This window comes from Vreelandella sp. H-I2 (assembly GCF_052959335.1).
In genome coordinates this window covers 397,267-453,520 of record NZ_JBRAMC010000003.1, presented here as the reverse complement: position 1 = coordinate 453,520, position 56,254 = coordinate 397,267, and the positions used below count along the sequence as shown (strand labels likewise).

Annotated in this window: 57 protein-coding genes (1 of these 57 cut by a window edge); 16 read left to right on the top strand and 41 right to left on the bottom strand. The window is 52.5% G+C overall.

Features of this window, described 5'->3' with window-relative positions; genetic code table 11:
• Nucleotides 1-84 precede the first annotated feature (84 nt).
• Complete coding sequence (locus ACUVOF_RS10095; protein ID WP_447044228.1) at nucleotides 85-249, top strand: hypothetical protein; 165 nt, start codon at nucleotides 85-87, stop codon at nucleotides 247-249.
• Nucleotides 250-350: 101 nt separating this feature from the next.
• On the opposite strand, the gene ACUVOF_RS10090 is transcribed toward ACUVOF_RS10095, so the two are convergent.
• A complete protein-coding gene (locus tag ACUVOF_RS10090; RefSeq protein ID WP_447044227.1) occupies nucleotides 351-1,109 on the bottom strand; it encodes a dienelactone hydrolase family protein in 759 nt (252 codons plus the stop codon).
• Nucleotides 1,110-1,282: 173 nt separating this feature from the next.
• Here ACUVOF_RS10090 and ACUVOF_RS10085 point away from each other — a divergent pair, with 173 nt between their 5' ends.
• The 5 genes from ACUVOF_RS10085 (at nucleotide 1,283) to ACUVOF_RS10065 (ending at nucleotide 3,472) form a co-directional block, all read left to right on the top strand.
• A complete protein-coding gene (locus ACUVOF_RS10085) occupies nucleotides 1,283-1,963 on the top strand; it encodes a Bax inhibitor-1/YccA family protein (protein ID WP_447044226.1) in 681 nt (226 codons plus the stop codon).
• 88 nt (nucleotides 1,964-2,051) lie between these two features.
• The gene (tusD, locus tag ACUVOF_RS10080; RefSeq protein ID WP_447044353.1) at nucleotides 2,052-2,441 is read left to right on the top strand and encodes a sulfurtransferase complex subunit TusD; all 390 of its coding nucleotides are present in this window, start codon (nucleotides 2,052-2,054) and stop codon (nucleotides 2,439-2,441) included.
• Between the two features lie 11 nt (nucleotides 2,442-2,452).
• On the top strand, nucleotides 2,453-2,818 hold the full coding sequence (tusC, locus tag ACUVOF_RS10075; protein ID WP_447044225.1) for a sulfurtransferase complex subunit TusC: 366 nt from the start codon (nucleotides 2,453-2,455) through the stop codon (nucleotides 2,816-2,818).
• Nucleotides 2,819-2,828: 10 nt separating this feature from the next.
• Nucleotides 2,829-3,119, top strand: a complete 291-nt coding sequence (gene tusB, locus ACUVOF_RS10070) for a sulfurtransferase complex subunit TusB (protein WP_447044224.1) — start codon at nucleotides 2,829-2,831, stop codon at nucleotides 3,117-3,119.
• A 2-nt stretch (nucleotides 3,120-3,121) separates the two neighbouring features.
• A complete protein-coding gene (locus tag ACUVOF_RS10065) occupies nucleotides 3,122-3,472 on the top strand; it encodes a TusE/DsrC/DsvC family sulfur relay protein (RefSeq protein ID WP_447044223.1) in 351 nt (116 codons plus the stop codon).
• A gap of 19 nt (nucleotides 3,473-3,491) precedes the next feature.
• On the opposite strand, the gene ACUVOF_RS10060 is transcribed toward ACUVOF_RS10065, so the two are convergent.
• A complete protein-coding gene (locus tag ACUVOF_RS10060) occupies nucleotides 3,492-4,124 on the bottom strand; it encodes a helix-turn-helix domain-containing protein (RefSeq protein WP_447044222.1) in 633 nt (210 codons plus the stop codon).
• Nucleotides 4,125-4,244: 120 nt separating this feature from the next.
• Nucleotides 4,245-5,186 carry a histone deacetylase family protein gene (locus ACUVOF_RS10055; protein ID WP_113267844.1) on the bottom strand — a complete coding sequence of 314 codons (942 nt, stop codon included), beginning with the start codon at nucleotides 5,184-5,186 and terminating at the stop codon, nucleotides 4,245-4,247.
• Nucleotides 5,187-5,290: 104 nt separating this feature from the next.
• On the opposite strand from ACUVOF_RS10055, the gene ACUVOF_RS10050 reads away from it, so the two are divergent.
• A complete protein-coding gene (locus ACUVOF_RS10050; protein WP_447044221.1) occupies nucleotides 5,291-8,038 on the top strand; it encodes a bifunctional acetate--CoA ligase family protein/GNAT family N-acetyltransferase in 2,748 nt (915 codons plus the stop codon).
• Nucleotides 8,039-8,109: 71 nt separating this feature from the next.
• On the opposite strand, the gene pdxH is transcribed toward ACUVOF_RS10050, so the two are convergent.
• Nucleotides 8,110-8,754: a pyridoxamine 5'-phosphate oxidase gene (gene pdxH / locus ACUVOF_RS10045; protein WP_113267846.1), complete on the bottom strand. Its 645-nt coding sequence runs from the start codon at nucleotides 8,752-8,754 to the stop codon at nucleotides 8,110-8,112.
• Nucleotides 8,755-8,996: 242 nt separating this feature from the next.
• On the opposite strand from pdxH, the gene ACUVOF_RS10040 reads away from it, so the two are divergent.
• Nucleotides 8,997-9,689 carry a cytochrome b/b6 domain-containing protein gene (locus ACUVOF_RS10040; protein WP_447044220.1) on the top strand — a complete coding sequence of 231 codons (693 nt, stop codon included), beginning with the start codon at nucleotides 8,997-8,999 and terminating at the stop codon, nucleotides 9,687-9,689.
• Nucleotides 9,690-9,712: 23 nt separating this feature from the next.
• On the opposite strand, the gene ACUVOF_RS10035 is transcribed toward ACUVOF_RS10040, so the two are convergent.
• From ACUVOF_RS10035 to ACUVOF_RS10025, 3 genes are read right to left on the bottom strand one after another with little or no spacing between them, the layout of a single operon-like run.
• Entirely contained in the window at nucleotides 9,713-10,102 is a 390-nt protein-coding gene (locus tag ACUVOF_RS10035) for a DUF2069 domain-containing protein (protein WP_447044219.1), read from the bottom strand.
• Nucleotides 10,099-10,722, bottom strand: coding sequence for an NAD(P)H:quinone oxidoreductase (wrbA, locus tag ACUVOF_RS10030; protein WP_447044218.1), 624 nt, complete (start codon nucleotides 10,720-10,722; stop codon nucleotides 10,099-10,101). The genes ACUVOF_RS10035 and wrbA overlap by 4 nt, the downstream gene beginning before the upstream one ends.
• A 57-nt stretch (nucleotides 10,723-10,779) precedes the next feature.
• Nucleotides 10,780-11,250, bottom strand: coding sequence for a gamma-glutamylcyclotransferase family protein (locus ACUVOF_RS10025; protein WP_447044352.1), 471 nt, complete (start codon nucleotides 11,248-11,250; stop codon nucleotides 10,780-10,782).
• Nucleotides 11,251-11,472: 222 nt separating this feature from the next.
• Between ACUVOF_RS10025 and smrA the strand changes: the two genes are divergently transcribed.
• Nucleotides 11,473-12,063, top strand: a complete 591-nt coding sequence (gene smrA / locus ACUVOF_RS10020; protein WP_447044217.1) for a DNA endonuclease SmrA — start codon at nucleotides 11,473-11,475, stop codon at nucleotides 12,061-12,063.
• A 111-nt stretch (nucleotides 12,064-12,174) separates the two neighbouring features.
• Here the strand turns inward: smrA and ACUVOF_RS10015 are convergent, their stop codons facing one another.
• The 4 genes from ACUVOF_RS10015 to metH all read right to left on the bottom strand — a co-directional run bounded on the left by ACUVOF_RS10015 (nucleotide 12,175) and on the right by metH (nucleotide 19,549).
• Nucleotides 12,175-12,723, bottom strand: a complete 549-nt coding sequence (locus ACUVOF_RS10015; RefSeq protein WP_447044216.1) for a DUF934 domain-containing protein — start codon at nucleotides 12,721-12,723, stop codon at nucleotides 12,175-12,177.
• Nucleotides 12,716-14,368 carry a nitrite/sulfite reductase gene (locus tag ACUVOF_RS10010; RefSeq protein ID WP_447044215.1) on the bottom strand — a complete coding sequence of 551 codons (1,653 nt, stop codon included), beginning with the start codon at nucleotides 14,366-14,368 and terminating at the stop codon, nucleotides 12,716-12,718. Before ACUVOF_RS10010 ends, ACUVOF_RS10015 begins: the two co-directional genes overlap by 8 nt.
• Nucleotides 14,369-14,524: 156 nt before the next feature.
• On the bottom strand, nucleotides 14,525-15,850 hold the full coding sequence (locus ACUVOF_RS10005; protein ID WP_447044214.1) for an MATE family efflux transporter: 1,326 nt from the start codon (nucleotides 15,848-15,850) through the stop codon (nucleotides 14,525-14,527).
• A 3-nt stretch (nucleotides 15,851-15,853) separates the two neighbouring features.
• Entirely contained in the window at nucleotides 15,854-19,549 is a 3,696-nt protein-coding gene (gene metH / locus ACUVOF_RS10000; RefSeq protein ID WP_447044213.1) for a methionine synthase, read from the bottom strand.
• A 294-nt stretch (nucleotides 19,550-19,843) separates the two neighbouring features.
• Here metH and nfuA point away from each other — a divergent pair, with 294 nt between their 5' ends.
• Nucleotides 19,844-20,467: a Fe-S biogenesis protein NfuA gene (nfuA, locus tag ACUVOF_RS09995; protein ID WP_447044212.1), complete on the top strand. Its 624-nt coding sequence runs from the start codon at nucleotides 19,844-19,846 to the stop codon at nucleotides 20,465-20,467.
• A gap of 64 nt (nucleotides 20,468-20,531) precedes the next feature.
• Here nfuA and ACUVOF_RS09990 read toward each other — a convergent pair whose 3' ends face one another.
• A complete protein-coding gene (locus ACUVOF_RS09990) occupies nucleotides 20,532-21,572 on the bottom strand; it encodes a DNA-binding protein (protein ID WP_447044211.1) in 1,041 nt (346 codons plus the stop codon).
• Nucleotides 21,573-21,839: 267 nt separating this feature from the next.
• On the opposite strand from ACUVOF_RS09990, the gene ACUVOF_RS09985 reads away from it, so the two are divergent.
• Nucleotides 21,840-23,018: a tyrosine-type recombinase/integrase gene (locus ACUVOF_RS09985; protein ID WP_447044210.1), complete on the top strand. Its 1,179-nt coding sequence runs from the start codon at nucleotides 21,840-21,842 to the stop codon at nucleotides 23,016-23,018.
• Between the two features lie 60 nt (nucleotides 23,019-23,078).
• Nucleotides 23,079-23,495, top strand: coding sequence for a SufE family protein (locus tag ACUVOF_RS09980; RefSeq protein ID WP_447044209.1), 417 nt, complete (start codon nucleotides 23,079-23,081; stop codon nucleotides 23,493-23,495).
• Here ACUVOF_RS09980 and yidD read toward each other — a convergent pair.
• The 10 genes from yidD to gorA all read right to left on the bottom strand — a co-directional run bounded on the left by yidD (nucleotide 23,492) and on the right by gorA (nucleotide 32,565).
• The gene (yidD, locus tag ACUVOF_RS09975; RefSeq protein WP_447044351.1) at nucleotides 23,492-23,821 is read right to left on the bottom strand and encodes a membrane protein insertion efficiency factor YidD; all 330 of its coding nucleotides are present in this window, start codon (nucleotides 23,819-23,821) and stop codon (nucleotides 23,492-23,494) included. The two genes, ACUVOF_RS09980 and yidD, sit on opposite strands and share 4 nt — an antisense overlap.
• Nucleotides 23,822-23,837: 16 nt before the next feature.
• Nucleotides 23,838-24,314: a phosphoribosyl-AMP cyclohydrolase gene (gene hisI, locus ACUVOF_RS09970; protein ID WP_447044208.1), complete on the bottom strand. Its 477-nt coding sequence runs from the start codon at nucleotides 24,312-24,314 to the stop codon at nucleotides 23,838-23,840.
• Between the two features lie 28 nt (nucleotides 24,315-24,342).
• Nucleotides 24,343-24,783: a transcriptional repressor gene (locus ACUVOF_RS09965; protein ID WP_447044207.1), complete on the bottom strand. Its 441-nt coding sequence runs from the start codon at nucleotides 24,781-24,783 to the stop codon at nucleotides 24,343-24,345.
• A gap of 54 nt (nucleotides 24,784-24,837) precedes the next feature.
• The gene (locus tag ACUVOF_RS09960) at nucleotides 24,838-25,836 is read right to left on the bottom strand and encodes an alpha-L-glutamate ligase-like protein (RefSeq protein WP_447044206.1); all 999 of its coding nucleotides are present in this window, start codon (nucleotides 25,834-25,836) and stop codon (nucleotides 24,838-24,840) included.
• A complete protein-coding gene (locus ACUVOF_RS09955) occupies nucleotides 25,833-27,356 on the bottom strand; it encodes an inactive transglutaminase family protein (RefSeq protein ID WP_447044205.1) in 1,524 nt (507 codons plus the stop codon). The genes ACUVOF_RS09960 and ACUVOF_RS09955 overlap by 4 nt, the downstream gene beginning before the upstream one ends.
• Before the next feature lie 38 nt (nucleotides 27,357-27,394).
• Complete coding sequence (locus ACUVOF_RS09950; RefSeq protein WP_113267864.1) at nucleotides 27,395-28,231, bottom strand: ATP-dependent zinc protease family protein; 837 nt, start codon at nucleotides 28,229-28,231, stop codon at nucleotides 27,395-27,397.
• Between the two features lie 260 nt (nucleotides 28,232-28,491).
• On the bottom strand, nucleotides 28,492-28,881 hold the full coding sequence (locus tag ACUVOF_RS09945; RefSeq protein ID WP_447044204.1) for an ectoine synthase: 390 nt from the start codon (nucleotides 28,879-28,881) through the stop codon (nucleotides 28,492-28,494).
• 92 nt (nucleotides 28,882-28,973) lie between these two features.
• The gene (gene ectB, locus ACUVOF_RS09940) at nucleotides 28,974-30,242 is read right to left on the bottom strand and encodes a diaminobutyrate--2-oxoglutarate transaminase (protein ID WP_113267869.1); all 1,269 of its coding nucleotides are present in this window, start codon (nucleotides 30,240-30,242) and stop codon (nucleotides 28,974-28,976) included.
• A gap of 105 nt (nucleotides 30,243-30,347) precedes the next feature.
• Entirely contained in the window at nucleotides 30,348-30,926 is a 579-nt protein-coding gene (gene ectA, locus ACUVOF_RS09935; RefSeq protein ID WP_035579286.1) for a diaminobutyrate acetyltransferase, read from the bottom strand.
• Between the two features lie 256 nt (nucleotides 30,927-31,182).
• Entirely contained in the window at nucleotides 31,183-32,565 is a 1,383-nt protein-coding gene (gene gorA / locus ACUVOF_RS09930) for a glutathione-disulfide reductase (RefSeq protein ID WP_447044203.1), read from the bottom strand.
• Between the two features lie 187 nt (nucleotides 32,566-32,752).
• Between gorA and can the strand changes: the two genes are divergently transcribed.
• A complete protein-coding gene (gene can, locus ACUVOF_RS09925; protein WP_113267871.1) occupies nucleotides 32,753-33,400 on the top strand; it encodes a carbonate dehydratase in 648 nt (215 codons plus the stop codon).
• Between the two features lie 27 nt (nucleotides 33,401-33,427).
• Here the strand turns inward: can and ACUVOF_RS09920 are convergent, their stop codons facing one another.
• The 6 genes from ACUVOF_RS09920 to ACUVOF_RS09895 form a co-directional block, all read right to left on the bottom strand.
• Entirely contained in the window at nucleotides 33,428-33,988 is a 561-nt protein-coding gene (locus tag ACUVOF_RS09920; protein WP_447044202.1) for a c-type cytochrome, read from the bottom strand.
• Nucleotides 33,973-34,605 carry a peptide-methionine (S)-S-oxide reductase MsrA gene (gene msrA, locus ACUVOF_RS09915; protein WP_447044201.1) on the bottom strand — a complete coding sequence of 211 codons (633 nt, stop codon included), beginning with the start codon at nucleotides 34,603-34,605 and terminating at the stop codon, nucleotides 33,973-33,975. Before msrA ends, ACUVOF_RS09920 begins: the two co-directional genes overlap by 16 nt.
• Nucleotides 34,606-34,616: 11 nt before the next feature.
• Nucleotides 34,617-38,669, bottom strand: coding sequence for an autotransporter assembly complex protein TamB (gene tamB, locus ACUVOF_RS09910; RefSeq protein ID WP_447044200.1), 4,053 nt, complete (start codon nucleotides 38,667-38,669; stop codon nucleotides 34,617-34,619).
• A gap of 9 nt (nucleotides 38,670-38,678) precedes the next feature.
• Entirely contained in the window at nucleotides 38,679-40,532 is a 1,854-nt protein-coding gene (gene tamA / locus ACUVOF_RS09905; RefSeq protein WP_447044199.1) for an autotransporter assembly complex protein TamA, read from the bottom strand.
• 62 nt (nucleotides 40,533-40,594) lie between these two features.
• Complete coding sequence (locus ACUVOF_RS09900; RefSeq protein WP_447044198.1) at nucleotides 40,595-41,416, bottom strand: hypothetical protein; 822 nt, start codon at nucleotides 41,414-41,416, stop codon at nucleotides 40,595-40,597.
• 9 nt (nucleotides 41,417-41,425) lie between these two features.
• The gene (locus tag ACUVOF_RS09895; protein ID WP_447044197.1) at nucleotides 41,426-42,718 is read right to left on the bottom strand and encodes a nucleotide sugar dehydrogenase; all 1,293 of its coding nucleotides are present in this window, start codon (nucleotides 42,716-42,718) and stop codon (nucleotides 41,426-41,428) included.
• Between the two features lie 272 nt (nucleotides 42,719-42,990).
• Here ACUVOF_RS09895 and ubiG point away from each other — a divergent pair, with 272 nt between their 5' ends.
• Nucleotides 42,991-43,734, top strand: a complete 744-nt coding sequence (ubiG, locus tag ACUVOF_RS09890) for a bifunctional 2-polyprenyl-6-hydroxyphenol methylase/3-demethylubiquinol 3-O-methyltransferase UbiG (RefSeq protein WP_447044196.1) — start codon at nucleotides 42,991-42,993, stop codon at nucleotides 43,732-43,734.
• Nucleotides 43,735-44,403, top strand: coding sequence for an HAD-IA family hydrolase (locus tag ACUVOF_RS09885; RefSeq protein WP_447044195.1), 669 nt, complete (start codon nucleotides 43,735-43,737; stop codon nucleotides 44,401-44,403).
• 53 nt (nucleotides 44,404-44,456) lie between these two features.
• Here the strand turns inward: ACUVOF_RS09885 and ACUVOF_RS09880 are convergent, their stop codons facing one another.
• The 13 genes from ACUVOF_RS09880 to ACUVOF_RS09820 form a co-directional block, all read right to left on the bottom strand.
• Nucleotides 44,457-45,218, bottom strand: coding sequence for a YciK family oxidoreductase (locus ACUVOF_RS09880; RefSeq protein WP_447044194.1), 762 nt, complete (start codon nucleotides 45,216-45,218; stop codon nucleotides 44,457-44,459).
• A gap of 35 nt (nucleotides 45,219-45,253) precedes the next feature.
• Nucleotides 45,254-46,048 carry a tol-pal system protein YbgF gene (gene ybgF, locus ACUVOF_RS09875; RefSeq protein ID WP_447044193.1) on the bottom strand — a complete coding sequence of 265 codons (795 nt, stop codon included), beginning with the start codon at nucleotides 46,046-46,048 and terminating at the stop codon, nucleotides 45,254-45,256.
• 47 nt (nucleotides 46,049-46,095) lie between these two features.
• Nucleotides 46,096-46,635, bottom strand: a complete 540-nt coding sequence (pal, locus tag ACUVOF_RS09870; protein ID WP_447044192.1) for a peptidoglycan-associated lipoprotein Pal — start codon at nucleotides 46,633-46,635, stop codon at nucleotides 46,096-46,098.
• A gap of 53 nt (nucleotides 46,636-46,688) precedes the next feature.
• On the bottom strand, nucleotides 46,689-47,975 hold the full coding sequence (tolB, locus tag ACUVOF_RS09865) for a Tol-Pal system beta propeller repeat protein TolB (RefSeq protein ID WP_447044191.1): 1,287 nt from the start codon (nucleotides 47,973-47,975) through the stop codon (nucleotides 46,689-46,691).
• Nucleotides 47,975-49,141, bottom strand: a complete 1,167-nt coding sequence (gene tolA / locus ACUVOF_RS09860) for a cell envelope integrity protein TolA (RefSeq protein ID WP_447044189.1) — start codon at nucleotides 49,139-49,141, stop codon at nucleotides 47,975-47,977. The genes tolB and tolA overlap by 1 nt, the downstream gene beginning before the upstream one ends.
• Before the next feature lie 13 nt (nucleotides 49,142-49,154).
• Nucleotides 49,155-49,592, bottom strand: coding sequence for a protein TolR (tolR, locus tag ACUVOF_RS09855; RefSeq protein ID WP_447044187.1), 438 nt, complete (start codon nucleotides 49,590-49,592; stop codon nucleotides 49,155-49,157).
• Between the two features lie 11 nt (nucleotides 49,593-49,603).
• On the bottom strand, nucleotides 49,604-50,299 hold the full coding sequence (gene tolQ, locus ACUVOF_RS09850; RefSeq protein WP_447044186.1) for a protein TolQ: 696 nt from the start codon (nucleotides 50,297-50,299) through the stop codon (nucleotides 49,604-49,606).
• Between the two features lie 58 nt (nucleotides 50,300-50,357).
• A complete protein-coding gene (gene ybgC, locus ACUVOF_RS09845) occupies nucleotides 50,358-50,771 on the bottom strand; it encodes a tol-pal system-associated acyl-CoA thioesterase (RefSeq protein ID WP_447044185.1) in 414 nt (137 codons plus the stop codon).
• Nucleotides 50,768-51,805, bottom strand: coding sequence for a Holliday junction branch migration DNA helicase RuvB (gene ruvB / locus ACUVOF_RS09840; protein ID WP_447044184.1), 1,038 nt, complete (start codon nucleotides 51,803-51,805; stop codon nucleotides 50,768-50,770). The genes ybgC and ruvB overlap by 4 nt, the downstream gene beginning before the upstream one ends.
• Nucleotides 51,806-51,891: 86 nt before the next feature.
• Complete coding sequence (gene ruvA / locus ACUVOF_RS09835; RefSeq protein ID WP_447044183.1) at nucleotides 51,892-52,500, bottom strand: Holliday junction branch migration protein RuvA; 609 nt, start codon at nucleotides 52,498-52,500, stop codon at nucleotides 51,892-51,894.
• Between the two features lie 106 nt (nucleotides 52,501-52,606).
• A complete protein-coding gene (gene ruvC, locus ACUVOF_RS09830; protein WP_447044182.1) occupies nucleotides 52,607-53,170 on the bottom strand; it encodes a crossover junction endodeoxyribonuclease RuvC in 564 nt (187 codons plus the stop codon).
• A 103-nt stretch (nucleotides 53,171-53,273) separates the two neighbouring features.
• The gene (gene aspS / locus ACUVOF_RS09825; RefSeq protein ID WP_447044181.1) at nucleotides 53,274-55,055 is read right to left on the bottom strand and encodes an aspartate--tRNA ligase; all 1,782 of its coding nucleotides are present in this window, start codon (nucleotides 55,053-55,055) and stop codon (nucleotides 53,274-53,276) included.
• 65 nt (nucleotides 55,056-55,120) lie between these two features.
• The gene (locus ACUVOF_RS09820; protein WP_113267889.1) at nucleotides 55,121-55,420 is read right to left on the bottom strand and encodes an FmdB family zinc ribbon protein; all 300 of its coding nucleotides are present in this window, start codon (nucleotides 55,418-55,420) and stop codon (nucleotides 55,121-55,123) included.
• Nucleotides 55,421-55,657: 237 nt separating this feature from the next.
• Between ACUVOF_RS09820 and ACUVOF_RS09815 the strand changes: the two genes are divergently transcribed.
• Nucleotides 55,658-56,254: the 5' portion of a D-2-hydroxyacid dehydrogenase gene (locus ACUVOF_RS09815; protein WP_447044180.1), read on the top strand. 342 nt of this gene lie beyond the right edge of the window; the window shows 597 of its 939 coding nt (coding positions 1-597); it begins with the start codon at nucleotides 55,658-55,660; the stop codon falls past the right edge of the window.

The following is a 56,254-nucleotide window of genomic DNA, read 5'->3' as shown; positions in this document are numbered from 1 at the left end:
GAGTTTCCTAGCGCATAAATAGATTGTGTTTGGCTAGCTATCGACTACTATGCGTTTAATACTCACCCCTCTGGATATGCCGCCATGTTGAAAGGTTTGCTCGTCTGTTTTGTGGTTTTGTTTGCGCAATTGGCGGTGCTGCATGTGATAGACGTTCGTCTCTATAATTCACCACAAGATGCCCGTAACACGGCGGTGACAACCGTTACCCCGCATAAAGATGAAGACGACAAAGACGTACAAAGTTAAACAAAGGCTTTTTGTAAATGCGGTGAATGATAACCGCATGACGAATAAAGCCATGATGAATAAAACCTAGCAGCGGATCACGCTGCTAGGACGTTAGCTATTTAAAGCATCTCCTCCAGCCAGACATTAAAGGTCGCCCATGAGCGCTGGTCGGCGCGTTCGTGGTAAGCATCGCTGCCAAATACGCTAAAGGCATGCGGTGCACCCGAATAAATGCCAATCTCATAGGTCACCCCTGAGGTTTCCAGCTCCTCGGCCAGGGTGGCTACGTCATCTAAGCTCACTGAACTGTCAGCGCCGCCATGGGCGATGAATATTGGCGCTGTTTCACTGGAATAGCCCTGACCGTCGGGTGTCGTTAGCCCACCATGGAAGCTGGTATAGGCGGCAATGTTGTCTGCCTCACCGGAGCGAGCAATTTCCAACGCTACTGCGCCGCCAAAACAGTAGCCCATAATCACTGTTTGTTCGGCCGCGCCTTGTTCTCGTGCTTGCGCTAAACCACCCAGCGTTAGCGCGCGCATACGCTCTCTATCTTGGTACAGTCGATTCGTGGCGGCTCGTTTCTCCTCCACAGACTGGGGACGATTACCTTCACCGTAAAGATCGACAGCAAACACGTCGTAGCCTTCACTGGCCAGCATGTCTGCGCGTTGCCACTCATAACCATCCAGCCCATCCCAGTCATGGATGATAAGCACGCTGCCCTTTGCGTTTTCACCGCCAGTAATGAAATAGCCCAGAAAGTCTTCACCGTTGACGTTGTAAGCAATATCTTTCCCCGCGGGGGAGAATGCTGAAGCCGGCAGCGCTAAAAATAAGAGCGTCAAAGCGCTGCCTGGGAGTAGAATTTTTTTCATGTTTTTGTGTCCAATCGAGTGTTGATGAAGCATAGCCGATGCTGATTGAACTGCTTCAACGTTGAATAACCATTTATTCGGTAGACTGTGTAAGATAGACAAAGACTTGCGTCTGGAACTCAGCAACGGCATTCTTGTCAGTTGTTGGAAATACCATTAGGGAGCATGAACACATGGCTTACAATGATTCACGTATGGCACGTCCCCAGTCGGGCGGCGTTGCCAACAGTGTCAGTACTAACAAGGTGTTGCGAAACACTTATGCGCTACTGGCTATGACGCTGCTGTTCTCAGCAGTCACTGCAGGCGCCGCTGTCGCTCTTGGCATCCAACAAATGAACATCTTCGTGTTCTTTATTGGCGCCTATGGCCTAATGTTCCTGGTTCATAAAACAGCGAACTCTGCGGCTGGCTTGTTGGCAACGTTTGCGTTTACGGGCTTTATGGGTTTTACGTTAGGGCCGATTCTTTCTGCCTACCTGACCCTGCCTAATGGCGGTGCGTTGATCATGAATGCACTGGCTATGACAGGTTTGACGTTCGTTGGCCTATCAGCCATTGCGCTAACCACCAAGAAAGATTTTAGCTTTCTAAGCAACTTCTTGATGGCAGGTGCCATCGTGCTGATTCTGGCGATGGTGGCAGGAATCTTCTTTAACATCCCTGCGCTATCACTGATGGTGTCAGCTGGCTTTGTGCTGTTTGCTTCAGCCGCCATCCTTTATCAGACCAGTGAGATTATTCACCGGGCTGGCGAAAATAACTATATTCTCGCCACCGTGACGCTCTACGTATCCATCTACAACTTGTTTGTTAGCCTGTTGTCGATTCTGGGTATTATGAGCAACGACTGATATCAGGCAGCGCTAGACGATAATATGACAGGCCCTATTTTTAGGGTCTGTCTTTTTTTTAGGGTAACCGTCACTAGGTATTAAAATGATGCAGTACGGTTTATTAGTGATGGGTGCGCCATATAGCAGCCCGGCACCGCACTCTGCATTGCGTTTTGCCCATGCCGTTATAGCGCGTGGCCATCAAATAGCGGGGGTGTTTTTCTATCACGACGGCGTTCACAATGCCTCTTCGTTGATGGCGCCTCCTCAGGATGAGCTCAATCTACATGACGCCTGGGTAGAGTTGCACCAACAGCATGGGTTGCAATTAGATGTCTGTATCGCTGCAGCACTGCGGCGCGGTTTGATGAGTGAGACCGAAGCGCAGCGACATGGAAAGCAGGCTTTTAATATTATACCTCCCTTTGAATTAACCGGTCTTGGTCAATTGCTTGAGTTACAGCAGCGCTCCGATCGATTCATTACCTTTGCTTGAAAGGAGGGCCCATGGCGGCACCTGAGGCGCTATTAGTTATTATTCGCCACGCACCGCACAGTTCAAACTGGCTACGTGAAGGGTTGGATGCTGCTTTGGTCGCTGCGGCTTTCGGCCAGCCTGTGCATTTATTGTTTATGGGACAGGGTATAATGGCGCTAGTTAAAGAGCAGGGCAGTGGCGCGCCGGGCCAAAAAGCGACCCTCCCCACCATCGATATGCTTGAAATGTACGATATTGATCAGCTTTGGGTTGCGAAAGAGTCGCTGCAAAGCATGCATTTAAGCGCCGATTCGTTAGTGGCGGGAGTCACCCTGATAGCGGCCCAAGAAGTACCCGGGTTATTGCAACAACACGCCAACATACTCAACTTCTAGTGAGGTAATAATGATTCTACACATCCTCACCAAAGCGCCTAAAAGCACCGGATCCATTCAAATGCAGCAAGCGGTAGGAGAACAGGACGCCGTGTTATTGATTGAAGAAGGAGTCAGTGCTGCGCTTGACCCAACATGGGCAGCCTGGCAGCAGTTTCAATCGCGTATTTACTTGCTGTCAGAAGATTTAGCCGCGCGTGGGCTTTACCACATTGCCATCGATAATGTACTACCCACGCTAGAGATGGAAGGTTTTGTGGAACTTACCGAGAAGTACGATAAAACAGTTACCTGGTATTAATCATGTCGGATCAGAAAATATACCGTTATCTTGATTCAGAAAAACAATGGGAGCTAGATCCGGAGGGATACCTAGTTAATCAAGCGGAATGGAACGAAACCATCGCTCAGTTGATGGCTGAAGAAGAGGGCTTAACGCTTACTCAAGCCCACTGGGAAATCATTGATGTCGTAAGGGCATTTTACCAACGCTACGAAATGGCACCAGCCATGCGGCCTCTTGTTAAGGCAACGAAAAACGCATTGGGCGAAGAGAAGGGGCGCTCGATTTATCTGATGCAACTATTTCCCGGCAGCCCTGCAAAGCGAATTGCTCGCCTGGCCGGACTACCAAAGCCTACCAACTGTCTGTAACAAGCGAAATTGGCGACGACTAGGCAATGTCACCGCGAGTACACACCGAAAGCACAATCGCATCGTCCTGACTAGTGGAAACGAGCGCATGGCCCATGTCGCTATCAAAATAGATGCTGTCACCTTCTTCTAGCACAAGCGGTGCGTAGAATTCGGTATAAAGCATAACATCGCCATGCAACACCATTAAAAACTCTTCGCCATCGTGGCGCACCCATTGGTGATATTCATCAAAACTCCGCGCTCGTACGATGGTTTTGAATGGGATCATACGCTTTTGCGCTAGCTGGTGTCCCAGCAGCTCATGTTCGTAGGTAGGTGTGGGGTGCAGTTGCCCTTTGCCCTTACGAGTTAAATCGCGCCGCCCCATGGTATAACGCTCCCGCTTAGGGGGCGTAAGCAGTTGGGGAAGGTCAATGTTAAGACCGGTGGTCAGCTTTTGTACCACGCTGAAAGAGGGGGACACCTGGTCATTTTCGATTTTGGAAAGCGTCGAGCGGGCAAGCCCGGTACGCTGGCTAACGTCTTCCAGTGTCCACTGATTAGCAAGGCGGATTTGCTTGAGCCGCTCGCCGAGGCGCAACGGCTCGACAAACGGTTTGCTTCCCGATGCGATACGCAGCGCGGCATGCTCTTCAGAAGTAGCGGTCATAGATCGTCACATTGGCTGCGTTAGCTTAGGTTGGGGCTGGTGTAAAAACGCGCATTATAGCACAGCCCACAACTTGCTAAGAGTGACAACTGAGGAGAAGAAACAAGTAACTATCTCTCACTAAGGCACTTCCGCAAAGGGTAATCCCAAAAGCGCTTTAAGATGCGCCTCTGCACCACTGGCCAGTGATTTGGGGTTATAGCCACCCTCAAGCACCGAAACAACGCGGTTATCTGCATAGAGTGTGGCAATCTCCATCGCCAGGTGGGTGACCCAGTAGAAGTCTTCATCTTCCAGACAGATATCCCCCATTGGGTCTTCACGATGAGCATCAAAACCAGCGGATATCATCACCAAATCAGGTTTGAAAGCGTGTAGGGCAGGGAGCCAATGATTTTCGACAATACGGCGAAACTCGGGCCCGTCGGTACCTACCTCTAGTGGCGTGTTGACTACATTTTGCCACTCACTGCGCAAATAGCGCCACGGGTAGAACGGGTACTGGAAACTTGTACAGATCAAAATTTCGGGATCGTTTTTGAAGATATCAATGGTGCCATTACACTGATGCACATCAAAATCTAATATGGCGATACGCCTAGCGCCATATTTAGCCCGCGCATGCGCTGCGCCAACGGCGATGTTGTTGTAAAAGCAGAACCCCATGGCATCAGAGGCTTCAGCGTGATGGCCAGGCGGTCTCACCGCGCAAAAAACATTATCTGCTTGGCGTCTAAACACTTGGTCCACCCCGCGAATCACCGCTCCTGCAGCCATCCGTGCGGCTTGCAGGCTGTCAGGATTCATCATGGTGTCGCTATCCAGTGTGATAATACCTTCTTTGGGCAAGCACTTTTCAAGGGCGCGTAGATGGCGTAAGGGGTGTACCCTGGCTAATGCCTCTTCACAGGCTTCTTTGGCATCTGCTTGCATGGTTTGCTGTAATAAGCCAGCAAGCGATAGGCGAGCGCGAATAGCCTCCAGACGTTGAGGACATTCAGGGTGCTCTGGCCCCATATGGTGCAATGAGCAGTCTGGGTGGGTAAGGTAGGCGGTAATCATTCAAACGCTCCATTATTATTGATGCCACCTTAATCGCCTCCAGGCCCTACGCGACAGTGTCAATAAGTCGTACAGCCGCTATTTATTTCAGAGGAGACTCATTTGTGAGCACGCGCTTTTTACACCATTTTTTCGAACCTCGTACACTAGCGGTGTTTGGCGCCTCTGAAAAGCCCGCATCGCTGGGCGGTTTAGTGCTGAGAAATATTCAAGAGGGTGGCTTTAAGGGACCGGTTTGGGCTGTCAACCTTAAAAGTTATTCCCAGGTCTTCGGCGTACCGTGTGTGAGCAAAGTGAGTGAGCTCCCTGAAGTCCCTGATTTGGCCGTGGTCTGCACGCCTATAGAAGGCGTGCCGAGCCTCATTAAAAAACTGGGGCAGCACGGGGTAAAAGCAGCCCTGGTATTGTCTGGTGGTGCTTATCTGGACCGCGATAAGGGCGACAAAGGTTCAATTCGTGAACGTATGCTGAGTGCGGCTCGTGTTTCGGGTATTCGTGTACTGGGCCCGGAGTGCATGGGATTGATTGTGCCGGGGAAAAAGCTCAACGTTTCTTATGCCAGCCAGCCGGTGAAAGCTGGCCGCGTCGCTTACCTGGGGCAGTCCGGCATGCTCGCCAATGCGATGATCGATTGGGCGGCGGGGCGTGATGTTGGTTTTTCGCATCTTATTACCGTCGGTGACAGTGTCGACGTGTTGCTGCCGGACCTAATTGATTACGTTAATCAGTTCTCGCCCGCGCAGGCCATTATGCTGCACCTTGAGCGAATCAGCGACGCCCAGCACTTTATGACCGCCGTACGTGACGCATCACGTAATCGCCTGGTACTGGCTATTAAAAGCGGTCGTACCCCCGAGTCAGATATTTCCGGTATGGCACCGACGCCAGGGATTGCCAACCGCGATGTGGTATTTGATGCCGCTTTTGCCCGGGCAGGGGTTGTACGGGTTGATGACTCCGATGAACTGCTCGATGCGTTGGAAACTTTGTCACGGATGAAACCCCTCAAGGGGGACCGTCTGGCCATCGTTTCGAATGGCTTGGGGCCTGCCATGCTGGCCATCGATAAATTAATTAGTGCCGGTGGCAAATTGGCCGAATTTAGCGTCGAAACCCAGGCCGCGCTACACCGTAGCGAGGTCGATATGAGTAAGCCGGGCGAGAACCCGGTCGATTTGGGCGGCAACGCCTCGCCTGAGCGGTTTGTCCAAGCACTGGAAATTGTCGCTGCGGACACAAATGTAGATGCCGTATTGGTTGTCCACGCCCCCACACGAATGGCCCCGTCTTTGGTGACAGCCCAGGCCTTGATCGATAACCGTAAGAAATTTCGCCGCAATCTGCTGACCAGTTGGATGGGCTTAAAAGAAGCCCTTAACGCACGGCATATCTGCAATTTAGCAGGGATCCCGACGTATATTTCACCAGAAAAAGCCGTTAAGGCCTTTATGCATATGGTGATTTATCAGCGGGTTCAAGCGCTGCTGCAAGAGATCCCACCCAGCCTGCCGTTTTCCACCAGTCCAGAGATACGTGCCCAGTGCCGCACGTTGATTAAACAGGCTAAAGAGCGGGGCAGACAAACCTTAACCCATTCTGAAACCGCTCAGGTACTAGAAGCGTATGGTATCCCAACGGCGCCGAGCGTGTATTTGACTAATCCTGATGAAGCACTTGCCCGTGCGATGGAAATCCCCGGCACTAAGGCACTCAAAGTTGTTCATGAAGGCAACTGTCGCCCTTATCGTTACCGTAAGCACCCTCATAAGATTTCGGCGGGGTTGCTTCAGGATTTGGAAACACCCGAACAAGTAGCTGAGGGCGTTCGTCAGCTAGGCGACAAAGTGGCAGAGAAATTCCCGGAGTACGCAATTCGCGAATACTGCCTGCAACCCATGCAGCGCGGCAAACACTCGATGCAGATTTGTGCGGGCATAACCCGTGATCCAGTCTTTGGGCCACTGATTGTATTCGGCATTGGCGGTTATAAGGTCAACGTACTGGCTGACCGCCAGGTTGCCTTGCCTCCACTCAACATGAGCCTAGCCGCCGACGTAGTGGGCAGAACCCATGCCGCATCGTTAATTCGTGAGCATTCAGCCGATCCTGAACGTGACGTACAGCACCTGTGCCAAATGCTGGTTAAGCTATCGCAAATGGCGTCAGATTTGGGCGACTTGCGCGGGCTGGAAGTAAACCCGCTGCTACTTAATCGAGACGGCATGGTTGCTGTCGACTTTGCAATGGATCTCGGCACCCCGTCACGCTTTGCCATCATGCCGTATCCGGAAGAGCTGCGAGAATGGGTGACGCTTAAAAACGGCTGGCAGGTGGAAGTAAGGCCTATTCGAGCTGAAGATGCTCACCTGATTACTACTTTCCACCGCCAGCTTTCGGAAGAGAGTATTCGTTTCCGCTACTTCCATAATAAATCTAATTTAACCCAGCGCGATTTATCGATTCTTTCACATATCAATTATGATCGCCAAATGGCATTCATCGCTGAACATTTAAGCGAAGATGGCAGCAAAGAGATGCTTGGGGTAGTGCGAGTGTGGAACGACCCTGACAATATTCGCACCGAGTTTTCAGTCATCATCCGTGATGACCTGCAGGGGTTAGGTATTGGCAGCCTGCTGATGAAGAAGATGATCGATTACTGTACCAACATCGGCACGCTGGAAATGATTGGCAAAATCATGGTCGATAACCACCCGATGCGGGCATTGATGAAACACTTAGGATTTAAAAGTCGTTACAACATGGAAGAACAGGTGATTGATGCCGTGCTGCGTCTCAACGAACCCGAAAGTGAGTGGCAACGGCATCGCCTTGAAAGCCTGCCAGACTAGCGAGTTAGCGACAAGGCCTGCTACTCTCAGCAGGCCTTCAAGTACACAGGCGCAGAGTATATTACATACAGTTACGGTGCCAAGCGGAAGCGGCTCCACTCACCCCCGTCGCGCCGTTCAAAGCGTAGCCGATCATGTAGGCGGCTGGGTTGACCCTGCCAGAACTCAATCATTTCCGGCGCGAGACGATACCCACCCCAGTGAATCGGACGGGGGATGTCCTGACCATCGTAGGCTTTTTCAAATCGCTTTTGACGCTCCTCGATCCAGTTACGATTAGGAATCACAACACTCTGGGTGGCAATCCACGCACCTAACTGGCTGCCACGAGGGCGGCTGGCAAAGTACTCATCCGACTCATCTGCTGATACTTGCTCAACCGGGCCTTCAATACGCACCTGACGGGAGAGGGAAGGCCACCAAAAGGTCATGGCTGCATAGGGCACATTGCTCAATTCGCTACCCTTATGGCTATGATAGTTAGTGAAAAAGACCATACCGCGCTCATCAAATCCCTTTAGCAGCACGACGCGGGCATGGGGTCTGCCCTGGCTGTCAACGCTGGAGAGTGTCATGGCATTACCATCTTTCCCCTCTTTTTCCAACGCAAGGGTAAACCACTCATTGAATAGCACGAATGGATCATCGGATGCCTGGGACTCGTCTAGCCTACCGCCTTCATAATCACGCCTGATATCGGCTATATTACGTGTCATTGAGTGCTTCTCCCTTGAATTTCACCCATGTTCGCTGGTCTATCTTTAAAGCTCAAGTGACCGCTATCAATGAATGCCTAACGCCTTCTCTTATTGCTGTCATTTTAGCCAGTGCTGCGACCAGCTGTCCCACAATCTATGAGAAAGCCAGCATACATGCGAAGGTGCCTCACCAATACGGGGTCATCAACTGCTATTAGCTCACCACTGCTGGGTCACCCTTGCTAAGAGAGTAAAAAGTTATGCGCAAGACCAGTGTAACAATAGATGTATGGGATAAATGGATTCGTGTTTTTCATTGGGGTTTAGTGGCGGTAATACTGCTTTCATTTTATACCACTAAGACCCGTGGAGCGCCTTTTCTATTTCCTATTGAAGTGCACGCACAGGCAGGCTATCTATTGCTAGGGTTGCTCGTCTTTCGTTGGTTATGGGGTGTGATGGGTAGCGTATATGCGCGGTTCAAGACGTTTTTATACCCACCCGGTGAAACGATCGCTTATTCCAAGGCACTTTTAAAGCGACAGCCCAGCACTTATGCCAGCCATAATCCTTTGGGTGGCTGGATGACGTTGGTTATGCTGCTTTCGCTTAGTTTCCAAGCGGTCAGTGGCCTTTTCTTGAGTGACGACATCTTTTTTCAGGCACCGCTTTATGGCTTATTTGGCGATGGGATAAGCAGCCAACTGAGAAGTATGCATCAGTTAAATAGTGATCTTTTGATCATTCTTATCGGGCTGCACTTGCTCGGATTGGTCGTGCATCGGCTAATGGGTGAGCCTTTGGTGGCGGCAATGTTGGCGGGTACCAAGCATTTCCGCCAGCTGCCTGTCGATGCTCGTAACGAGCCGTTAAACGCGGCTACGCTGCGTTTACGTGCGTTAGGTACTTTACTTATTGCCGCTGGCGTAGCGCTATGGCTTTGGTTTTATTGAGCTGGTCTTTATAGGCCTAGCTATTATTGTCTTAGCTGTCGGCTGCGAAAGCGTGCATAGCCCATACAGCCAGCAAACAGGGCCAATGAAATAATGGCCTCTAAAAGCCCGCGCACGCTTTGCCCAGGCAACGTTGCCAGCATTACCCCCTGAGTAAAGTAGAGCAGGCTAACAAACGCAAGCCAAGCATGACCACGGGCTCGCTGGCCAATGATGGAGGGCAAGAACAGCACTAGGGGAAGCACAAAGGCCACCACAGGGCGCCAGTTAAACGCATCGCCCTGAACTAAAAAGCCGCGATAAATAACCATCACCAACAAGAGAGCAAAGCTCGCTAGTACCAGTTGCCGGCTTCTTAGCGTGAGCTTATCAAGCCCATGTCGTGCTTCTACATCTTCCAACCACTGTCTCATGATGCCTCCTGACGCATAGCGTGCAGGGCGAGAGCGAGACGCGCCAGCCGTTTGCCTTGAGTGACGCACAGGGCGCGCTCATGCTCATCAACCGAACGATCGCTACGCGTGCCTGCCAAATGACTGGCACCATAAGGCGTGCCGCCTGTGCGGGTTTCCAGCAACGTGGTTTCACTATAAGGCACCCCTGCATAGACCATGCCGTGATGCAGCAGTGGCACCAGCATGGTCAGTAAGGTGCTCTCTTGCCCACCGTGCAAGCTTGACGTCGAGGTAAACGCAGACGCGGGTTTATCTATCAAAGCACCGTTCATCCAGAGGCTGCTCGTGGAATCGATAAAATATTTTAGCGGTGCCGCCATATTGCCAAACCGCGTTGGGCTGCCGAGTGCCAGTGCGCTGCAGTTGCGCAAGTCGTCCAGATCAGCGTACACCGCCCCCTGTTCAGGAATTTCTGGGTCTACGGCTTCACACGTGGTTGAAACTGGCGCCACAGTACGCAGACGTGCCTGGATACCGGGCACACTTTCTACGCCGGCCGCAATTTGCTGTGCCATGGTGGCGGTTGCGCCTGAGCGCGAGTAGTAAAGAACCAAAACGTACGGTGTCATTTCACGCATTGTCATTCCTGAATGGGTCATTAAAGCTGTCTTGGCAGAGATTGTAATGCTTGTTGCCTATGGTACCAGAGCTATCGGTAAGCCTGGGTACCGAGCAAACGCATTTTGCAACTTCGACAGACGCAAGTAGACCCAGGCGCGTGAGCCATCCTCTAGTGTTATCTCCACCCGCTCGTAGCGGACACCGAGTCGTTCATAGCGGTCAAGGCGGGCCAGCTCATCGGCTTCCACGCGTAACAGCAGGCCTTCCACCTTCCTCCCTGGCTGGGGTGAAAGGTCGAGGCCATTGCGCTGGTACCCCTCAAGCACCGCTTTTTCAGGATCGCCAAAGCTGCCCATGACAACCAAGCGCACTGGGGCGTAGCGAAGCGTGCCGTAAACGAAGACCTGATGGGTGCGCTGTTCGATGTCGGCTAAATCATCGGGGCGTTCATAAAACCATGGGCTGAGCATCGTTAACCATATCCATCCGGCTATACCGAGCAACCCCGCAACACTGATGATAACAAGGCGTTTAAACCAAACCATTTTAGCCAAACCAAGGCGCCTCTTGCTGAGGGTACAACGAATGGCTGCTTAGCTTGGCTGGCCAAAGTGGCAATGACAAGCTTATGTTATCGATTTATCTAAGCAGCTTAAGCAAAGTACTTGAGCAAAGTACTTAAGCAAAGTACTTAATCAAAGTACACGGGTTTGCTAGGTTATGTATGTAAAATAGGTGGTCATAAGACCCAGCCGGAGGAGCCTGCAATGAATCAGCCACTTCGTGATGATATGGATTTTGGTGCTCTCATAGGCGATGTAGAGCCACTTCCGCCCAATAATCGTGCAGACCCAGGCGCTAACCGGAAAAGCCCTTCTGAGGCGCAGCTGGCCCGGCGTGAATGGGCAGAGGAAGAGATGGGCGCTCGCAATTTTTTGTCCGACGACTTTGTCGATCTCCTGCCGCCATTCGACCCGATGGAGTATCGGCGCGAGGGCATTCAGCAAGGCGTGGTCGATAAATTAAAGCACGGTGGCTATAGCGTTCAATCCCAACTCCACCTGCTTCGGCGCCCGCTGAGTGAGTGCCGTCGGATGCTATTTCCCTTTATTCAGGAAGCTTATGCTCACGACCTACGTTCGGTACTGATCGTTCACGGTCGCGGGCGTGAAATCGATAGTCCTGCCAATGTGCTGCGTTCCTATCTTGCTAAATGGCTCAGCCAGTTTGAGGAGGTGCAGGCGTATGTATCCGCACAGCCATCGGAAGGGGGCCTAGGCGCTACCTGGGTAATGCTGCGTAAAAGCGATCGCGCTAAAGCCAATAACCGAGAGCGTCAACAGAAACGACGCGGTTAACGATAGGGTGAAAGTAAAATAGAGCAAAAGTAATAAGGGCAGCCGAGGCTGCCCTTGTTTAGGTTTGTAAGCTAGGTTTATAAGCTAGGTTTATAAGCTCATGCTTCCTATCTACTTACTCGCGGCTAAGCGACGCTCAAACAGCGCCTGCCGCTCTTCTACATCAGGCTGGTAACGCACGCTGATAAAGCTCAGTGCGCGTAGGGCATCCTCAGGGTCTTGATCATCGCGCAGTGCCATGGAAGAAAACCCACAGCGGCGCATGTAGTCCAATTGATCTACCAGAACATCACCCACCGCACGAACTTCACCTGCGTAACCGTAACGCTCACGCAGTAAGCGGGCCAAGGTGTAGCCACGGCCATCGGTAAAGGCCGGGAAATCGACGGCGATCGCCGCAGCTTTACCAATTTGCTGCGCCAATTCTGGCGTCAGTTCGGTATCACTGGTGAGCAACGGCGATAGCTCTTCGTCATCTTGATTAGCTTGCCACAGCGCCAACGGCACAAACGCCGGACGTTGCTCGGGTAGCGCATCTTCATCGTAGGAGACGCACCAAGCGTTCTCTGCCGCTAGCTCACCGTTAGCAATCAGATGATCAACATGCACTGGTGTCTGCTCAACTGCTTCAGTTTGCGTCTCATCTGTTTTATTAGGCATAAACACGCTCCTTGAAGGGTTTTAAGCCAATACGGCGGTAAGTGTCCAGGAAGCGCTCGTCTTCATGGCGCTGCGCCACATAGACTTCCAACACTTTTTCGACCACATCCGGCACGTCAGAGCGGAAAAAAGAGGGGCCGAGAATTTTACCCAGAGACGCATCATCGGTGGAGTTACCGCCAATGGAGATCTGGTAGAACTCTTCGCCTTTTTTATCGACACCCAGGATACCGATATGGCCGACATGGTGGTGGCCACAGGCATTCATGCAGCCGGAAATGTTCAGATCCAGCGGACCCAAGTCATACAGGAAGTCTAAATCTTCAAATCGCTCCTGCAGTGCCTGGGCAATGGGGATAGACACCGCATTAGCCAAGCTGCAGTAATCGCCACCCGGGCAGCAGATAATGTCATTGAGCGTGCCCACCGTTGGATTCGCCATGCCCAATGCCTCAAGCTCTTTCCATAACGCTTCCAGCTCATCAACGGGCACGTCTGAAAGCACCAAGTTCTGCTCGTGGGTGACCCGCACTTCACCAAAGCTGTAGCGATCGGCTAGATCAGCAACGGCCTCCATCTGATCGGCGGTCACATCGCCAGGGGCGTGTTCACGGCGTTTCAGGGAAAGTGTGACTGCTTTGTAACCAGGCACTTTGTGATCAGTAACGTTATTGGTTACAAAGCGCGCAAAGCTACGGTTTTCAGCACGCAGCTGATCAAACGCTTCAGTAGCGTTTTCTGCCACCGGGCGGCGATCCGGCTCGGGGAAGTGGCCTTTTGCGGCATCGACCGCGGCTTGGTTGAGTGTTTGCGGGCCGTCTTTCAAGTGCGCCCACTCTTCATCGACGCGGCGGCGGAATTCATCAATGCCCAAGGCTTTAACGAGGATTTTAATCCTCGCCTTGAACTTGTTATCACGACGACCGAACTGATTGTAAACCCGCACACAGGCTTCCAGATACGTCAGCAGGTGCTGCCAAGGTAAGTCTTCGCGCACGACATCCGCAATCATCGGGGTGCGGCCGAGGCCACCACCGGCTAATACCTTGATGCGCAGCTCGCCATCGGCGTTATACCAGAGACGCAGACCAATATCGTGGACCTGAATAGCGGCGCGGTCTTGGGCCGCACCGCTAACCGCGATTTTGAACTTACGCGGCAGATAGGCGAATTCAGGGTGCAGGGTAGACCACTGGCGAATTAGTTCGCACCAGGGGCGTGGGTCCTCTACTTCATCGTTGGCGATGCCTGCAAACTGATCGCTGGTAGTATTACGGATACAGTTACCGCTGGTCTGAATCGCGTGCATCTGCACCTTGGCCAAATCGGCCAGGATATCCGGCACGTCTTCAAGCGCAGGCCAATTCAACTGTAAATTCTGCCGTGTCGTAAAGTGGCCATAACCACGGTCGTAGCGGCGGGTGATCTCAGCCAGGGCACGCAGCTGGTTACCCGCCAGCATGCCGTAAGGTATCGCAATACGCAGCATAGGCGCATGGCGTTGAATATAGAGGCCGTTCTGCAACCTTAGTGGGCGGAACTCTTCTTCACCCAAACGCCCAGCGCGGTAGCGTTCCATTTGGTCGCGGAACTGAGCGACACGCTCATCAACCAGTGTTTGGTCGTGAATATCATAACGGTACATGTGGCACGATCCTGCTAAAAAGCGAAATGGTCACGTTGAGACGGACATTAATGTAGCGCCACCTTAACGCGGGCGTCATATTCTACAAAAGAATATATGATTATCTTTTTATCTCTAAAAGCTATTTAGAAACCACAGTATGAGTTTAGCAGCCAGTTAGAAGGCTGGGGCTAGCCAGCGGCGGCGCTGCCACACCCATAAAAATCCGGCCGAGTTTATCAATCGGTAGAGTAGTTGCATAAGCCAGATGCCTAATAAGCCCTGGTCTAAACCGATCCCTACCCACCAAGCTAGGGGAAGGAAAAGTAGCCATTGCATGCTAAGTGTTAGCATCATCACCGTGCGTTGAGCGCCCGCACCCATTAAGGCCTGGGCGAGTACTAAAGCGGCGGCATCCAACACAATCATCACGCCGGTCAGCTGCAGTGGGTGTTTACCCAGCGCCACTAACTCACTGTTAGTAAAAAAGATGGCGAGTACTTGCTCGGGCACTATCAACATGGGTAGCGCCAGCACCAACAGTACCAGCCAGGCGACACGGAGTGCATCCAGCCCCCAGCGGTGGGCTTCGTGTTGAGCATCTCGGCCTAATGCCTCACCCACTAAACTCATTACAGCAACGCCAATGCCCACCCCCGGCAAAATAAGCAGCAATGAAAGATTAATCAACACATGGCCAACCGCGACACTGGCCGTACCCAATTGGCTAAGTAACCAAATAAGTACCGCATAACCCGCTGCAAATAAAAGCTGCTGCAAAGAGTGGGGAGCAGCAAGTAGCAGAGTAGTACGCAGGGTGGCTAAGCAAGGCATGTGAGTTAACAAATGTTGAATAGCAGGGCTTTTAATACTCACCCAACACCAAACAAGCAAGCCAATAAACAGCGATAGTGTCGTACCAGCACCCGCACCGCTTGCGTCCATTTTGGGTAGCCCGGCAAATCCATAGATTAACCCCGCGCTGACCGCCACATTAATCAAGTGAACCGCCACGATGATACGCAAGTAGAGATGTGTTTGCTGGCGACCATTCCAGTAGCCACGAAAGCAGAGCGTAAGTGCGATGGCCACTAGTGACATCACCCGCCAACGAAAGTAGTCCACGGCGACGCTTTGGACATCATCAGCTTGACTAATCAAGCCAATCAGCAGTGGTGCTTGCCACCAAGCCAAGAGTGACAACGGCAAAGCAACACCAAACCCGATTACCAGCCCCGCGTTAAGGGGATGGGCTATCTCCGTATGGGCAGCCCCCACGCGCTGAGCGGTTTGTGACTGCACGCTGGAAGAGAGGCCAAACACAATAGCGCTAAACATAAACATGGCGTAACCGCCCACGCCTACCCCGGCAAGAGCCACTTCGCCTAAATGCCCCACCAGGGCGGCATCGATCAAGTTGAGCATGCTTTGCGAGAGCATGCCCAGCATGATAGGCAAGGCAAGGCGAATAACCTTGCCATGACGGCGAGCGACAAACAGCATTGATCAGCTCGGGTCGTAGGAGAGCACCGGTGAGAGCCAGCGCTCCATTTCCTCAAGGGGCATCTGCTTACGCGCGGCGATAGCCTCTACCTGATCTCGCGTGATTTTGCCCGTTGAGAAATACTTCGACTGCGGATGGGCAAAGTACCATCCGGAAACGGCGGCCGCTGGCCACATGGCGAAGTTTTCAGTCAACGCCAACCCGGTATTTTCAGTCGCATCCAGCAGCCGGAAGAGTGTCGCTTTTTCGGTATGATCCGGGCAGGCGGGATAGCCAGGGGCAGGGCGGATGCCCTGATATTTCTCGGCAATCAGAGCATCGTTGTCCAACGTTTCATCCGGCACATAGCCCCAGAACTCTTTGCGTACGCGTTCGTGCATACGTTCGGCAAAGGCTTCCGCCAGGCGATCCGTTAATGCTTGCACCATGATTGCATTGTAGTCATCACCGGCCGCCTCGTACGCTTTGGAGAGTTCATCGACACCGTGGCCGGTAGTGACCGCGAAACCACCGATCCAGTCGGCTTTGCCGCTCTCTTTGGGCGCAATGAAATCGGCCAGGCTGTAGCAAATGCCATCGCGGCCTTTCGTGGTCTGCTGGCGAATGTGATGTAGCCGCTCTATCACTTCGCTGCGCGACTCGTCGGCATACACTTCAATCACATCATCATCGACGCTGTTGGCGGGCCACAGGCCAATAACACCGCGGGCCTGAACGCGCTTCTCTCCAACCAGCTTACGCAGCATGACTTTGGCGTCTTCAAACAGATTGCGGGCGGCTTCACCTACCACCTTGTCGTCAAGTATCTTGGGATACTTGCCCGCCAGTTGCCAGCTCATGAAGAAGGGGGTCCAGTCGATGCGCTGGATCAATTCTTCAAGATCGTAGTCGTCGAACGTTTTTAGCCCCAGCATATTGGGTTCGGCTGGGGTATGGGCATTCCAGTCGGTACGAAAGCGGCGCTTGCGCGCCTGAGTGTAGTCAAGATCCGCCGCCTTCGGCCGACGCTTGGCATTACGCTCACGCACTTTTTCGTACTCTTCGCGAATCTCGGTAACGTAGGGTGTTTTTAAAGCAGGCGTGAGTAATTTACCCGCTACACCAACCGCTCGAGAGGCATCGGTAACGTAAATTACCGGGTGCTCGTACTGCGGCTCTATTTTTACCGCGGTATGCGCTTTAGAGGTGGTTGCACCACCGATTAACAGCGGAAGATCCATACCCCTGCGCTGCATCTCTTTGGCCACATGCACCATTTCATCCAGCGATGGGGTGATCAGCCCGGAAAGTCCGATAATGTCGGCGTTGTGTTCTTTGGCCGCCTGCAAGATTTTATCTGCCGCGACCATGACCCCGAGATCGATCACTTCGTAGTTATTACACTGCAGCACGACGCCCACGATATTTTTACCGATATCGTGAACATCGCCTTTTACCGTCGCCATGACGATTTTGCCCTTGGCCTTGGTCTCTTCGCTCTTCTCTGCCTCGATATAAGGAATTAGATAAGCCACGGCTTGCTTCATCACTCGCGCCGATTTGACGACCTGAGGCAGAAACATCTTGCCGTCGCCAAACAAGTCGCCGACCACGTTCATGCCATCCATCAGCGGGCCTTCGATAACCTCAATAGGGCGTTCGGCCTGGGCGCGGGCTTCTTCAGTGTCATCCTCGATATAGACCGTGATGCCTTTGACGAGCGCATGCTCAATGCGTTTATTGACCGGCCAGCTTCGCCATTCAAGGTCCTCTTTCTTGGCTGCGCCGCTGCCATCCCCCTTGTACTTGTCGGCGATATCCAACAGCCGCTCGGTGCCGTCGCTACGACGGTTGAGCACCACGTCTTCAACGGCTTCGCGCAGCTCGGCGGGAAGATCGTCATAAACCGCGAGTTGGCCCGCGTTGACGATGCCCATGGTAAGGCCCGCGCGAATGGCGTGATAAAGAAACGCCGAGTGAATTGCTTCGCGCACCGGGTTGTTGCCACGGAACGAGAACGACACGTTGGAAACACCGCCAGATACCATGGCGTGGGGCAGGTTGTCGCGAATCCACTGGGTCGCCTCGATAAAGTCGACCGCGTAATTGTTGTGCTCTTCGATCCCCGTGGCGATGGCAAAAATATTCGGGTCAAAGATGATGTCTTCGGCAGGGAAGCCGATTTCATCGACAAGCAAGCGGTAGGCGCGCTGGCAAATCTCGGTTTTACGCGCGAAGGTGTCTGCCTGGCCTTCTTCGTCGAACGCCATTACCACAATGGCCGCACCAAAGCGGCGGCACTTGGTCGCCTGCTCACGAAAGGCGGCTTCACCTTCTTTGAGTGAAATGGAGTTCACTACCGCTTTGCCTTGAACGCACTTTAGCCCCGCTTCGATGATCTCCCATTTGGAGGAGTCGATCATGATCGGCACGCGGGCAATATCGGGTTCACCTGCAATCAGGTTAAGAAAGCGCTCCATGGCTTCCTTGGACTCGAGCATCCCCTCGTCCATATTAATGTCGATGACCTGGGCACCGTTCTCTACTTGCTCAAGGGCGACTTCCAGTGCCGTGGTGAAGTCCTCTTCTACGATCAAGCGCTTGAAACGCGCAGAGCCAGTGACGTTGGTACGTTCACCGACGTTGACGAAGAGTGAATCCGCCTCGATGTTGAAAGGCTCTAACCCGGATAGGCGGCAGGCACGGCTGCGCTCTGGAATGATCCGGGGCGCCATATCGCGCACGGAATCGGCAATGGCGCGAATGTGCTCAGGCGTGGAGCCGCAGCAACCGCCGATAATGTTGACCAAGCCGCTTGAAGCGAACTCGCTGACGATCGCCGACATCTCTTCTGGTGTTTGGTCATACTCGCCAAACTCGTTGGGCAAGCCCGCGTTGGGGTGAGCGGAAACAAAGGTGTCGGCCTTAGTGGAAAGCTCTTCCAGGTAAGGGCGTAGCTCTTCGGCACCCAACGCGCAGTTCAAGCCAACGGATAACGGCTGGGCGTGGCGCACCGAGTTCCAGAAGGCTTCGGTGGTTTGGCCAGAGAGGGTGCGTCCGGAGGCATCGGTAATAGTGCCGGAGATCATTACCGGTAAACGCTCACCGCGATCGTCGAATAGCTCTTCAAGGGCGTAAATCGCCGCCTTGGCGTTGAGGGTATCGAAGATGGTTTCGATCATGATCAAATCGGCACCGCCAGCGATTAGCGCTTCAGCGGCTTCATAGTAGTTCTCGCGCAGCTCATCAAAGGTGACGTTACGCTTGGCGGGATCATTCACATCCGGCGATAGCGAAGCGGTGCGCGACGTGGGGCCTAACACCCCAGCAACATAGCGGGGCACGCCGGTTTCGGCGGCAACCGCATCACACACCTCGCGAGCAAGGCGTGCTGATTCGCGGTTGAGTTCAACCACCAGCGTTTCCATACCATAATCAGACTGCGACAGCTGGGTGCTATTAAAGGTGTTGGTTTCGATGATATCTGCGCCGGCCTCTAAATAGTCGCGGTGAATACGCGCAACTAAATCAGGGCAGGTGAGCGCAAGCAGGTCGTTGTTGCCTTTAAGATCCGACGGCCAGTCGCTGAATCGTTCGCCACGAAAATCCTCTTCGCTCAACTGGGCATTCTGCAGCATGGTTCCCATGCCGCCATCCAGAATCAAGATACGGTCAGCAAGGCGTTGGGTGAGGGTTGCGGTCAAAGCACTATCAGCCATGGCAGGGGGAGTTCTCCAGCGTCACAGTCGTCAAAGGGGGATGTTGTTATCGTCGGAAAAGCAGCATCTGTCGTAAAGAGGCGCATAATGATAACAAAAGGGACAGCAAAAGGCGCCCCTGCAGGTAGCTATACGATGCATATAGAAAGACAATCAATATGTATTCTTGATAAGTTATGATAAAAATAGCCGACTAAAACAGTCGGGATTGTGTCAGCGCGCCGTTTTGCTTACCATAGTGTCAAACGACATGTGAAGTGGCCGAGCCACTACCACGGGAGGAAGACAGCCCTCATGACCACGATTAGCGAAAAAGACACCAATGTCGATACTCAAAGTATTGATATTACCGATAGTGCCCAAGCGTACCTCGCGGAATTGCTGGAAAAGCAGAACGTTGAAGGCATCGCCGTGCGTATCTTTATTACCCAGCCGGGCACACCTTACGCAGAGACTTGCCTAGCCTATTGCCGCCCCGGCGAGGAAGAACCGACGGATGTGCTGTTGGAGCTCGAGAAGATCAACGTCTATCTCGACAAAAACAGCTTGGCCTTTTTGGAAGAAGCGGTAGTCGACTTCAATGCTGACCGCATGGGCGGCCAACTGACGATCAAAGCACCTAACGCTAAGATGCCGAAGGTAAATGCTAATAGCCCGCTTGAAGACCGCATTAACTACGTGCTCTACAGCGAGATCAATCCTGGGCTGGCGGCCCACGGTGGCGAAATTAAGCTGGTTGAGTTGACTGAGCAGCAATACGCTGTCTTAGCTTTTGGCGGCGGTTGCCAGGGTTGTGCAGCGGTTGACTTAACCCTGAAAGATGGCGTTGAGAAAACCCTGATGGAGCGCATTCCAGAGCTTGCCGGTATTCGCGACGTTACCGATCATAGCGATACCACCAACGCCTACTACCGCTAAATTAGCGAGGGTAAGGCAAAAGCCCAGCTTCAATCGCTGGGCTTTTTTACGTCTATCAGATTGATTACTGGCCTGGCTCACTGTTGTGTTTTGAAAGCGCATCGGGGAGTGCCGTTAGCTGTGTTTGCAGTGCTTCCATGCGACTCCAAAGCTTCTCTTGCCACGCTTGCTGTAGCGCAGCTTCGCGCTCGGCATGCTGCTGGGCTTGGCTGTTTAGCGTGGCTTCAGCCTCATCTAGCTGCTGGGTCAGCGCTTTCTCTTGCGTCTCCAATGCCGTCATTTGCTGCTTCTGCTCACTTAGCTGTTGCTCGCGCTCACTGGCTTCAAGCTGTAGTTGATGCAAGGCCTGCTGCTTTGCCTTTAGCTCCTGACTCAATGTTTCAATACGCTGCTCAGACTGCTGCAGACGTTTTTGGAAATTCTTCTCTTCCTGGGCGCGCGCCTGCTGAGCGCTATCCAGCATCGCCATCAGTCTTCCTTCAGCTGCCTCATGACGCTGCTCCTCTTGTGCTAACCGCTGCTCCCACGCCACCTGTTGCTCGCTGAGGGCGTTGCTATGTGCCTTGCGCTGTTCGCCTGCCTGGCTTTCTAACTGCTGCTGTACCTGCTTCAATTGAGTTACTTCTTCTTGCGCTGCTTCGGCTTTTTGATGCCAGTGATGTTCGCTGGTTTGGCTAGCGGCCAATTCCCGATTTAACGCCTCCATGCGCTGCTCCATATGACGCAAGTGCTCAGCGAGGGCGCTTTCACGCTGCTCGGCATTCGCCGCCTGCTGTTTAGCGTCTTCTGCGAGCTGCTGAGCGTTTTCCACTTGGCGATTGGCATCTTCGCGATAGTGGAGCAGCGCTTGATTTGCTACCTCCTGAGCCTCGCGCCACAGCTCGCTGGCCATTGACACCACAGCTTCGGGCACCCCCTTTGGCGGCGGCACATCACGATTTTGCTCGCGCTCGCTGCGCCATAAGCGGAAGTGGTCGCTAATCGTCGTAAAGCTGCCTGTGCCCAGCACATCGCGAATACGTTGCACGCTGGGTGTATCACCACGCTCCAAGAGTGCATCTATAGCGTGTTGAACATCACTGTATTGGATGCCGCTGCGGGCCATGTTGTCGTCCGTCCTTGTGTGCTTAGTAGCGAGTTGTCTGCTGCGCTTGAGCAACCCCTTTTAAAGCCATCATTGTGCGTAGTTAAACTATAAAAGGCAATTATTACGTATTACATATTACGTAATTTTATTTATCTTATTGCTAATAAATTCAAGATTATCCGTCTTATCTTGAATTTATACAGCTACAAGGGCACACTTAAGAGCAGGTAATGTACAAACTGCTAAAAGAAGACTGCTAAAAAAAGAGAGCAGGGACGGGCGGGCATGGCGAATGAAGTTATTACACCTATTGACCAACTACTAGTATTACAAGAGCCGCCGAGAGGTGGGCTTATTAGCGCTCAAAACGATGCCCAGGCAGTGACCGCGTGGCTTGAAGAGTACGTGGATAGCCCACAAACCTGGAAAGCCTACCGTCGCGAGTCGGAGCGGCTACTGCTCTGGCTCACTAGCCATGGGCTTACGCTGAGGGATATAAATCGAGAAACACTGCGCCGGTTTGAACTATTTCTTTCCGATCCTGACCCCAGTGACCAATGGGTGGGGCCATCCAAGCCACGTGCACATCCGGAATGGCGGCCGTTTCGTGGCCCCTTATCGCCCGCTAGCCGACGCCAGAGCTTGGTGATCCTGCAGGGTATGTTTGCCTGGCTGGTGGAAGCAGGGTGGGTTAGCCATAATCCGTTTCGCTTGATGCGGGACAAATCTCGGCGCTTAAATAATCAAACGCCGCGCGTTGAGCGCTATTTAGAAAGTGATTTGTGGGCGTGGCTGTGGGAGTGGCTGAATAGCCCGTTAGAGACTGGGAAGGGCAGTCGTGCTTGTTTTGAACATGCTCGACGACGCTTTATCTTTGGTTTTGCCTATTTGCTGGCACCGCGCATTAGCGAGATGGCCGATGCGCGTATGGGAGATTTCCAGCGCAGCGAAGGGCGTTGGTGGTGGAGCGTAGTAGGCAAGGGCAGCAAGACGGCACGTATTCCGCTGCCTGACGATATGCTTGATTGTCTGCGACAGTGGCGCCATGCGTTGGAATTGCCTGAATATCCTGGTCAGTTTGACGCTGAAGCACCGGTGCTTCGCGCGCTGGATGGTCAGCGTGGTCTGGGCCATAACCAGCTTTATCGGCTTATTCGCGCTACGTTTCTGCAGGCTGCGCAAGCACTTGAAGATAGCGACGGCGCACCGGAATATGTGACCGCGCTTAAATTGGCAACACCACATTGGTTACGGCATACCTCGATTACCCATCAGGCTCAATCAGGTATTAGTTTGCGCCATCTGGCCGAAAGCGCTCGACATGCGCGCTTCGACACCACCTCACGCTACCTCCATAGCGAAGACGACGAGTGGCATCGCGAACAGCAGCGCCATCGATTGACTGTTTCCTACACAACCTCCCTCAAGACTCCTTCGAACCGTTATAATGGGCATAGTGAGTAATCCTATGACTCAAAAAGTCAGTCGCCAATACAAGCCAATTCCAATAGAGAAGGAAATAGCATGAGCACTTCCGGCGCCGAACAGGCCCAGCAAGAGCTAATCGAAGATTTTGAGATATTCGATAACTGGATGGACCGTTATCAATACATCATCGATATGGGCAAACAGCTGCCTGATTTCCCCGATGCGTGGAAAACCGAAGAGCTTAAAATTCAAGGCTGCCAGTCAAACGTTTGGATGCGATGTGAAGAGGAGGGCGATAAGCTGGTTTTTAAGGCAACGTCCGATGCCGCTATCGTTTCCGGCCTGATTGCCATATTGCTGCGTATATACAGTGACCGTACGGCAGGTGAAATTCTTGCCACCGAACCGCACTTTCTGGCTGACTTGGGATTAGACAAGCACCTCTCGCCGACGCGCAGCAATGGCTTGCATGCCATGCTTGAGAAGATTTATCAGGTTGCTCAACAACACTAGCGGGAATGGTGATCGCGGCAACAGGGCGATGGGAGATCCTCGTCTTCGCGGCAAAGCTGCTCGCTTCGACCGCCGGGTACCGGGTCCATACCACCTGGGTTGCCCGGGTGGCATTTGACGATGCGCTTCGCCGCCATCCAGCCACCTTTTAGCGGTCCATGCACCTGGATCGCTTCAATGGTATAAGACGAACAGCTGGGCCAGAAACGACAGCGCGGGCCTAACAGTGGGCTGAGCGTATATTGATAGACTTTTACGCAGCCGATCATCACTTTCGTTAATACCCAGCGTGAGCGGGCTTGCAGTATTGATAGCCAGCGCCGCATGCTTAAGCGTTTCATGCTAGGACGAGGCTTTGTTGCCGTAGAGTTCATCGGGATCGATCATCGGCGTGCTGGTAATTGATGCCTGCTCTTGATCCACACCAATATAGAAACAGCTACGACGCCCGGTATGACAAGCGGGGCCCGTTTGTTCGACTTGCAGCAGTAACGTGTCGCCATCGCAATCAAGCGCGGCGGAAACGAGTTGCTGCTGCTGACCCGATGACTCGCCTTTACGCCATAGTTTTCCCCGCGAACGTGAGTAGTAACAAACACGCTGCGTGGCTAACGTTTCATCCAGCGCTTGACGATTCATCCACGCCATCATCAACACTTCTTTTGAATCGTGCTGCTGGGCAATCGCAGGGATCAAACCATCGGCATTAAAACGTACGGCCGCAAGCAGGGTTGCGACATTAGGCAGGTTATCTTCCGGGGTGGCACGTTCAAGCTGCTTAAATAGGGCGTCTGGAGCTACTTGGTCAAACCGGGACATACAATTTACTCGCTAGCTGGTTGGCAATTTAGCCTGCTCGGCAATCCTGGCAAAGGCCTTGAAGCTCGATGGTTTGGCGTTCAACGTTAAACCCTTGGCTTTTTGCCAGTGCCGCCAACTGATCACTGATCTCATCCAAATGCAGCTCTTCTACATAACCGCAATGACGGCAAATCAGCAGTTGAAAACCATGCGCATGCTCAGGACAAGCACAGGCTACATAGGAATTCTGCGACTCAATACGATGTACCAAGCCTTGATCGATTAAGAATTCGAGCGCTCGATAAACCGTCGGAGGCCGAGCGGCTGCGTGTTCGGTAGACAGCTTGTCCAGCAGATCATACGCCTTCAACCCGCCACCATTTTCGGCGATCAGCTCTAACACGCGCCGGCGAATGGGGGTAAAACGAACGCCGCGGGTGTGACACTGAGACTCCGCCTGCTGCAAGAGTGTATTCGCTTGGGTCATGGGCAACTCGTTGAACGTTGTTAGCCTAGGCTCTCGTTTTTTGCAAACATCAGTCTACGCGTTGGCAGAGGTGGTGTCAGGGTTTTCTACCAACTCACTTTGCCGAGCAAAATGGTGCTGGGCAAAAGCGACACGCTGTTTTGGCGGTACACCATCTGGCTGACGTTCAATGAGGTCAAGACGCCGGCGGAGGCCTTCACCATTGGTCATTTGAATGGCGAGGCCTGGGCGCGCATTGAGCTCAAGCAGCATCGGACCATACTTGCGATCCAACACCATATCGGTACCGAGATAACCTAGGCCAGTCATCTCATAACAGCCCGCAGCCAAGTTGAGCAGCGTTTCCCACTGCGGCACTACCAAGCTTGCTAGGTCGTGTCCGGTATCAGGGTGGCTAAAGCAGGGCCGATCAAACTGAACGGCGCGCAGCGCAGCACCTGTCGCAATGTTTAAGCCCACACCTACCGCGCCTTGGTGCAAGTTGGCCTTGCCGTCAGAGGCAGCGGTGGAAAGACGCATCATGGCCATGACGGGATAACCTTTGAAGACGATAACCCGGATATCAGGAACCCCTTCATAGGTGTAATCCATCAGGCTTTCATCGAAATTAATCAGCGTTTCAATCACTGCGACATCGGGCGAACCGCCCAACGAATAGAGGCCCGAAAGGATATTTGATACGTGTCGCTCAATATCGGTAAGCGTTAGTTTAGCGCCACTTGGCTTGATAAAGGTATTATCTTCCACCTTTTCAATCACCAAAATACCCTTACCACCGCTCCCCTTGGCAGGCTTAATCACAAAACCCGCGTGGCCAGTGAGCATTGCCCCAATGTGCTTGACCCCGAACTGCGTTGTCACGGTGCCGATCAATTCTGGCGACGTTATCCCATACTGCTGAGCCAGCAGCTTGGTTTTAAGTTTGTCATCCACTAAGGGATAAAGCCGGCGTTTATTATAGCGCCCAATATAGCGAATATTGCGCCGGTTCATGCCGATGATGCCCTTATCACGCAAGCGCGTTGGCCAGGTCCAGTTTTTCAACCAACTCATGAGAGTTTCTCATCATCAGTAATGGGCTTGAAACGACGCAGTTCCAATAAGCGGTAGCCGGTGTAATTACCTAATAGCAATATCAACGCCATTAGTATCAACTGAACGCCTAGGAAGTTGAACGTGATATGGCGCACCCACGGGTTATTCATCGCCAGGTAGGCAAGTACAGCGGTAATCAAGCTGCCGCCACCTTGTATTAATACCTGCTTCGGACCTTCTTCCTCCCACAGGATCGACATCCTTTCAATCGTCCAGGCAAGAATAATCATCGGGAAGAACGTGATCGTTAGCCCGGCGCTTAGCCCCATACGGTAGGCTAAAACCGTAAAAATCGAGATAATGGCAATCACCGTTATGATTACCGCCGAGACCCTGGCGACCAGTAGCAAGTTCAAATAAGAGAGGTAGTTCCGAATAATCAAACCGATAGCGACGATAAGCAGAAAGCCAATCAAGCCGGTAGGTAGAGTGGTTTGAATGAAGGCGAGGGCGATCAACACCGGCATAAAGGTACCGGACGTTTTAATACCCACTAGTACGCGCAAAAACACCACCATTAACGCACCAATCGGAATCAGCAGGATGGTTTGGAACAGTGCTTGCTCTTCCAAAGGCAAGCTGTGAATAGAAAAATTCAACAGCGTATCTTCAGAGTAGTGATTGCGCACGGCCGCCGATGCTGGCTGTTCATGAGTCATCATCGAGAAAGTCACCCGAGAGTTAGTGCCCCCTTGAACTTCTAGAACGGCTCGACCGCCTGTTTCCCACAACAACAAGTTATCTGGTTTGCCTTGTTCGCCAGTCAATGGATGGAAAATTGACCATTGTTCGCCAGACTCGTCAAACACCTGAATCCAGCTACTTAGTGTTTGGCGGCGACGGCCATCTTCCAATAATAGACCGCTTACTTCACGTGCTAGCACACCGGCTTGATTTAGCAAGCGTACTACCAGAGCGGCAGGATTCTCTTGAGATAGTAGTAAGCGGGCGTTCTCAGATTGCCCCTCGCCATTGATATCTCGGATCAGCTCTCGGGCGAAGGTAGCGTTATTCGCGCTGCGCGCCCAGGCTTGTTCGATGAGTTGGCTAGCCGCTGTATCGTAGGGGCTTTCCCAAGGTGTTGAAGGAGACATCTCAGGCGGTGTTTGAGCAGGAGAACGGGCATCTTGTGATACCAGCATTTGTACGGAATAGTAAAGCGTTTGGCTGCCCGCCGCTTCGCGAATAGTCCACTGCGCGGTACGGCCGAATTCATCCGCCTGGTAGGCAAGACCATACCCTGATGATGCTGTATTTTCAGTTAATACTCGGTAGCCTGCCTGATGAGAAGGCAGCGCCAGATCGACCTGAACAGGGCCATCCTGGGCATTAAAAGTAATGCCCGCTTCAATCTCCCATACTTGGCGCTGCTCACCGGGCAGCCAAGGAATTTCAAACTGCACATGGCGATGAACGCTGGTAGCAATACCGGCAACCATCAAAAAGCCGACAATAATATAAAACATTAACCGTGACATGGAGATTCCTTTCTGCGTAAAGCGCCAGGGGAGAGCAGTTATTCTTCAGTATCGTCTTCGTCTACTGCTTCATCTTCAGCAGCTTGATCGGCTGGCTCGCCACCAGGAAACTCGGGGCGGTCATGTAAATACGTGTCTGCAACGTCAATGACCGCGATATCCATTAAGAAGCGCCGCCCAAGTAAAACCGGGTACTCTAAATGTGAGCGGTCATTAAGAGTGAACTCGACGTTTTCACGAATGGGGCCTAACGTCATTAATAGAGAAATTACTGGACGAGATTCCTCACCGGAGGCCTGAAGAATGCGAACTCGGCGCACAATAGGAGCCTCAACCCATTCATCACGCTGCGACTCAACGGCCACATCGTCGTCATTGAGGGCTAGCTTAAAACGCACCCAGTCTTCACCATCACGTTCAAAGCGGGTGATTTCGGCGGCCGACAATGATGACGTATTAGCCCCGGAATCGACGCGCGCTTTTAGATAGGTCCCCAAACTCGGCAGGCCTACCCATTCACTACGACCAAGGAGTGTTTTGGTGCTTAGCGTTTCATCAACTTCACACTCTTCACGAATGATGACAGGTTCTGCGCCACGGGCTTCTAACTGCTGCACGTTTTGGCGTAGTGAGCGCAATAAACTACCTACCTCACGTATGTCCGCAGTGAGTACTTGTTGTTGATCAAGCTGGCGTGCCTGCTGATCAGAATGAACAGTGCATTGCTGCGCTAGCTGGCTTTCTAGCTCTAGGATACGGGAGTTGAATGAGGCTTCGCTGAGAGGTGGCGGTTGATTAGTTTCCGGCTGGGTTGCTGCGCAACCTGCGATTGAAAGCGACAAGCCAGCTATTAGCCACAAAACACCTGGGCGCATAACGAGAGATATCCTTGGAAATAGGTGGGGGAATGATAAGGAGAAGGGAGACTAGTGTCCAACGTCATCACAGATTTTCGTCGATCAATTACAATCACATAGTTTAATTATTATCTTATTTAACATAATATATATTATGCGTACAAAGGCAACCCACATAGCGAAGGTGTCGAGTCTGCATTCGTTCGGCTATAAAAAAAGCAGCCTCTGTTTTCAGGCTGCTTTCACATCTCAAACTGTCGAGTTGTGTAAATGCTTTATTATTCTGAAGCTGCGTAGGAGCCATCTTCCTGGTGAACTTCGTTACCGGTAATCGGTGGTGTAAATACACATGCTAGGTGCATGGTTTTATGCGCACGCAGCAGATGTTCGTCGTGCTGGTCGAGGATATAGATATCACCCGGTTTGATAGGCCAAATCTTGCCATCAGCGAGTGTTTCTACCTCGCCTTCGCCTTCAATGCAGTACACAGACTCGTAGTGATGCTTGTAATGAATATGTGTCTCAGTGCCTTCGAAAATTCGTGTGATATGGAAAGAAAAATTTCCACCGTCGTTGGCCAACACCAGGCGCGTGCTGTCCCAGTTACCATTTTCAGCGGTAACGAGACGTTCTGTTTTGCGCGCTTCTTCAAGATTACGAACGATCATAGAAGTACTCCGTATCAGAGCGGCTGGCGATTACCAGCCGCTGTATCCCTAATTTAAAACGTTGAGGGCTTACTCTTTATCCTAGCCTCAAATTACTCGCTAGCAACTGCTTTCACGCACATTTCAAGAATATCCAGGCCTTCCAGCAAGTCTTCATCGCTGATAGTAAGCGGGCAAAGACACTTAACCACCTCGCCATCCTGACCACTGGTCTCGATCACTAGGCCATGCTCAAAGGCTTTGCTGGTAATTTTATCAGCGATATCGCCAGACACTACGTCAATGCCGCGCATTAGACCACGGCCACGCTCAGTGGCAGGCTTACCACTTTCCGTCAATAGCGCCGCCAGTTTCTGGAATCGCTCTTCTACAATATGCCCTTTACGCTGAACATCACGCTCAAAAGTGTCATTGGACCAGTATTTTTTTAACGCTGCGGTCGCTGTCACCATTGCTAGGCTGAAACCACGGAAGGTGCCGTTATATTGACCGGGTTTCCATTTATCCAACTCTGGGCGCATCAGCACATGCGCAAACGGCAGGCCAAAACCGGAGAGTGACTTCGAGTTAGTAATAATGTCGGGCGTAATACCGGCATGTTCGAAGCTAAAGAATTTACCTGTTCGACCACAGCCAGCTTGGATATCATCAATAATCAGCAAAATATCGTGGGCGCGGCAAATGCTTTCCAGGCGCTTAAGCCAATCCAGCCCTGCCACATTGATGCCGCCCTCGCCTTGCACGGTTTCAATGATGACACCAGCTGGAATATCCAGCCCACCAGACTTGTCGCTCAGCAGTTTTTCAAAGTAATCCAGCGTGTCGGTATGCTCGCCCATATAGCCATCATAAGGCAGGAAGCTCGCGCCTTGAGTAGGTATGCCACCAGTGGCTTCACGGAACTTACGGTTACCGGTAGTCGCCAGCGCACCCATAGTGACGCCATGGAACCCATTGGTAAACGTCACGATATTGTGGCGGCCTTTAGCAACACGGGCGAGACGGATAGCGGCCTCTACCGCATTGGTGCCTGTTGGCCCAGGCAGATGCACTTTGTAGTCAAGGCCGCGTGGCTTGAAGATAACTTCTTCGAGCGTTTCCAAATAATCACGCTTGGCATTGGTCCACATATCTAGGCCGTGCACCACACCATCCGTTGACAGGTAATCAATCATTGCCTGCTTCATGTGCGGGTTATTGTGACCATAGTTAAGAGTGCCCGCGCCGGCGAGGAAATCAATGTACTCACGGCCGTTCTCATCGGTTAAGCGCGCATTTTGCGCTTTGGTAAACACCACCGGAAATGAACGAGAATAAGTACGTACATTGGATTCCATGCGTTCAAGCGTCTGGGTCTGCATTAGCGACCTCCTTAGTTGATCATATTGCCATTAAGCGTTGCTAGCCGGGAGCAACATGAGCGGGAAAAACAGTACGTTCAAAGCGCGTACTCAAAAATCAGCGCATTAGATACGGTCAGTTTGGAACGGACCAATACGAACTAGGTTTTCCGGGTCATGCTCTCCACCCAGCTGTTCGGTAGAAAAGTATTCGCGGCTATTGAGCGGTGCATGCCAGCGTGCAGCCAAGCGACGAAATAAGCCCCATGAGGCTAGATTGTCAGGCGTAATGGTGGTTTCTAGGTGATGCACATCGTCAAGTTCTGGACGAGACATGATCGCCTCGACCAACCGGCGCGCTAGCCCTGTACCGCGGGCCTTCTCGCCTACTGCCACCTGCCATAGGAAGTAGGTATCTGGCGCATTGTCCTTAACGTAGCCAGACACAAAACCAACGACCTCGCCTTCTTCATTGGTGGCTACTGCACAGGTGTCACGAAATTGTGTCGCAAGCAGCAGGTAAGCATAGGCGGAATTCACATCCAGAGGTGGGCAGGCTTTAATAAGCTCATAGACTCCCCAGCCATCATCCGCATTGGGTTTGCGAATAAACAGCGGCGTCTCTGCATGGCCCACAACAGCATCAGCCACTGTGGGTCGTGCCAAGTCAGCAGAAGGAGTAAAAGGTTGTGTCGGCGTACTCATAGTTATGCTTCGCTGTAGCGAATTTGATGATCATTATAACAGCTGATTATGAGCAATTCAAAAGCCATATTATTCACCACCCTGATTTCCATAATTTTTCGTTATAATGAGGCGAAGCAAAATCGCTGCATACATAGCTGGTTACATCGCTTCTGCTTTAAGAATAGCGCAAGTAGACGACAAAAAAAGGCGTGCCAAAGGCACGCCTAAAACAGTCTCAAGGAAAACCCTGAGGGCCTTGAACGACAAATGGGATTCAAGTGCGCGTGAGCGTACGTAGCGTCACAAATTCCTCTGCCCCCGTAGGGTGAATGCCTACGGTACGGTCAAAATCATGTTTGGTAAGACCCGCTCTCACCGCAATGGCAATGCCCTGAATAATTTCACCTGCGTCCTCTCCAACCATATGAGCCCCCACCACCACATCAGTGGCATCGTCTACCACCAATTTCATCAATGTGCGCTCTTGGCTACCTGACAATGTGTGTTTCATAGCACGGAAATTGGTGCTATAGACACGGATGTTAGTAAACTTTTCCCTGGCAGCTTCTTCGGAAAGTCCCACTGTCCCGATGTTGGGGTGGCAAAAAACGGCGGTTGGAATCGTGGCGTAATCCAACGGTTGGGGAATAGTATTGGTAAAATGAATATCAACAAGTTGCATCGCTTCTGCTAACGCCACCGGCGTTAGTTCAGGACCAGCGATTAAGTCACCCAGAGCAAGGACTGACGGTATCGCCGTTTCAAAGCGCTCATTAATAGGGATTTTGCCCTGCTCGTTCAGATCCAGACCCAGCGCCTCTAACCCTAAATCTTTAATATTGGCTTTACGCCCAGTGGCCGCTAATACCACATCAACCTCAAGCACCTCGCCATTGGTGAGGTGAACATTGTAGGCATCTGGGGTAGTTTCAATGCGCTCAATGTTATTATTGAAGTGGAGGTTCACTCCCTTTCTCTCCATTTCAGCACAGGTAAACTCGCGCACCTGTTGATCAAACCCTTTCAAAAACAGCTCGCCGCGGTAGATAAGGTGTGTTTCGCTGCCCAACCCATTAAAGATACTGGAAAATTCAACGGCAATATAACCACCACCAAGCACTAAAAACCGCTTGGGGAAGGTATCTAAATCAAAAATCTGGTTGGAATCTAACGCGAGTTCACTGCCGGGAAAATTGGGAACCCAGGGCCACCCGCCCGTGGCAAGTACGATTTTTCGGGCTGTCAGCAATGCATTGCCATGCTCACCACCTAACGCCACCGTGTGAGCGTCAACGAGTCGCGCACGGGCGTTAAATAACGTCACCCCCGCACCCTCAAGCATGCGCTGATAAATGCCGTTTAGGCGCTTGATTTCACTGATTTTGTTGTCACGTAGCGTGGCCCAATCAAAGCTGGCCGGGCCAGGCAATTGCCAGCCAAAACCTGCCGAATCGTCAAAGCTGTCGTGAAAGTGGGCCGCGTACGAGTAAAGTTTTTTCGGGACACAGCCGACGTTGACACAGGTTCCGCCCAGGTAACGATCTTCGGCAATCGCCACCCTGGCACCGGTGGCTGCTGCCGTACGAGCAACACGGACGCCACCAGAGCCTGCTCCAATGACCAAGAGGTCATATTCGTATTCAGAAATGTCTGCCATCGCTTGCTCCTGTGGAGTTAAATATTCGTGTACCTTGACGGCCAAACAAGGATATTGACCTGACTGTCGGAGGAGGTTAAAACCTTTTGTTGTTATTTTATACTGTCTGATAATTTATACTGACTAAAATTCGACATTCCGCTTTCTGATCAGCAGTTTACCTCTATCCAACCTGCCTGGAGAATTTATGTCTGACGCTATTGCGACGCTGCTTGATAACAATCGCGCCTGGGCTGAACGTATGTGCGAAGAGGACCCTGACTACTTTAAACGCCTCTCGAATCAGCAAAACCCGGATTATTTATGGATTGGCTGTTCCGATAGCCGCGTACCAGCCAATCAAATTATTGCACTCCCTCCCGGAGAGGTGTTTGTACATCGCAACGTCGCTAACTTACTCCACCATACGGATATGAATGCGCTATCGGTAGTACAGTTCGCCGTGGACGTACTGAAAGTTAGCCATATCATGATTGTCGGTCATTATGGTTGCGGTGGTATCAAAGCCGCTATGATGGGAGGTGAGTGTGGCGTCGTTGATTACTGGCTGCATTCGGTACGTGAGCAATACAACCATCACCGAAGTTCTCTAGAGCATCTCCCACTAGAGGATCAAATTGATCGTATGTGTGAACTCAACGTCAAAGCACAGGTTAATAGTTTGTGCCGTACAAAAATTTTGCAGCGCGCTTGGCAACGTGGCCAACAAATTTCAGTACATGGCTGGGTTTATGGTTTAAGTGATGGTCGCGTTAAAGACCTAAATTGCACCATTAGTGGCTTAGAGCAAGTGGAGACGCTTTACCGCATTGATCGTATCCAACAAGGCGATTAAGCGCCCTTCCCCGCGCCTGCGGATACGCTAGTCATAGCGGTAGGCGCGATGACAACTTTTACAGCTGTTGCCTACTTCGGAAAGTGCGCGAGCTGTATCACGAGGGTTTTCTTGCTCTGCCACATCAATCAAATTGGCGATTTTATCTTCAAGGTCGTCAAAACCGCTGGCAAACTTATCCCACTCCTCCCAAATAGAGGCCCGCGCATCGGAGCCTCCACCATGCGTGCCCGAAATAAATGCAGGGAGTAAGCGTTGGGCGCTGGCACGTTCCTGCAGTTCCGTTAAGCGCGGTGCGGCAGCCTCCACATCTTGGTTATTAACTAAGTCAAAGCGCAACTGACGAACCAGACTTTCTATATCTTTAAGCTCTTGCTGACGCCACATCACTGCTTCACGTTCGCTTGCGAATGATGTGTCGTCAACGGTTTGAGGTATCGCCAGTTCGGTAACGGTTTCTTCACCTGCCCAGGCGGGCGATACACAAAGCAGGAGCGTCAAGGCACTGCCTATAGAGCAATGCTGGAAAACCAGCATTCGCTGATAACGCTGTGGTTGACCGATTAGATTGCTTAACCAATGGGACATGTAACACCCGTGCCTTTCAAGCCGCAGTAGCCGTTAGGATTTTTATCAAGATACTGCTGGTGGTAAGCCTCCGCATAATAAAACGTTTCCAGCGGTTTTATCTCGGTGGTGATTGGCCCTCTACCTGCCTTATCGAGCGCTTGTTGATACGCTGCGGCGCTTTGCTCGGCTACAGCTTGTTGAGCTTGGCTTGTTGTAAAAATGGCAGAACGATACTGTGAACCAATGTCATTACCCTGTCGGTTACCCTGGGTGGGATCGTGCTGTTCCCAAAAAACGTGTAATAGCGTTTCTAGATCGACTTGCTGGGGATCATAAATCACTCTCACCACCTCCGTATGACCGGTACGTCCCGTGCAGGTCTCCTCATAGGTTGGGTTGGGCGTTTCACCACCAGCGTAACCAGCCGCGGTGACATAAACCCCAGGCAACTGCCAAAATAGGCGTTCAACACCCCAGAAGCAGCCCATCCCTAGCACGATCTCTTCGTGGCCTTTGGGAAAGGGTGGATGTATCGAATGCCCATTGATGGTATGCACCTGGCTTGTTTCTATGGGCGTATCTCGTCCAGGCAGCACACGATCTGAACTTGAGTTAGCTTTTGAAAATAATGACATATCGGCCTCACTTATTGCTGCTGAATGATTTCAGGATCACCGGAACGAGTAAACGTATAAATTAAATCCACGGCTTGGTTAGTTCCCGATACGGCTTGAACGTAGAGGTTCCGCCACAGAGTGTAGCGCAGTGTTAACTCGGCAATGGGGGAGAAAATCCCCACGCCATAACTAATCCTCAGTTCATCGGTCAATTGGCCGCTAACGGCGACTTGACTGTCGTCACCTGCACCCGAGGTATCCAGCGTTAAATCGTCAATACCGAAAGCCTCTCCAATAGAACCGACTGCGCCACCGGTACGCCCTAACGACATACCAATCAGCGCGGTTGTCAGTGCGCTATCCACTCCACCACCTGAAGCATCTGGGGCACGGCCTCGCAATAAATAAGAGAGCGCGCGGGATTCATTCATAGCCGGTTCGGAAAAAATCAGTACATTAGGCGCTTCGGCACTGCCAGTGACTCGTAAGCCCGCAATAACGTCATCTTCAGTAACGTCTGGGTTGCGAATAGCTTCGAAGTCAAGGGTGGGCAGATCGGGAGGACCGCTAAACAGAAGTTCACCGCGGCGAATGATAAGGTCTTGACCAAATGCCTGGAAGCGGCCATCAACCAAGCTAACATCACCAAACAACTGTAACGCACCGCTGCTTTGTCGAACTTCCAACGAGCCCCCCAGTCCAGACTCTAAGCCATAGGCGGATAGCTGCATATCACTGCCCAACGTTAGGTTCACCAGTACATCAAGCGCCATGCCGGTGGCAGCGAGTTCATCCGCCGCACTGGGCCCATCATCATTGGTAGCAGCACGCTGCGCCTCAATTTCAGCCTGGCGGTCATCGCGCTCGGTGATAATCACCTCATCACCACTCGGTGTGACGGCCGATGATGGCATGTCGCCAATCTCAAGACGTGCCCAGGGTAAATTAACATCACCTCGTACTTGCAGCATTTCCGGCGTTACCCGAATACGGAGATCAGGCGCCACCTCAAGACGGCCAAACTGGGGCAACACGACCAAGATTGGCTCTTGAACTGCATTCAGGTCGACGCCAATGCGCCAATCGTCACCGCTTGGCCAGTAAGCATCGCCGGTGATTTCCAATCGCCCACGTTCGGCGGCCAGATAACCATCGATATCACCCTGCTCGCCATCGAAAGAGACAACCAGTTCACCATCTTGAACATCGACTGGAATATCCGGTCCATTAACACGAATATTGCGAAGCCCAAGCTGGCCCTGTAAATCAGGCTGTGCGGTCGTGCCGTCAATTTGTACACTGCCGGTTAGTTCACCTTCCAGTTGGTCCATACCTACCAACATAGGCCGGTAGGGTTGCAGCGATACATTTTCTGCGCGTAGCTCTCCTGACAACGCGCCCGCCCCTAATGGGTCATTGACCGACAAGGCTAGGTTGATATCTCCTGCCTCATCAAGCGAGAGCGATACATTGGCTTCCGCCTGGGCTTGAGTGGCCTCAATCTGAGCGTCTAAATTGATCTCTGGCAATTGGACGGGCTGACCATAATCATTAACAGCTGTAATCGCAAGATCGCTTAATATCTGTAGATTGGTCTGCCACTGCGTGCCCCCCTGCCGCCAATTGGCATCGAGGTCCGCTGTCGTATCGCCCGTTAACTGCCAGTTTTCTGGCAAAAAAGGCTCCAACATTTCCATGGGGACTTCACGTAGCGAGAGCACGGCATTACCCTGCTGAGCAGAGGCGCTAATTTCCTGTTCAGAGCAGACTACTCCCCCCTGTTCTCGCCGCAGGCAGAACGGCGATAGGCTCGCCTGACCATTGGCCAAGTCGTAGCGTAAGTCCAGGGGCGCTTCAAGACGGATATCACCCGCGTCAGAATCAATTTCCAGCGGCGTGACGCGCGCTTGATAAAGCTGGCCCTGCTGATCAAAACGGCCATCAAGGGCGAGTAATGCACGACTTAAAACACTGTTATTTTCACCTTGTGCAGTAAGCTCAAGGCGATGATCTGAGAGACGCCCGGTCAGGTTTGCATGCATGGTGGAAAGCGCCTGACCGCCAGCATTGACGTTCTGCAGCGCCAGTTGCACGTCATGGGCGGGGTCATCAATGCCCTGTATAGCGGCATCTAGAACGAGCTGTTCGATGCGGTTTTCGCCAAATCGCACGCCATTGCCTTGTAGGTTAGCGAGTAACTGTGGCTGACTAAAACTACCGCTGGCCTCCAGCGTGCCAACGATATTACCCGCCAAGTCCGGCGAGAGGGTTTGCAATTGACGTAGCGCAATGTCGGCATTTAACGACATGGCTTCTTCGCTGATTTGCCCCGCTGCTTCTAAGCGATTATCCCCCTGCGTGAACAACATCTCCTCAATATCCAGCTCCAAGTTGCTATTAGCATCAAAGGCCGCTTGTAGGGTTAATGGATAGTCGCGCAATTCACCGTCAATAGATAAATTGGGCACGCTAATCGTCCACTGCTCCTCTTGCTGGCGCAACGTAAGCGCAATGTCGCCGTTTAAATTTCCCTCTAGCTGGTCAACGAAATGGGCAGGGTTAAACTGATCCAGACGAATAGACGTATTGACCTGTAGCGGGGATACCCAGCTAATGTTGCCTTCGCTGCGCAAGGAGCTTTCGTCGACCGCGAGGGTGAGCGGTTGCCAGCTAAACTGCTCAAGATTCCCCTCACCGCTTACGTTTATCTGAGTGAGCGGCAAGCTAGGCCCTTCGACCGCCATCGTTAGTTGAGCGTTATAATCACTAAGGCTTCCCGTTACCTGCAAATCAAGATCATCGACCACATAAGGGTCGGAAACAACATCACCATCGGCTTGCGCCGCCTCTTCTTCTGGGTTGTCCGTTTCGCTTTCGGGCAGCGGCCACTGAATTTGGTCACTTTGTAGCTCTAGTTGAAACGGCAGCGTAGGGGCTAGCGCGTCTACTTGAGCGTTTAATGACGCATTTACCGCCCCTGACGCTTCAAGCTGGGCTTCCAGTGCATCGAGTGGGCCAGACAGCGTTAACGTCAAGGTCTCGCCATCGAGCTCAGGAAACCTCTCAGCTAAAAAAAGTTCTACGTTCAAACGAGCTTCAAGTGGGTAACTGCCGCTTAAGGTCGCCTTTGCGGTTAATTCAGCCTCAGCGTCTGGCGTAACGACAGCAAGCTCAGTTAACTCAACGCGGTCGCCCTCGGTCATCAGTCCAAGTTGAAGACGTTCCACTCGATACTCAGCGGCGCCTTCCAGACGAAAATCGTTAAGCGTCATTTCGGGTATTTGAATATCCACCGGCAAGGTAATGTCAGGCAATTCCAGCTGCTCTCGTGCTTCTAACTGCTCTTCTGGAGACTCTACTGCCAGTACGGCTTGGTCTTGCGGTTCACGGAGCAATATAGCGGCATCGATAGCCTCAGCAGAAAGAGGTGTTTCAGTGGCTTGCGTTAGCAGTACACCTGCTGATGGCGGCAAATAAAGGCGAGGTTGCTCCAAGTGAGTCGGCGCAAGCCGCACGTCATTGCCTTCCGCAAAGACCGCGGAGCTTAAAGAACGCCATGCCACTTCGGTGCCGTCAGCAAGGCGTAAGTTGACATCATCGAGCTGAAGTGACCGTACCTCAATGGGAAAGGGAAAACGAATCGTCAGCGGTGCTCCGCCCTCTTCGGGAGGAGGTTCCTCCTCACTTGATGTGCCCAGGCGGATATCGGCGCCCACGGCACGGAGTGTGTCGATACATAGACGCCCCGATAAAACACAGTCATCCGACCACTGAAGCTCAAATTCATCCACGCCGATTCGGGTTTCTCCTAACTGCAATTGGAAGTCTTCAATCAGGAAATGATCAAGAAGGCCGCCTTCATGATGGGTATAGGAGAAAAAATCGCGTTGTTCGCCCTGCGAAAGCAACACCCCAGTACCCCAAGGAGATAGTGCTACCCCGGCAACTAACGCCACAAGGGCAAATAGCCAAATTGGCAGTACGATAATAAGGCGTAAAAGGCTCCAAATTAGGAGCCAAACGCGATATTTAGGAGACAATATCTGGCGGTTATCAGACGTAAATGGTTCAGCTTGAGACAAATCTCTCTCCTAGAATTCCGGCCCTATGGAAAAGTGCAAACGCCAATCGTCTTCGTGATCGAAAGGGTGCGCGATGTCTAAGCGAATTGGCCCAACCGGTGAAACCCACCGAACTCCTGCCCCGGCACCGGTTTTCAAATCATTTGGCCCCCAATTGTCAAACGCGTCGCCACTGTCGATAAAAGTGGCTGCCCACCAATCCCCTGTCACGCGGCGTTGATACTCAATAGATGAGGTCAACATTTGCTGGCCACCACGTAGCCGGCCTTCTTCGTTACGCGGCGAAAGACTTTCATATGAGTAGCCGCGCACACTGCGGTCACCGCCCACAAAAAAGCGCAGCGATGGCGGTATTTTGTCAAAGTCATCGGTTTCAATAGCACCTAAACCAAGGCGTGCCAAGAACCGGTTATCATTGCCGATAGTACGGATCCATTCGGTATCTGCCGTGACGCGGGCAAACTGAGCATCTGATCCCCACATTTTATCCGAGTACTCTAAGGAGAGCTGCTGACGGTCGCCCCACAAGGGAAAGCGCTGAGGGCGTGTGCGCGTGCGAGACCACTGAATTCCCGGGTAGAACAGCCATACTTGATCCGCCTCTCCCCCTTGTTCAAAATCTTCATAGGTAGTGCGGAAATAGACCGTTTGGACCCAATCGTTATCGAACTCCCAACGCCGAGCGATCTCAACGGTGCCTTCTAGCGACTGAGTATCGCTATCGTCGATATTACGAACGCCGTACTGAAGCCGATAACTATCGCGAAGGGGGTCTTCGAGAGGCACGTTATATACCCCCGTAAAGCGCTGTTCCGGAGCGGATAAATAAAGATCATGGTCAAGGCTGTGGCCATAGCGATTGATCCATGGCTGCTCCCAGCCAAAGCGCAGTCGTGGGCCTACATCAGTGGCATAACCAATACCCACTTCGAATTGATGCCGATCAGCCGGTTCGACGCTGACATCAATAGGTAACTGCGTATCACTGGATTTATTAAGACTCAGTGCGCTGGTCAAAGCGGCGCTAGTGACTCGTGGGCGCTCTGGTTGCGAAGCGGTAGCTTCACTCCACCACGGGTCTCCGCCTCCTGAAGGCGCAATCGTGAGTTCTTGGGCGGTTTCTAAACGCGGGCGCACTGAGACAGAACTAAACCAGCCTGTTTCCGCCAGTGATTGATTATATTCTGCTAGTGTTTGCGCTAAGTAAGGATCGCCCGTCTCAAATGGCTGCATGCGGCGCAAGCGGTCTAATTCAATATGACTACCGGTGATGAATGCTTTACCAAATTTGTAGCGGGGGCCGCTGTCAAAGTCCATGTAGAGACGCGCACTTTGCAAATACGGGCGCACCTCCATACGTCGATCGGTAAACCCCCAATCAAAATAGCCGCGCTCGATAGCCAACCCCGAGAACTGGCCACGCAGCTGCTCCCATGGGGCATGGCGCAATGTATCCCCTTCTTCCAGGGGAAAGTCTTCTATTGCCTGTTGAAACGGGGGGTCGTTACTCGCATCGCCGTCAACATTAATTGACAAAATTTCAATCTCAACTTGAGGCCCCGGCTCGATATCAAGCCTTACGCGCTCATCGGTGACGCGTTCAATGGTGACTTCAGGTTCGTAATAGCCATAAACACGCATTGCTTCCTGAGTCCGGCTGCGTATTTCGCCTTCCAGTCGCACCTTGGTGTATTGCTCTGCATCGATGTTTTGTAAGTAGTCTTGGATATTGCCTTCGACCTCATCGGGGACACCTGTAATGGACGCCTCTAGCGCCCATGCCCCCGGTGCAACGCATAATAAGGGCAGCATTACAAAAAGCGTGCCGCCGGTTGCGGATGTCCATCTCCGTTGTCTTCCCATACATTTTTATCCCACCCTGAATCAGCGGCTTTATCACTTAAGTATTCATTTGACGTAACTTGTTAACGCAACATTTCTAATTGGGCACTGAAGGCAAGCTGTGCTTGGCGTACTTGACGTACATCACTCTCCAACGCATTAAGGCGTTGAGACCACTCTTGCTCTAATGCCTCCAGGGCTTCTTGTTCTGCTGGCGTATCAGTCTCTGCAATGGATGACTCCAGTTCCTCAATACGGGTCTCAATCGCTTCTCTTTGCTCTGCTAACTGCTCCTCCCATGCACTGCTAACATTATTGATTTGATTATCCAGTACGGCGAGACGCTGCTCGGTCAGTTGCTCCAGGTGGGTAACTTCCTCAATGAGGTTTTGACGTCCAGACGTTCCCGTTTGTTCCAGCGCATCAAGAGATTCACGCATCGCCATTAGTTGACTGTCGCGCAGCTCAGCTTGTTCGCTGAGCTGCTCCAACTGCTGCAGCAGTGTATTAATCGAATCGCTAGAAGCCATATCCTCATTCATAGTGAGTAAGCTGTATAACTCTTCACGGGTATTAGCCAGCGAAATAGATAGCTGCTCTTGTTCTTGGAAAAGTGTCGCCATCTGGGCTTGTACAAAGGTTATCGCATCTTGTACGCCACTGTCACCCGAATCCAAACGGGCATGTACATTGGACACTTCACCGCTCACTCGATGAATCTCACTCAACAGTCGTTCACGTTCGTACCAAAGTCCAGCTGCCGCCGCTCCCAATAGCGCAATAATGAATAGTAGGCATAGCCATATTGGCCATAGTTTAGTCCTTTTTCGGTGGCGCAAATGTTGCGCCGTCAGGCTTTGATCCACATCAGGCACAATACGAGAGGATGCGGTGGCGTCTGGCATAACATTTCCTCAAAGAGTCTTCGGGTCGGCACGACGGCCTATACCTCGGTACATTAATCCACAGCTGGCAACGAACTCAGGGTCATAAATATTGCGCCCATCTAATACGAGCTTAGCGTTTAATAACGAACCAAGTCGGTGCCAGTCAGGGTTCCAATAGGTCTTCCATTCCGTGACCAGCATCAATACATCGGCGCCTTCGCAGGCCAAATAGGGGTCATGCGTATATGTTTTCAGGTCTTCACGCTCGCCTACCAAGGCGTGGAGAGCAGGCACCGCGGCTGGGTCGTGTAGCTGTACCCTAGCCCCCTGCGCCCAAAGCGCTTCAAGTAATGTCAATACAGGCGCATGGTCAATGCGTGCAGTGCCGGGTTTAAACGCGGCGCCCCAAATCGCCACGGTTTTACCGGCCATTTCGCCATCAAAATGCGACCATAATTTGCGAAACAGAGTCTCTTTTTTCTGCTCATTAATGTCCATCACTTGCTCAAGCAGCGCGGAATAACGGCCACTTTGCAGTTGTACATCGGCCAAGCGTATCAAATCGCGGGAGAAGTTAGGTCCACCAAATCCACACCCAGGGTATAGATACTCAAACCCTATACGCGAATCGGCCCCCATACCCTGTCGCACATGCTCTACATCGACGCCTAGCGTGTCAGCCAAACCGGCAATTTCATTCATATAGCTAATACGGGTGGCCAGCATGCCGTTAATGGCCAGCTTGGTGAGTTCTGCAGCACGGCGAGGCATACATTGAAACACTTCACTGCGCCGATTAAAGGCGCGTAACAGCTCACGGGTTATCTGCTCTCCAGGCGCATCATCGCAACCTAATAACCGCCGGGCTGGGCGTGTAAAAGAATCCCATGCTCGGCCCTCTTCCAACGTGTCTGGAAGCGCCACACTAGTATGCTGAGCGCCCATCAGCGCGTGCAGGCGCTCGGTCTCTCCCACCGGAAACGTCGAATTATTAATGAGCACAATACCGCGCTGATCCGCGAACAGTGGATCTTCAAGCAGTTTACTGGCCGAGCTACGCTGTGCCGGCGATAACGCCAGCCAGATCACTTCAGGAATATCGGCATTTTCCAATCGTTCAAGGATTTGCAGTGTTCCGTCTGCTAAGCCTTGCTCAAGATGGGTTATTAACTGAGGTTCACTGCGTAACCAGTCTACCTTGGAGAGAACTGACCAAGGCGCATCGGAATGAGGTAACCATTGCACATGATGGCCAACCCAGGCCAGTGCAGCAGCCGCCGTCGCTGCACTTAACTCGCTACCGTAAAGTAACACCCTCATCCGTTACTCTCCCAAGTGATAGCGTGACAACATCGCTTGGAAAGCGTCTGCTGTTTGCTGCTGGCCAAAACCAGCGAGACAAAGTAATGCCTTACGAATCATAGCGAGGTCCTTTTCATGCGTTCCGACACAGGAGTGGTTAGAATGTCCATAATACTGAAGGCGCGAGTGGATGCCACCTCGCTAAAGGATGAAACCGAGTGTAATAGACAATAAATAGTGATTAGGCGCCGACATTTTATTTAATGCTCACTGACAACGGGAGTCACGACATGCAAGCGATACCACAGGATAGCACTGCTAATCACAATCAAGGCAACGTCGATGCAGCGGAAGTCGCTAAATTTGAAGCACTCGCTAGCCGCTGGTGGGACCCGCGGGGTGAATTTAAACCGCTCCATGACATCAACCCCTTGCGCCTTGATTTTATTGATGCACGGGCAGGTCTAGCGGGCAGAAAAGTGCTTGATGTAGGTTGTGGAGGCGGTATTTTGAGCGAGTCAATGACCCACCGCGGGGCTACGGTGACGGGCATTGATCTTGGTGAAGCTCCCTTAGCGGTGGCTCGGCTGCACGCAGAGGAGCGCGGCGTTAAGGTTGATTACCAGCACATCAGTGTAGAAGCCATGGCGGTTCAAAAGCCCGGCTTTTACGATGTGGTGACCTGCATGGAAATGCTTGAACACGTTCCCGATCCGGCCTCTGTCATTCGTGCCTGCAGTGCCCTTGTTCGGCCAGGTGGTTATGTATTTTTCTCTACCCTAAACCGCACCGCTAAATCCTATGCGTTTGCCATTTTAGGCGCTGAGTACGTGCTTAAGTTGCTACCACGGGGCACCCATAACTATGCGAAATTTATTCGTCCTTCTGAAATGGCAGCTTGGTCGCGTAACAGTGGTATAGAAGTGCGCGAACAAACAGGGCTTACTTATAACCCGCTAACGCGTCATTACCGTTTAGTCAGCCATGATGTCTCGGTCAATTACATGATGTACTGCCGCAAGGTGAGCGATTAAATGTCGATGCAAGCCCCCCAAGCAATACTCTTCGATCTGGATGGAACGCTGGTAGATACGGCACCGGACTTGGCCAAGGCAACCAATACATTGCGAGCCCACCATGGGCTGTCGCCGCTACCCTATGAGGTAATTCGCGGTCAAGTCTCTAACGGCGGTAGTGCGCTGGTTACTCTGGCGCTTGGGCTAGAGGTTAACTCTGCCGAGCATACGCTGGCGCGGCAGTTTCTGCTCGATGCCTATGAGCAAGCAGTAGCCGTTGATAGCCGGGTTTTCTCCCCACTGGATAGGTGGCTAAAAGAGTGGCATGGCGACCAGCGACTTTGGGGGATAGTGACCAATAAGCCACGGCGCTATACACTTCCCTTACTGGAAGCATTGGCTCTACAGCCTGGCGCACTGTTGTGCGCTGACGACCTAAGCGTAAAAAAGCCTGCCCCTGAGCCGCTCTGGGAAGCAGCCCGACGCCTGGGCGTTAAGCCCGAGCAATGCTGGTATATCGGTGATCATGTACGTGATATAGAAGCAGCAGTGGCCGCTGGAATGACCGCAGTTGCCGTTGGCTATGGCTATATTAGTGAAGCAGACAATTATCAGCAGTGGCCTGCTGATCTTTGGTTTGAAGAGTGTGAAGCACTCGTCGATGCCCTGGGCGCGTTCAAGCGTTAGGCCCTTACCGTTTCGGGCATCGACACACCCGGCAGCGTTATAAAAACAAGCGTTTATACGCGAGGCGGCTGAGCATCAAGCTTTTCACCGTTGGTGCCTGCACTATCTGGGCCCATTAACCATAAATAGGTAGGCATAATGTCTTCCGGTGTACGCAGCGTAAAGGGGTCTTCCCCAGGAAACGCCGTACGCCGCATTTGCGTACGAGTGGCACCTGGATTAAGCGAATTGACACGGATATTCGATTGGTTATCCAGCTCATCGGCTAGTACGTCTACAAAACCTTCAGTGGCAAACTTAGAAACCGAATACGCCCCCCAATACGCACGTCCTTTACGGCCCACACTTGAAGATGTGAAAATTATTGAGGCATCCTCAGACGCCTGTAACAGAGGTAACAGCGCCTGGGTCATCCAGATGGGGCCGTTGATATTAACCTGCATCACCTGCTGCCAGAGCTCTGGATTATACTGCTCAAAAGGCGTAATCCGGCCTAACAACCCTGCGTTATGCAACAGGCCATCCAAGCGGCCAAACTCTTTATCCAGCGTTTCGGCCATATCATGAAAATCTTTTAGCGTGGCGCCTTCAAAATTAAGCGGAAAAATCGCTGGCTGGGGACCACCAGCCGCTTCGATTTCATCGTAAACGCGCTCTAACTTAGCAATGGTCCGCCCTAATAGAATCACGGTTGCGCCGTGATTGGCATAGTTCAATGCTGCCGCGCGGCCAATCCCATCGCCTGCGCCGGTTACCAACACGACGCGATTTTCCAATAGGTTGGGCGCTGGTTGATAGTCGATCTTGCAGCTCATGCTGATTCCCTGAAGCAAAAATAGATCAAAAAATATTAACCCGCTGATTGGCGCAAAAAGTCATTGGCAAGGCCTGCGGCACTGCTTTGGGGGTAGTCGTCACGCACACGTTCGAGTAACTCCCGGCTGCGCTCCGCTTCACCTTTGCGCGCCTTCACCAACCCTAACTTATAGATCGCATCAGGTACTTTACTGCTACCGCTATAATCGTCAATCACCCGGCTAAAGGCTTGATCAGCTGCATCCAACTCGCCTTCTGCCGCGTACAACTCGCCCAGCCAGTAGTGGCCATTGGCCGTTAGACTGGTATCAGGATGATCGGTAACAAAGGCATCAAATGCTGCAATCGCTTCATCAAAGCGGCGTGCTTGGACATGCGCAAAAGCCGCTTGATAATCGGCTTGGGCATCTTCGCTGACATTGCGGCTTGAGGGAGCATTAACAACTTCCTCGGCGGCTTCTGGCTCAACCGCTGGAGTTGACTGTTCAATCTGCGTTGGCCCACTGCTCATCAGGCGATCTTCAATATCGAGGTACTGCTGTTGTGATTGGCGACGCAGCTGTTCCAACTGATGACGTAACTCTTCAATCTGTCCGCGCAGCTGTTGTATTTCCTGCTGATGCTCCTGCACCTGATTAAAGAGTACCAGGTTACCGCTGGATGCTTCCTGGCGCTGCGTCTGCTGATAGAAGCTGCTATTGGAAGAATCAGAAAGATCTTGAACGAGCGGCTGTTGAGCGGCGGCCGTGAGAGGCAATACGGACAGCGGGAGCACTAAGGCTCCCGCACCGCACAGCCTCTCAACGTAACGCTTGAGACTGTGATTCATGATGACTCCGTAGATAAAAACGGCGTGCGGTTAGCACGCCACCTTCATCAATAGTTAAACACAACACGACGGTTCTGTGCATAGGCGCTCTCGTCTTGGCCACTGGCTGCCGGACGCTCCTCACCATAGCTAACAACGCTCATTTGCGAAGGAGATACCCCCTGAATGTTCAGGAAGCGCTCTACCGCACCGGCACGACGCTCACCCAGCGCCATGTTGTATTCACGGGTACCGCGCTCATCCGTATGCCCGTGTAGAACCACCTGAGCATTCGGGTTGGCACGCAAATAGCGTGCATGAGCCATTACCACAGACTCATAGTCGCTCTTAATCGTATCGCGATCATAATCGAAATAAATGGTGCGCACTTCAGGGATGCGTGAATCAGCCTGCTGACCAGCGCCTGAGCCAGAAGTAGAACCATACTGACTACCTGTGCCAGTACCTGAGGTGCTAGAACCGGTAGTACTGCCATCCTGGCTACCGTACGAGTCACCGTCTTGGGTTCCGCCGGTGCTGGAACAGCCAGCGATTACCACGATAGATAGCGCTGCTGCTAATGAGCGAGCCAACGGCTTAAGTTGCATAATCAGACTCCTTGCCTGAAAACAAAAAAAACAATATTAATCAAATGAGTTGATCAATTTAAGAAGGGTGACCATGCTGGATCACGTACATCGCCTTGTGCTGATGGGAGCCTAAATGAAGAGCGGCCATCGGCAGAAACAGCACTAAGCACCCCGCTATTACCCTGTTGGGTAGCGAAGATTACCATGGTCCCGTTCGGCGCAACACTAGGAGATTCATCTCTTGTTGATTCACTTAGTACTACCAAACGGTCGCCGCTTAGATCCTGCCTTGCTACTTGATAACCACGGCTAGAGCGGTGGATCAAAAAGATCTGCTCACCGTCCGGCGAATAGCGTCCCCGGGCATTGTAGTTGCCCGTAAACGTCAGACGCTCGGCCTCGCCACCGCCCATTGAGTATTGATAAAGCTGGGGGCCTCCACTGCGGTCAGAGGTAAATAGCAAGCTTTGTCCATCCGGCGACCAAGCGGGTTCCGTATCAATGCTGTTATTGTTGGTAATGCGTTCTAATGAGCGGCTGCCGACATCCATAATATAAATTTCAGGCTGGCCATCTTTGGAAAGGGACATCGCGATACGCCGGCCATCCGGCGACCAGGCGGGTGCGCCATTGATGCCTTCGAACGAGGTCGCTTGAACACGCTGCCCTGTCGCCACATCCTGGATATAGATCGCCGGACGCTCTGTCTCAAACGAGACATAGGCGAGTTTGGTGCCATCAGGCGACCACGCCGGCGACATGATCGGCTCGTCGGAGGTCAATACCTGCTCGCTGCGGCGCCCATCGGCGTCTGCAACGTACAAGCCAAACTGCATGTTGTCACCGATACCTTGTGCCGTTACGTAAGCGATTTTAGTAGAGAAGGCACCACGAATATCAGTGATCTCTTCGAAAATTTGATCGCTAATATAATGGGCGGCACCGCGTAGGTCGTTGCCTCTCACTGTCACGGTTTCGCCGATCATGCGGCGCTGGCCGCTGATATCCATCAACTCGAACTGCAGCTGGAAACCACCCTCAGTTTGCTCAGCCCTGCCTACCACTAAATAGCGCACGTCTAACGAACGCCAGGTACCAAACTGCACATCGTCAGACTGGCTAGGCTGTTCAAACATGGCACTACGCTCTAAAGGGTCGAAGTAGCCACTACGCTCAAGGTCATCTTGCACTATCTGCGCTACATCTTCTGGCAACCCTTCTGATCCTTCGAAGGGCACTACGCCAATGGGCAGCGCCTGGTCGCTGCCACGCGTGATTTCAATGGTTAAGTTGGCACTCGCCACGCTGCTGATTAGCAGCAGCACACAGAACAGCCATACTTTGCTCAAGCTTTGCATCAGCGAACATCTCCCGGGGTAAATCGCAGATTAAACTGACGTAAATTACGCTGCTGGTCGGCTGGTAAATCTCGCAATTCACCAAACGGTGCAGCATGTTCCACAGCCTGCATCACAGACCTATCAAAAGCACTATCGCCACTTGAGGTCACAATCGACGTTGCCAATACTTCTCCTGATGGTCCTAGCCTTACTTGCAGGGTAGCACTCATCGAATCACTTGCACCGGGCGGAATCACCCACGCCTGCTCAACGGCACGGCGAACAATATTGATAAAGCTATTGGCAGCCTGCTCAGCCTGCTGGGCATTGGCAGCCGCTTCAGCCTCACCTGCCAACTGGCGCTGCATGGCCGCCTCAGCAGCTTCCGCAGCTTGGCGTTGACGCTCTGCTTCCGCTTCACGGCGCTGCTGCTCTTCCGCTTCACGTTGGCGTTGTGCTTCGGCTTCTCGCTGTCGTTGGGCTTCCTCCTGCTCACGAAGACGTTGCTCTTCGGCTTCACGCTGACGCTCGGCTTCTGCTTCTTCACGGCGTTGCTGTTCTTCGGCTTCGCGCTGGCGTTCAGCCTCTTCCTCTTCGCGACGCTGCTGTTCTTCTGCTTCACGCTGGCGCTCAGCTTCAGCTTCCTCAAGGCGTTGTTGTTCGGCAGCTTCTTGCTGGCGACGTGCTTCTTCTACTTCACGCTGGCGCTCAGCAACGGCTTGCGCTTCTGCCTCACGTTCAGCCGCCTCGGCGGCCTGCTGCTCCGCCTGCTCTGCCGCTTCTTGCGCACGGCGCTGTGCGTCTGCTTCCGCTGCCTCACGCGCGGCTTCTAGTGCTTGCGCCTCTGCTTCCGCTGCCTGCTGAGCAGCCTCTTCAGCAGCTTGTTGCTCAGCGGCTGCTTGCGCCTCACTGGCCGACGGCTCGTCTGGCGCATCGGGTTCGACAGGCGCTTCAGCAGGTGCATTCATCGCCGCCTGCTCTTCCGTTGACTGCTGGGCCTGATTGGTAAACGTCTCGGTACTTACCAAGGTGGCTTGGACAATTGAAGAGCTATCCGGTTCTGCAACTCGACTAGGCAGGCTAATCAAGCTGAACGCTACAATCGCGACGTGTACGGCTATGGCCAGAACCGTCGGCCACTTATAGCCAACATCCTGAGGATCGCGAAAGGATTTTACTGCCATGTTCGTGTTGCCCTTACCCATCTTGCGGCGGCTCAGAAAGCAGCCCTACGTTGGCTACACCGGCGCCTTGTAGTGTGCTCATCAAGACGACAATCTGACCATAGGCCACATTGCGGTCGCCACGTACCATAACCGGAGTGCCAGGACGCCGTTGCAAAATGGTCATGACGCGATCGGACATCTCTTCCAGCGTGACAGATGAAGAATCTTCTCCGAGCGTGATGAAGTAGCCCCCTTCGCTGTCAACCGAGATGATAATAGGATCATTATCTTCCTGAGTCTCAATGGGCTCGGAGGTTACCTGCGGTAACTCAACTTGTACGCCCTGGGTCAACATGGGCGCGGTGATCATAAAAACCACCAGCAGCACTAGCATAACGTCAATGAAAGGAACGACGTTAATTTCCGCCATCGGCTTGCTTTTACCACTACGATTGAACGGTCCTTGCATGGTTCTCTCCCTTAACTCACGCTCGATTTGCCGTCACGACCTTGCAGATTGCGATGCAAGATAGCGTGAAACTCTTCGGCAAAATCCTCATATTTCCCGAGCAAGCGAGAAGATGCGTTGGACAGGCGGTTATAAAAAATGACCGCCGGAATGGCTGCGAATAAGCCCATCGCTGTCGCAATTAATGCTTCTGCAATCCAAGGAGCGACCGTAGCAAGCGTGGCTTGCTGCGTCAGCGAGAGAGCCTGAAACGACCCCATAATGCCCCATACAGTGCCGAAGAGGCCGATATATGGGCTAGCGGATGCCACGGTGGCAAGAAATATTAAATGTTGGGTTAAGCGATCTTCTTCCCGTGACCATGCAACACGCATGCTGCGCTGGACACCCTCCAGAACGGTGCCTGGATCACGGGTTTTGGGCATCAAACGATTAAATTCGCGAAAACCCGCTTGAAAAATGTGCTCAGCGCCATGGCGCGGATCTTCGGCTGGGATCTCGCGGTAAAGCTCGTTCAAGTCGACACCTGACCAAAAAGATTCCTCAAATTGGTTGTACTCTTGCTTAGCGTTTCGCAGTGCAATACTACGTTGAAAAATCACTACCCAAGAGAGGATCGACCCCACCAACAGTAGCAACATCACCAGCTGCACCACGGTGCTGGCATTCATTATCAGGTGGGGAATGGACATGGCGTTATCGTTCACAGGTGCCCTCATCAATCTATTAGAGTCGGCATTGCCGACGCAATGGGTGACCTCTTGGCTAAGAGGCCCGTGTCAAACTATTAAGCGATGCTGGCCATGCTTTAGGCCGCATGCGCTCGGCGCTCAAGCAGGCTATCTCGACTGTAGCGGAGCAGAGGAGTTCCTCATCACGCCGAACTTGCTGTTCAAATGTCATCCGGCAGCGCCCCACGTCTGTGATATGCGCACTAATTTCCAACGCATCATCCAGACAGGCCGGTTTCGCGTAATGACAGGCCAAGCGGTATACCACTAGCTGCGTGCCTTCGTCTAGCAGCGTTTGTTGGTCAAAGCCCAGCTGGCGTAGCCATTCGCTCCGCGCGCGCTCCATAAACTTCAAATAGTTAACGTAGTAAACAATACCACCTGCGTCAGTATCTTCCATATAAACGCGCAGCGGCAGACGATAACCATTATTAATCGAATCACTCAAGGACGGCGCTCTCCTTCCATGTCGGTTGCCTGTTCGTGGGGTACACGTTCAAAGTGCAACCACGCCTGGCGAGTGACGACGCGCCCGCGTGGCGTGCGCATTATCAAGCCCTGCTGAATCAGATAGGGCTCAATGACATCCTCGATCGTATCGCGCTCTTCACTGATGGCAGCTGATAGCGAATCAATCCCCACCGGCCCACCATCGAATTTATCGATCATGGCCAGCAGCAATCGCCGATCCATGTGATCCAATCCGTGATGATCAACGTTGAGCATATTGAGTGCGGCGTCGGCCATGGCGACATCCACAACGCCGTTACCTTTCATCTCCGCATAGTCACGTACGCGCCGTAGCAGCCGGTTAGCGATTCGTGGCGTACCGCGTGAACGTCGGGCGACTTCAATCGCCCCTTCTTGGCTGGTTTCTACACCCAACAATCGCGCCGAGCGCGAAACAATTTCGGTCAGCTCTTCAAGGTTATAGAACTCGAGCCGCTGAACGATCCCAAACCGGTCTCGCAATGGCGAGGTCAATAATCCGGCCCGGGTGGTTGCCCCCACCAGCGTAAAGCGGGGCAAGTCCAGTTTAATAGAACGTGCCGCGGGCCCTTCGCCAATCATAATATCGAGCTGGAAATCTTCCATGGCAGGGTAAAGCACTTCCTCGACCACCGGTGACAGGCGATGAATCTCGTCGATAAAAAGTACATCTCCCGGTTCGAGATTGGTCAGCATGGCGGCTAAGTCGCCCGCGCGCTCAAGCACCGGACCAGAGGTAGATTTCATCCCTACCCCCATCTCGGTGGCAATGATATGTGCAAGGGTCGTTTTACCCAGCCCAGGAGGGCCGAATACCAGAGTGTGATCCAGGCTCTCATCGCGCAGTCGTGCGGCGCCAATAAAGATTTCCAACTGTTCGCGGACACGCGGCTGGCCAATATAGTCGTCCAGCCGCTTAGGGCGAATCGCGTAATCAAAGCGCCCCTCTCCTTGTTCAGGCTCAGCGGCGATCAGCCGATCGTGTTCTAACATAGGTGCTCTTCTTTATGGCGATTCAAAAGGTCTATTCACAAAAGTCTATCCACTATCCGCAATTTCGTACTCACACTGGTGCCTGCTTAGCCACTCATACGTTGGGTGAGCGCAGCTTTTATCAGCGCTTCGGTAGACTGATTGGGATCGATATCGGCAAGCATTTTCGACGCCTCAGTCAGTTTATACCCCAAACTAACTAGCGCGGCTTCCGCATCGGCAAGGCTATCGCGGGCAGGTACGCGGCCATTGGCGGCCTCAAGGGGCAATAGCGCGTTGCTACCATCTTCCCACTCTGGAAAACGATCACGCATTTCAATAATCAGCCGCTCGGCGGTTTTCTTACCCACCCCGGGCAGTTTAGTGAGTGCTTTACTGTCGTCGTCACGCACGCAGCGCATAAAGGCGTCTTCATCCATGCCGGACAGTATCGCAAGTGCAAGCTTAGGTCCCACGCCGTTTACTTTTATCAACGCACGAAAAAGAGCACGCTCATGCTCTCTACCAAATCCATACAGTAGGTGCGCATCGTCACGAATGGTGAGGTGTGTGAATAACGAAACTTGTTCGCCGACATTGGGTAATGCCACCAGCGTATTCATCGAGGTTTCCAGCTCATAACCAACACCATGGACGTCGATCACAATCCAGGGAGGTTGCTTTGCCATTATCTGGCCACTTAGCCGTCCAATCATAAATACGCTCATGCTGAGGTGAAAAACAATAGGGTGAAAAACAGATGTTTACTATAAAGCTACTCTGTACATGTGACCAGTTGTGTAGCGGCCGGAACAGAGGGAATTAAAGACGCCAGCGTCCGGTGGAACGTCGCCGTGCACGGGATGGCGTATCAGGCAGCCCATTGCCGCTATAGGCGTGGCCGCTATAAGCATGAGTTAGCGCAATGGCTAATGCATCAGCGGCATCGGCTTGAGGGGCGGCAGAAAGCAGCAGAATAGCCGTCACCATATGCTGAACCTGTTCTTTATCAGCCCCACCTTGACCAGTCACCGCTTGTTTGATTTGCCGCGCGGCGTACTCGGCAAGGGTTAAACCATGGTTGGCCATGCACACCAGCGCCGCCCCACGTGCTTGCCCCAGTTTCAGCGCAGAGTCGGGGTTCTTGGCCATAAATACCCGCTCGATAGCCACCTGAGAAGGACGATGCAAACCGACAACTTCGCTAAGTCCTGCATAGATTTGTGCCAATCGCTGTTCTAACGCTCCTTCAGCCGTACGAATACAGCCACTTGCCACATAGCAGGGTTTAACACCAACCATATCAATGACGCCATAGCCCGTTATCCGGGACCCTGGGTCAATGCCCAAAATACGAATGGGTGCGGCAGGCTTTTTTTCATCCATCTCGTTGGGGCTCTTGTAGGCTTTAGTCTTATAGGCTTAGACCGGAGTAACATACAAAAACACCGACGCCGTGGCGTCGGTGTTGGCTAAACGATCAAGCGTCTTATTCGGCTGCTGTTTCCGGCTTGGCTTTCTGGCGTAGACGGATATTCAAATCCTTCAACTGCTCGGGACTTACTTCGCCCGGTGCATTGGTCATTAAGCAGGCGGCACTTTGGGTTTTCGGGAAGGCGATGACTTCACGAATGGTCTTAGCACCGACCATCAACATTACCAGGCGATCCAAACCGAAGGCTAAACCGCCATGGGGAGGAGCGCCGTACTGAAGCGCATCCAGCAAGAAGCCGAATTTTTCTTGGGCTTCCTCTTCGCCAATACCCAATATCTCAAACACGGTGCTCTGCATGGTCTGATCGTGGATACGAATGGAGCCGCCGCCCAATTCGGTACCGTTGAGTACCATATCGTAAGCACGTGATAGTGCGTTCGCAGGATCCGCTTTCAGCTCTTCCGGTGTGCAAGAAGGCGCAGTGAACGGGTGGTGAAGCGGGCTAAGGCGGCCGTTGTCGTCAGCTTCAAACATCGGGAAATCGACGACCCATAGTGGCGCCCATTCCTGGGTGTAAAGCTCCAGATCTGCGCCTAACTTGACACGTAGCGCACCAATGGCTTCATTGACGATACGGGTTTTATCCGCACCGAAGAAGATAATGTCGCCGTCTTTAGCGCCCACCCGATCGAGCAACTCTTCAACGATATTTTCCATGAACTTCACGATCGGCGACTGCAGGCCCTCAAGCCCTTTAGCACGCTCGTTGACCTTGATCCACGCCAAGCCCTTGGCACCATAAATGCCGACAAACTTGGTGTATTCGTCGATCTCTTTACGCGACAGCTTGGCGCCACCGGGTACTTTCAATGCCGCGACACGACCATCATCAGCACTGGCCGGGCCAGAGAAGACTTTGAAATCGACTTGCTGCATCAGGTCGTCGACATCGGTCAATTCGAGCGGAATGCGCAGATCCGGCTTATCAGAGCCGAAACGGTCCATCGCTTCCTGCCAAGTCATGCGTGGGAATTCAGGCAATTCGGCGTTAAGCACATCTTGGAACAGCTGACGAATCATGGATTCCGTAATACCCATGATGTCGCTCTCTTCCACGAAAGACGCTTCGATATCAATCTGAGTGAACTCAGGTTGGCGATCGGCGCGCAGGTCTTCATCGCGGAAACACTTGGCAATTTGGTAATAGCGGTCAAAACCGGCCACCATCAACAGCTGCTTAAACAGCTGCGGCGACTGGGGGAGAGCAAAGAAACTGCCCGCGTGAGTACGGCTAGGTACTAGGTAATCACGGGCGCCTTCTGGGGTGGCGCGCGTGAGTACCGGTGTTTCGATATCGAGAAAGCCCTGGCTTTCCAGGTAAGCACGCACGTTGTGAGAAATGCTCGAACGCAAGCGCAGCTTCTCGATCATATCGGGACGACGAAGGTCGATGTAACGGTGCTTTAAGCGCACCTCTTCACCTACTTTGCCATGTTCATCCAGTTGGAAAGGCGGTGTAATCGCCGTATTGAGGACTTCCACCTCTTTCGCCAACACTTCAATCATACCCGTAGGCATGTTGGGATTTTGTGTACCTTCAGGACGCAGCCGTACGCGACCAGTGATACGCAGGACATACTCACTGCGGGCACGGTCGGCATTAGCGAACGCCTCGGCGGTATCAGGGTCGACCACGAATTGAGCGATGCCGTCGCGATCGCGCATGTCGAGGAAAATAACCCCACCGTGATCACGGCGACGGTGAACCCACCCGCATACCGTCACTGTTTGATCCACCAAAGTTTCGTTAAGCTGGCCGCAATAATGGCTGCGCATGTCAAATCCTGTTCTGTTACGTGGCAATTAAAATGTCGCGGGCGTCCCGACCCTGACTGCCGCAGTTATGCTGCGGCGCCTTTGTCACTGGGAGTAACGCTCTTGGGAGTAGCACTGGAATCACTTGATTTAGCAGTATCTGCAGAGGCAGTCTTACCGTCAGCGACCAAGTTCTTTTTGCTACCCGTTTTGAAATCGGTTTCGTACCAACCGCCGCCAGCCAGGCGAAAACCCGCCGCCGAGACTAACCTTTCCAACCCTTCGCTCTGGCAGGCGGGACAATCCTTCAACGGATCGGCGCTAATTTTTTGCAATTTTTCTAGGCGATGGCCACAGGCCTTGCACTCATATTCATAGATGGGCATGTTATTGGCTCCTAAAAAGCTCAACCCTGACAGATTCAGTACTGACAGACACAATCCTGGAAAACCAAGTGCTGAAAGAAAAGAACAATGGCGAACACAAACGCTGCCAGGCAACCAATATGTGGCCAGTCGGAATAAATTCCAAGGCTGCGGTTGATAAAGCGCCGCCATTATACCCTTTTGTGACCCCTGCCGAGCAAGGTTATGCAGCCTTCGGCAGTTAATGGAGAGAATAAAATGTCGCATGCCGTCATACTGGACGCCCAAAGCTTAGGCCCTGGGATAGATTTAAGCGCTATTAGGGCGTCGGTCACACACCTAGAGGTGTTTGAACAAAGTACCACCCAGCAGGCGCTTGAGCGCTTAACAAAGGCAGACATTGCGATTGTTAACAAGGTAGTGCTAGACGCTGAAACGTTGCAGCAACTGCCTAATCTCAAACTGATATGCGTGCTCGCCACGGGGCTCAACAATATCGATCTCGAAACGGCTAAAGCACAAAATATCAAGGTCAAAAACGTGGCGGCCTACGGTACCGCCAGCGTGTCACAGCATACATTGATGCTGATACTCGCCTTAGCCAACCGCCTCCCCCGCTATCAACGCGATGTCGCGGCTGGCGAATGGCAGCGCAGCGACTTTTTTTGTTTACAGGATTACCCAACGCTGCAACTGTCCGACAAACATTTGGTCATGGTGGGGCAAGGCGAACTGGGCACTGAAGTGGCGCGGTTGGCGGAAGCTTTCGGCATGTGCGTGACGTTTGCGGCCAGGCCGGGCAATGAAGCCAACGATCAGCGCCCCGCACTGGACGACCTGCTAGCCGACGCTGAC

Coding starts and splice junctions, on each gene's coding strand:
- ACUVOF_RS10095 (WP_447044228.1), top strand. CDS start 85: ATGTTGAAAGGTTTGCTCGTCTGTTTTGTGGTTTTGTTTGCGCAATTG.
- ACUVOF_RS10090 (WP_447044227.1), bottom strand. CDS start 1,109: ATGAAAAAAATTCTACTCCCAGGCAGCGCTTTGACGCTCTTATTTTTA.
- ACUVOF_RS10085 (WP_447044226.1), top strand. CDS start 1,283: ATGGCTTACAATGATTCACGTATGGCACGTCCCCAGTCGGGCGGCGTT.
- tusD (WP_447044353.1), top strand. CDS start 2,052: ATGCAGTACGGTTTATTAGTGATGGGTGCGCCATATAGCAGCCCGGCA.
- tusC (WP_447044225.1), top strand. CDS start 2,453: ATGGCGGCACCTGAGGCGCTATTAGTTATTATTCGCCACGCACCGCAC.
- tusB (WP_447044224.1), top strand. CDS start 2,829: ATGATTCTACACATCCTCACCAAAGCGCCTAAAAGCACCGGATCCATT.
- ACUVOF_RS10065 (WP_447044223.1), top strand. CDS start 3,122: ATGTCGGATCAGAAAATATACCGTTATCTTGATTCAGAAAAACAATGG.
- ACUVOF_RS10060 (WP_447044222.1), bottom strand. CDS start 4,124: ATGACCGCTACTTCTGAAGAGCATGCCGCGCTGCGTATCGCATCGGGA.
- ACUVOF_RS10055 (WP_113267844.1), bottom strand. CDS start 5,186: ATGATTACCGCCTACCTTACCCACCCAGACTGCTCATTGCACCATATG.
- pdxH (WP_113267846.1), bottom strand. CDS start 8,754: ATGACACGTAATATAGCCGATATCAGGCGTGATTATGAAGGCGGTAGG.
- ACUVOF_RS10040 (WP_447044220.1), top strand. CDS start 8,997: ATGCGCAAGACCAGTGTAACAATAGATGTATGGGATAAATGGATTCGT.
- ACUVOF_RS10035 (WP_447044219.1), bottom strand. CDS start 10,102: ATGAGACAGTGGTTGGAAGATGTAGAAGCACGACATGGGCTTGATAAG.
- wrbA (WP_447044218.1), bottom strand. CDS start 10,722: ATGCGTGAAATGACACCGTACGTTTTGGTTCTTTACTACTCGCGCTCA.
- ACUVOF_RS10025 (WP_447044352.1), bottom strand. CDS start 11,250: ATGGTTTGGTTTAAACGCCTTGTTATCATCAGTGTTGCGGGGTTGCTC.
- smrA (WP_447044217.1), top strand. CDS start 11,473: ATGAATCAGCCACTTCGTGATGATATGGATTTTGGTGCTCTCATAGGC.
- ACUVOF_RS10015 (WP_447044216.1), bottom strand. CDS start 12,723: ATGCCTAATAAAACAGATGAGACGCAAACTGAAGCAGTTGAGCAGACA.
- ACUVOF_RS10010 (WP_447044215.1), bottom strand. CDS start 14,368: ATGTACCGTTATGATATTCACGACCAAACACTGGTTGATGAGCGTGTC.
- ACUVOF_RS10005 (WP_447044214.1), bottom strand. CDS start 15,850: ATGCTGTTTGTCGCTCGCCGTCATGGCAAGGTTATTCGCCTTGCCTTG.
- metH (WP_447044213.1), bottom strand. CDS start 19,549: ATGGCTGATAGTGCTTTGACCGCAACCCTCACCCAACGCCTTGCTGAC.
- nfuA (WP_447044212.1), top strand. CDS start 19,844: ATGACCACGATTAGCGAAAAAGACACCAATGTCGATACTCAAAGTATT.
- ACUVOF_RS09990 (WP_447044211.1), bottom strand. CDS start 21,572: ATGGCCCGCAGCGGCATCCAATACAGTGATGTTCAACACGCTATAGAT.
- ACUVOF_RS09985 (WP_447044210.1), top strand. CDS start 21,840: ATGGCGAATGAAGTTATTACACCTATTGACCAACTACTAGTATTACAA.
- ACUVOF_RS09980 (WP_447044209.1), top strand. CDS start 23,079: ATGAGCACTTCCGGCGCCGAACAGGCCCAGCAAGAGCTAATCGAAGAT.
- yidD (WP_447044351.1), bottom strand. CDS start 23,821: ATGCGGCGCTGGCTATCAATACTGCAAGCCCGCTCACGCTGGGTATTA.
- hisI (WP_447044208.1), bottom strand. CDS start 24,314: ATGTCCCGGTTTGACCAAGTAGCTCCAGACGCCCTATTTAAGCAGCTT.
- ACUVOF_RS09965 (WP_447044207.1), bottom strand. CDS start 24,783: ATGACCCAAGCGAATACACTCTTGCAGCAGGCGGAGTCTCAGTGTCAC.
- ACUVOF_RS09960 (WP_447044206.1), bottom strand. CDS start 25,836: ATGAGTTGGTTGAAAAACTGGACCTGGCCAACGCGCTTGCGTGATAAG.
- ACUVOF_RS09955 (WP_447044205.1), bottom strand. CDS start 27,356: ATGTCACGGTTAATGTTTTATATTATTGTCGGCTTTTTGATGGTTGCC.
- ACUVOF_RS09950 (WP_113267864.1), bottom strand. CDS start 28,231: ATGCGCCCAGGTGTTTTGTGGCTAATAGCTGGCTTGTCGCTTTCAATC.
- ACUVOF_RS09945 (WP_447044204.1), bottom strand. CDS start 28,881: ATGATCGTTCGTAATCTTGAAGAAGCGCGCAAAACAGAACGTCTCGTT.
- ectB (WP_113267869.1), bottom strand. CDS start 30,242: ATGCAGACCCAGACGCTTGAACGCATGGAATCCAATGTACGTACTTAT.
- ectA (WP_035579286.1), bottom strand. CDS start 30,926: ATGAGTACGCCGACACAACCTTTTACTCCTTCTGCTGACTTGGCACGA.
- gorA (WP_447044203.1), bottom strand. CDS start 32,565: ATGGCAGACATTTCTGAATACGAATATGACCTCTTGGTCATTGGAGCA.
- can (WP_113267871.1), top strand. CDS start 32,753: ATGTCTGACGCTATTGCGACGCTGCTTGATAACAATCGCGCCTGGGCT.
- ACUVOF_RS09920 (WP_447044202.1), bottom strand. CDS start 33,988: ATGTCCCATTGGTTAAGCAATCTAATCGGTCAACCACAGCGTTATCAG.
- msrA (WP_447044201.1), bottom strand. CDS start 34,605: ATGTCATTATTTTCAAAAGCTAACTCAAGTTCAGATCGTGTGCTGCCT.
- tamA (WP_447044199.1), bottom strand. CDS start 40,532: ATGGGAAGACAACGGAGATGGACATCCGCAACCGGCGGCACGCTTTTT.
- ACUVOF_RS09900 (WP_447044198.1), bottom strand. CDS start 41,416: ATGCCAGACGCCACCGCATCCTCTCGTATTGTGCCTGATGTGGATCAA.
- ACUVOF_RS09895 (WP_447044197.1), bottom strand. CDS start 42,718: ATGAGGGTGTTACTTTACGGTAGCGAGTTAAGTGCAGCGACGGCGGCT.
- ubiG (WP_447044196.1), top strand. CDS start 42,991: ATGCAAGCGATACCACAGGATAGCACTGCTAATCACAATCAAGGCAAC.
- ACUVOF_RS09885 (WP_447044195.1), top strand. CDS start 43,735: ATGTCGATGCAAGCCCCCCAAGCAATACTCTTCGATCTGGATGGAACG.
- ACUVOF_RS09880 (WP_447044194.1), bottom strand. CDS start 45,218: ATGAGCTGCAAGATCGACTATCAACCAGCGCCCAACCTATTGGAAAAT.
- ybgF (WP_447044193.1), bottom strand. CDS start 46,048: ATGAATCACAGTCTCAAGCGTTACGTTGAGAGGCTGTGCGGTGCGGGA.
- pal (WP_447044192.1), bottom strand. CDS start 46,635: ATGCAACTTAAGCCGTTGGCTCGCTCATTAGCAGCAGCGCTATCTATC.
- tolB (WP_447044191.1), bottom strand. CDS start 47,975: ATGCAAAGCTTGAGCAAAGTATGGCTGTTCTGTGTGCTGCTGCTAATC.
- tolA (WP_447044189.1), bottom strand. CDS start 49,141: ATGGCAGTAAAATCCTTTCGCGATCCTCAGGATGTTGGCTATAAGTGG.
- tolR (WP_447044187.1), bottom strand. CDS start 49,592: ATGCAAGGACCGTTCAATCGTAGTGGTAAAAGCAAGCCGATGGCGGAA.
- ruvB (WP_447044184.1), bottom strand. CDS start 51,805: ATGTTAGAACACGATCGGCTGATCGCCGCTGAGCCTGAACAAGGAGAG.
- ruvA (WP_447044183.1), bottom strand. CDS start 52,500: ATGATTGGACGGCTAAGTGGCCAGATAATGGCAAAGCAACCTCCCTGG.
- ruvC (WP_447044182.1), bottom strand. CDS start 53,170: ATGGATGAAAAAAAGCCTGCCGCACCCATTCGTATTTTGGGCATTGAC.
- aspS (WP_447044181.1), bottom strand. CDS start 55,055: ATGCGCAGCCATTATTGCGGCCAGCTTAACGAAACTTTGGTGGATCAA.
- ACUVOF_RS09820 (WP_113267889.1), bottom strand. CDS start 55,420: ATGCCCATCTATGAATATGAGTGCAAGGCCTGTGGCCATCGCCTAGAA.